At 56.2% G+C, this 57671-nt stretch carries 52 protein-coding genes, 1 tRNA gene and 2 pseudogenes (2 of these 55 running past the window's edge); 24 read left to right on the top strand and 31 right to left on the bottom strand.

The genetic code is table 11. The features are described 5' to 3' along the window. Both LA304_RS17735 and LA304_RS17730 read right to left on the bottom strand, forming a co-directional pair. Positions 1 to 1363, bottom strand: the beginning of a protein-coding gene (locus tag LA304_RS17735; protein ID WP_224504527.1) for a RecQ family ATP-dependent DNA helicase. Its footprint begins 3662 nt before the window's first position; 1363 of the gene's 5025 nt are visible here — the first part of the coding sequence; its start codon is at positions 1361 to 1363; the stop codon falls past the left edge of the window. A 432-nt stretch (positions 1364 to 1795) separates the two neighbouring features. Beyond that, a pseudogene (locus LA304_RS17730) lies at positions 1796 to 2916 on the bottom strand (IS3 family transposase). Between the two features lie 29 nt (positions 2917 to 2945). On the opposite strand from LA304_RS17730, the pseudogene LA304_RS17725 reads away from it, so the two are divergent. Continuing rightward, positions 2946 to 3253 (top strand): annotated as a pseudogene (locus tag LA304_RS17725) (transposase); the annotation flags it as partial. Between the two features lie 64 nt (positions 3254 to 3317). On the opposite strand, the gene LA304_RS17720 reads toward LA304_RS17725, so the two are convergent. The 9 genes from LA304_RS17720 to LA304_RS17680 all read right to left on the bottom strand — a co-directional run bounded on the left by LA304_RS17720 (position 3318) and on the right by LA304_RS17680 (position 17843). Beyond that, positions 3318 to 4151: a hypothetical protein gene (locus LA304_RS17720; RefSeq protein WP_224504515.1), complete on the bottom strand. Its 834-nt coding sequence runs from the start codon at positions 4149 to 4151 to the stop codon at positions 3318 to 3320. Between the two features lie 71 nt (positions 4152 to 4222). Continuing rightward, complete coding sequence (locus LA304_RS17715) at positions 4223 to 5509, bottom strand: peptidoglycan-binding domain-containing protein (RefSeq protein WP_224504514.1); 1287 nt, start codon at positions 5507 to 5509, stop codon at positions 4223 to 4225. 21 nt (positions 5510 to 5530) lie between these two features. Beyond that, positions 5531 to 6661 carry a hypothetical protein gene (locus LA304_RS17710; RefSeq protein WP_224504513.1) on the bottom strand — a complete coding sequence of 377 codons (1131 nt, stop codon included), beginning with the start codon at positions 6659 to 6661 and terminating at the stop codon, positions 5531 to 5533. 449 nt (positions 6662 to 7110) lie between these two features. Beyond that, positions 7111 to 8796, bottom strand: coding sequence for a M23 family metallopeptidase (locus LA304_RS17705; protein ID WP_224504512.1), 1686 nt, complete (start codon positions 8794 to 8796; stop codon positions 7111 to 7113). 27 nt (positions 8797 to 8823) lie between these two features. After that, a complete protein-coding gene (locus tag LA304_RS17700) occupies positions 8824 to 10047 on the bottom strand; it encodes a hypothetical protein (RefSeq protein WP_224504511.1) in 1224 nt (407 codons plus the stop codon). 511 nt (positions 10048 to 10558) lie between these two features. Continuing rightward, on the bottom strand, positions 10559 to 11752 hold the full coding sequence (locus tag LA304_RS17695; RefSeq protein ID WP_224504510.1) for a GIY-YIG nuclease family protein: 1194 nt from the start codon (positions 11750 to 11752) through the stop codon (positions 10559 to 10561). Further along, complete coding sequence (locus LA304_RS17690; RefSeq protein WP_224504509.1) at positions 11745 to 13721, bottom strand: DEAD/DEAH box helicase; 1977 nt, start codon at positions 13719 to 13721, stop codon at positions 11745 to 11747. Before LA304_RS17690 ends, LA304_RS17695 begins: the two co-directional genes overlap by 8 nt. A 73-nt stretch (positions 13722 to 13794) precedes the next feature. After that, complete coding sequence (locus tag LA304_RS17685; protein ID WP_224504508.1) at positions 13795 to 15108, bottom strand: PDDEXK-like family protein; 1314 nt, start codon at positions 15106 to 15108, stop codon at positions 13795 to 13797. Beyond that, positions 15105 to 17843 (bottom strand): class I SAM-dependent DNA methyltransferase, encoded by a 2739-nt coding sequence (locus LA304_RS17680; protein WP_318010702.1) that lies wholly within the window; start codon positions 17841 to 17843, stop codon positions 15105 to 15107. Before LA304_RS17680 ends, LA304_RS17685 begins: the two co-directional genes overlap by 4 nt. 231 nt (positions 17844 to 18074) lie before the next feature. On the opposite strand from LA304_RS17680, the gene LA304_RS17665 reads away from it, so the two are divergent. From LA304_RS17665 to LA304_RS17650, 4 genes are read left to right on the top strand one after another with little or no spacing between them, the layout of a single operon-like run. Beyond that, positions 18075 to 20138 carry a hypothetical protein gene (locus tag LA304_RS17665; RefSeq protein WP_224504504.1) on the top strand — a complete coding sequence of 688 codons (2064 nt, stop codon included), beginning with the start codon at positions 18075 to 18077 and terminating at the stop codon, positions 20136 to 20138. Further along, the gene (locus LA304_RS17660) at positions 20135 to 21082 is read left to right on the top strand and encodes an OmpA family protein (protein WP_224504503.1); all 948 of its coding nucleotides are present in this window, start codon (positions 20135 to 20137) and stop codon (positions 21080 to 21082) included. Before LA304_RS17665 ends, LA304_RS17660 begins: the two co-directional genes overlap by 4 nt. Then, positions 21079 to 22416: an EH signature domain-containing protein gene (locus LA304_RS17655; protein WP_224504502.1), complete on the top strand. Its 1338-nt coding sequence runs from the start codon at positions 21079 to 21081 to the stop codon at positions 22414 to 22416. The genes LA304_RS17660 and LA304_RS17655 overlap by 4 nt, the downstream gene beginning before the upstream one ends. Next, entirely contained in the window at positions 22409 to 25525 is a 3117-nt protein-coding gene (locus LA304_RS17650; RefSeq protein ID WP_224504501.1) for a DEAD/DEAH box helicase, read from the top strand. The genes LA304_RS17655 and LA304_RS17650 overlap by 8 nt, the downstream gene beginning before the upstream one ends. A 164-nt stretch (positions 25526 to 25689) precedes the next feature. On the opposite strand, the gene LA304_RS17645 is transcribed toward LA304_RS17650, so the two are convergent. From LA304_RS17645 to LA304_RS17635, 3 genes are all read right to left on the bottom strand, one after another. After that, positions 25690 to 26562: a hypothetical protein gene (locus LA304_RS17645; RefSeq protein ID WP_224504500.1), complete on the bottom strand. Its 873-nt coding sequence runs from the start codon at positions 26560 to 26562 to the stop codon at positions 25690 to 25692. A 275-nt stretch (positions 26563 to 26837) separates the two neighbouring features. Further along, a tRNA-Thr gene (locus tag LA304_RS17640) sits at positions 26838 to 26913 on the bottom strand. A gap of 47 nt (positions 26914 to 26960) precedes the next feature. Then, a complete protein-coding gene (locus LA304_RS17635; protein ID WP_224504499.1) occupies positions 26961 to 28655 on the bottom strand; it encodes an ABC transporter permease in 1695 nt (564 codons plus the stop codon). A gap of 313 nt (positions 28656 to 28968) precedes the next feature. Between LA304_RS17635 and LA304_RS17630 the strand changes: the two genes are divergently transcribed. Then, positions 28969 to 29703, top strand: coding sequence for a hypothetical protein (locus LA304_RS17630; RefSeq protein ID WP_224504498.1), 735 nt, complete (start codon positions 28969 to 28971; stop codon positions 29701 to 29703). A gap of 61 nt (positions 29704 to 29764) precedes the next feature. Here LA304_RS17630 and LA304_RS17625 read toward each other — a convergent pair whose 3' ends face one another. After that, positions 29765 to 30034: a DUF2312 domain-containing protein gene (locus LA304_RS17625; protein ID WP_224504526.1), complete on the bottom strand. Its 270-nt coding sequence runs from the start codon at positions 30032 to 30034 to the stop codon at positions 29765 to 29767. A 233-nt stretch (positions 30035 to 30267) separates the two neighbouring features. On the opposite strand from LA304_RS17625, the gene LA304_RS17620 reads away from it, so the two are divergent. After that, on the top strand, positions 30268 to 30483 hold the full coding sequence (locus LA304_RS17620; RefSeq protein ID WP_224504497.1) for a hypothetical protein: 216 nt from the start codon (positions 30268 to 30270) through the stop codon (positions 30481 to 30483). Positions 30484 to 30498: 15 nt separating this feature from the next. Here the strand turns inward: LA304_RS17620 and ureG are convergent, their stop codons facing one another. Genes ureG through LA304_RS17605 form a run of 3 tightly spaced genes read right to left on the bottom strand, consistent with a single transcriptional unit; the run spans position 30499 to position 32314 of the window. After that, positions 30499 to 31113 (bottom strand): urease accessory protein UreG, encoded by a 615-nt coding sequence (gene ureG / locus LA304_RS17615; protein WP_224504496.1) that lies wholly within the window; start codon positions 31111 to 31113, stop codon positions 30499 to 30501. 9 nt (positions 31114 to 31122) lie between these two features. After that, positions 31123 to 31758 (bottom strand): urease accessory protein UreF, encoded by a 636-nt coding sequence (locus LA304_RS17610; RefSeq protein WP_224504525.1) that lies wholly within the window; start codon positions 31756 to 31758, stop codon positions 31123 to 31125. After that, the gene (locus tag LA304_RS17605; RefSeq protein WP_224504495.1) at positions 31751 to 32314 is read right to left on the bottom strand and encodes an urease accessory protein UreE; all 564 of its coding nucleotides are present in this window, start codon (positions 32312 to 32314) and stop codon (positions 31751 to 31753) included. The genes LA304_RS17610 and LA304_RS17605 overlap by 8 nt, the downstream gene beginning before the upstream one ends. A gap of 73 nt (positions 32315 to 32387) precedes the next feature. Between LA304_RS17605 and LA304_RS17600 the strand changes: the two genes are divergently transcribed. Continuing rightward, positions 32388 to 32936 (top strand): hypothetical protein, encoded by a 549-nt coding sequence (locus tag LA304_RS17600; protein WP_224504494.1) that lies wholly within the window; start codon positions 32388 to 32390, stop codon positions 32934 to 32936. 4 nt (positions 32937 to 32940) lie between these two features. On the opposite strand, the gene LA304_RS17595 is transcribed toward LA304_RS17600, so the two are convergent. The 6 genes from LA304_RS17595 to LA304_RS17570 all read right to left on the bottom strand — a co-directional run bounded on the left by LA304_RS17595 (position 32941) and on the right by LA304_RS17570 (position 36889). Continuing rightward, positions 32941 to 33177 (bottom strand): DUF1127 domain-containing protein, encoded by a 237-nt coding sequence (locus tag LA304_RS17595; RefSeq protein WP_224504493.1) that lies wholly within the window; start codon positions 33175 to 33177, stop codon positions 32941 to 32943. Between the two features lie 157 nt (positions 33178 to 33334). Continuing rightward, positions 33335 to 35047: an urease subunit alpha gene (gene ureC, locus LA304_RS17590; RefSeq protein ID WP_224504492.1), complete on the bottom strand. Its 1713-nt coding sequence runs from the start codon at positions 35045 to 35047 to the stop codon at positions 33335 to 33337. Between the two features lie 11 nt (positions 35048 to 35058). After that, on the bottom strand, positions 35059 to 35433 hold the full coding sequence (locus LA304_RS17585) for a lysozyme inhibitor LprI family protein (protein ID WP_224504491.1): 375 nt from the start codon (positions 35431 to 35433) through the stop codon (positions 35059 to 35061). Next, positions 35430 to 35735, bottom strand: a complete 306-nt coding sequence (locus LA304_RS17580; protein WP_224504490.1) for an urease subunit beta — start codon at positions 35733 to 35735, stop codon at positions 35430 to 35432. Before LA304_RS17580 ends, LA304_RS17585 begins: the two co-directional genes overlap by 4 nt. 11 nt (positions 35736 to 35746) lie before the next feature. Beyond that, complete coding sequence (locus LA304_RS17575; protein WP_224504489.1) at positions 35747 to 36049, bottom strand: urease subunit gamma; 303 nt, start codon at positions 36047 to 36049, stop codon at positions 35747 to 35749. A 15-nt stretch (positions 36050 to 36064) separates the two neighbouring features. Continuing rightward, positions 36065 to 36889 (bottom strand): urease accessory protein UreD, encoded by an 825-nt coding sequence (locus LA304_RS17570; protein WP_224504488.1) that lies wholly within the window; start codon positions 36887 to 36889, stop codon positions 36065 to 36067. A 184-nt stretch (positions 36890 to 37073) separates the two neighbouring features. Between LA304_RS17570 and pyrC the strand changes: the two genes are divergently transcribed. The 12 genes from pyrC (at position 37074) to LA304_RS17510 (ending at position 48716) form a co-directional block, all read left to right on the top strand. Then, positions 37074 to 38114 carry a dihydroorotase gene (pyrC, locus tag LA304_RS17565; RefSeq protein ID WP_224504487.1) on the top strand — a complete coding sequence of 347 codons (1041 nt, stop codon included), beginning with the start codon at positions 37074 to 37076 and terminating at the stop codon, positions 38112 to 38114. A gap of 16 nt (positions 38115 to 38130) precedes the next feature. Next, a complete protein-coding gene (locus tag LA304_RS17560) occupies positions 38131 to 38811 on the top strand; it encodes an orotate phosphoribosyltransferase (RefSeq protein ID WP_224504486.1) in 681 nt (226 codons plus the stop codon). Between the two features lie 230 nt (positions 38812 to 39041). Further along, positions 39042 to 40580, top strand: coding sequence for a replicative DNA helicase (locus LA304_RS17555; RefSeq protein ID WP_224504485.1), 1539 nt, complete (start codon positions 39042 to 39044; stop codon positions 40578 to 40580). Positions 40581 to 40659: 79 nt separating this feature from the next. Then, on the top strand, positions 40660 to 41700 hold the full coding sequence (gene alr, locus LA304_RS17550) for an alanine racemase (protein WP_224504484.1): 1041 nt from the start codon (positions 40660 to 40662) through the stop codon (positions 41698 to 41700). Continuing rightward, positions 41700 to 42482 carry an MlaE family ABC transporter permease gene (locus LA304_RS17545; protein WP_224504483.1) on the top strand — a complete coding sequence of 261 codons (783 nt, stop codon included), beginning with the start codon at positions 41700 to 41702 and terminating at the stop codon, positions 42480 to 42482. The genes alr and LA304_RS17545 overlap by 1 nt, the downstream gene beginning before the upstream one ends. Then, on the top strand, positions 42479 to 43228 hold the full coding sequence (locus LA304_RS17540; protein WP_224504482.1) for an ABC transporter ATP-binding protein: 750 nt from the start codon (positions 42479 to 42481) through the stop codon (positions 43226 to 43228). The genes LA304_RS17545 and LA304_RS17540 overlap by 4 nt, the downstream gene beginning before the upstream one ends. Positions 43229 to 43255: 27 nt before the next feature. Next, positions 43256 to 43690 (top strand): paraquat-inducible protein A, encoded by a 435-nt coding sequence (locus LA304_RS17535; protein WP_224504481.1) that lies wholly within the window; start codon positions 43256 to 43258, stop codon positions 43688 to 43690. Positions 43691 to 43750: 60 nt separating this feature from the next. Next, the gene (gene radA, locus LA304_RS17530; protein ID WP_224504480.1) at positions 43751 to 45121 is read left to right on the top strand and encodes a DNA repair protein RadA; all 1371 of its coding nucleotides are present in this window, start codon (positions 43751 to 43753) and stop codon (positions 45119 to 45121) included. Positions 45122 to 45144: 23 nt separating this feature from the next. After that, the gene (locus LA304_RS17525) at positions 45145 to 45699 is read left to right on the top strand and encodes a CvpA family protein (RefSeq protein WP_224504479.1); all 555 of its coding nucleotides are present in this window, start codon (positions 45145 to 45147) and stop codon (positions 45697 to 45699) included. 174 nt (positions 45700 to 45873) lie between these two features. After that, complete coding sequence (purF, locus tag LA304_RS17520) at positions 45874 to 47346, top strand: amidophosphoribosyltransferase (RefSeq protein WP_224504478.1); 1473 nt, start codon at positions 45874 to 45876, stop codon at positions 47344 to 47346. A gap of 151 nt (positions 47347 to 47497) precedes the next feature. Continuing rightward, positions 47498 to 48016: a DUF2199 domain-containing protein gene (locus tag LA304_RS17515; RefSeq protein WP_224504477.1), complete on the top strand. Its 519-nt coding sequence runs from the start codon at positions 47498 to 47500 to the stop codon at positions 48014 to 48016. Between the two features lie 31 nt (positions 48017 to 48047). Continuing rightward, positions 48048 to 48716: an SDR family NAD(P)-dependent oxidoreductase gene (locus LA304_RS17510; RefSeq protein ID WP_224504476.1), complete on the top strand. Its 669-nt coding sequence runs from the start codon at positions 48048 to 48050 to the stop codon at positions 48714 to 48716. Positions 48717 to 48722: 6 nt separating this feature from the next. Here the strand turns inward: LA304_RS17510 and LA304_RS17505 are convergent, their stop codons facing one another. Next, positions 48723 to 49118 carry a VOC family protein gene (locus tag LA304_RS17505; RefSeq protein WP_224504475.1) on the bottom strand — a complete coding sequence of 132 codons (396 nt, stop codon included), beginning with the start codon at positions 49116 to 49118 and terminating at the stop codon, positions 48723 to 48725. Positions 49119 to 49217: 99 nt separating this feature from the next. On the opposite strand from LA304_RS17505, the gene surE reads away from it, so the two are divergent. The 3 genes from surE to LA304_RS17490 all read left to right on the top strand — a co-directional run bounded on the left by surE (position 49218) and on the right by LA304_RS17490 (position 51887). Next, the gene (gene surE, locus LA304_RS17500) at positions 49218 to 50000 is read left to right on the top strand and encodes a 5'/3'-nucleotidase SurE (RefSeq protein ID WP_224504474.1); all 783 of its coding nucleotides are present in this window, start codon (positions 49218 to 49220) and stop codon (positions 49998 to 50000) included. Beyond that, positions 50000 to 50641, top strand: coding sequence for a protein-L-isoaspartate(D-aspartate) O-methyltransferase (locus LA304_RS17495; protein ID WP_224504473.1), 642 nt, complete (start codon positions 50000 to 50002; stop codon positions 50639 to 50641). Before surE ends, LA304_RS17495 begins: the two co-directional genes overlap by 1 nt. 64 nt (positions 50642 to 50705) lie before the next feature. Then, positions 50706 to 51887, top strand: a complete 1182-nt coding sequence (locus tag LA304_RS17490) for a LysM peptidoglycan-binding domain-containing protein (RefSeq protein WP_224504472.1) — start codon at positions 50706 to 50708, stop codon at positions 51885 to 51887. A 263-nt stretch (positions 51888 to 52150) separates the two neighbouring features. Here LA304_RS17490 and LA304_RS17485 read toward each other — a convergent pair whose 3' ends face one another. The 4 genes from LA304_RS17485 to LA304_RS17470 all read right to left on the bottom strand — a co-directional run bounded on the left by LA304_RS17485 (position 52151) and on the right by LA304_RS17470 (position 54637). Continuing rightward, entirely contained in the window at positions 52151 to 52978 is an 828-nt protein-coding gene (locus LA304_RS17485) for an ATP-binding protein (protein ID WP_396022208.1), read from the bottom strand. Positions 52979 to 52982: 4 nt separating this feature from the next. After that, positions 52983 to 53876 carry a twin-arginine translocase subunit TatC gene (gene tatC, locus LA304_RS17480; RefSeq protein ID WP_224504470.1) on the bottom strand — a complete coding sequence of 298 codons (894 nt, stop codon included), beginning with the start codon at positions 53874 to 53876 and terminating at the stop codon, positions 52983 to 52985. Beyond that, the gene (tatB, locus tag LA304_RS17475; RefSeq protein WP_224504469.1) at positions 53873 to 54331 is read right to left on the bottom strand and encodes a Sec-independent protein translocase protein TatB; all 459 of its coding nucleotides are present in this window, start codon (positions 54329 to 54331) and stop codon (positions 53873 to 53875) included. The genes tatC and tatB overlap by 4 nt, the downstream gene beginning before the upstream one ends. A gap of 90 nt (positions 54332 to 54421) precedes the next feature. Beyond that, a complete protein-coding gene (locus LA304_RS17470) occupies positions 54422 to 54637 on the bottom strand; it encodes a twin-arginine translocase TatA/TatE family subunit (RefSeq protein ID WP_224504468.1) in 216 nt (71 codons plus the stop codon). 291 nt (positions 54638 to 54928) lie between these two features. On the opposite strand from LA304_RS17470, the gene LA304_RS17465 reads away from it, so the two are divergent. Next, positions 54929 to 55642 carry a helix-turn-helix transcriptional regulator gene (locus tag LA304_RS17465; protein WP_224504467.1) on the top strand — a complete coding sequence of 238 codons (714 nt, stop codon included), beginning with the start codon at positions 54929 to 54931 and terminating at the stop codon, positions 55640 to 55642. Here the strand turns inward: LA304_RS17465 and LA304_RS17460 are convergent. Next, entirely contained in the window at positions 55631 to 56719 is a 1089-nt protein-coding gene (locus tag LA304_RS17460) for an ABC transporter ATP-binding protein (protein ID WP_224504466.1), read from the bottom strand. The genes LA304_RS17465 and LA304_RS17460 overlap by 12 nt on opposite strands. Before the next feature lie 55 nt (positions 56720 to 56774). Beyond that, positions 56775 to 57671, bottom strand: the 3' portion of a protein-coding gene (locus tag LA304_RS17455) for a methyltransferase domain-containing protein (RefSeq protein WP_224504465.1). 159 nt of this gene lie beyond the right edge of the window; the window shows 897 of its 1056 coding nt (coding positions 160-1056); its start codon lies off the right edge, out of view — the gene reads right to left on this strand; the stop codon is at positions 56775 to 56777.

Genomic DNA, 57671 nt, shown 5'->3' with positions numbered 1-57671 from the left:
TCCCGAGGCGATCGCGGAAATGCTCTGTGATGTCTGCTACAACTTCAGGCTTTGCCGTTGCCGTGAGGCACATCACGGGAGCCGGTGCCAGATCGCCCGAAAACTCCCGAATGAACCGGCCAATATATCGGTAATCCGGCCGGAAATCGTGCCCCCATTTCGAGACACAATGCGCTTCGTCCAACACCCAAAGCCCCACTTCGCGCTGGGCGAGGACTGACCGAATGGAAACACTCCGCAGTTGTTCCGGCGAGATCAGCAGAATTGCAGCCTGCCCTAGTCGCACACGATCCAGCGCTTCTTGCCGCTCCGGCATAGAGAGCATCCCGTTGATGGTCACAGCAGAGGCAATCCCCGCGCGCTCCATGCCCTGCACCTGGTCAGCCATCAGCGCGACCAGAGGTGAAATCACTACTGTCAGCGCCCCGGTCTTGTCATAGAGGCTCAGCGCGGGGACCTGATAGCAGACCGACTTGCCCGTGCCGGTCGGTAGAATGCCAAGCACGTTGGCATGTCCCATCGCCTCAGACACGATGACCTCTTGCAAGGGATTACCGTCGCTATCCACGGGCTGTGGTCGGTAGCCTTCAAACCCGAACCATTTCTTGAGTGCCCCGACCGGGTTATTCATCTCGGCGCACCACTCACAGGTGCTATCGCCGCAGTTGGTATCGCGAAGCTCCCGCACAATCAGGGCTGCTTCAGGAAAGGATTTCCGGACCCATGGCGGCATAACAGACTCTCCGCCAGACACCGATATCCAGGCAAGCGCATATGCCAATGGCCAAGCCATCCGTGGATCTTTCAACTGATCCAGAACGGGGGCCACCTGCGCGCCACATGCTTGACCTTTGAGAAGGGACCTGATTGCGGCCAATGCGTCGGACCGATCTGGCGCGGGGGCTTTGCGGATGTCCTCGAAAACTGCATCGAAACCGTCCGAGCGATCCAGTCGTGTCGCCAAATAGTGATACGCGAGTGTTGTCTCGGGCGACTGTGAACCAAGTTCGGTGAGCGCCTTGATCTGGTTTTCTAACACCTCGAAGACCAGTCGTGCATCCAGCTCCGGATCATTCACATGCCCTGCTTGCAAGCGACCATCGTGGTAGTGCTTGACGAGGTGATGGTATGGATTGCGAGGGAACGCCAGCGGGTTGAGCCAAAGGGTATCAATCGGCGCAGCCATTTTCGCAGCGAGCCTTGGGCGTGCTGCCAAGAGTTGTTCGATATCGTGGCGAAGAACATTGTGCCCGATAACATACGGAGTTTTCACAAGCGCCTTCTCAAGTTTGTCCAGAGATTGAGAAAGCTTGCCTTTCGGCGCAACGATTGCCTTCTCATCCTTGAGAAGCACTGCCGCCATATCAAATATCTCGGCCATCTTAGGATTTACCTCAAGATCGACAGAGAGACACAGATCCAAAAGAGGCTTCTTTTCTTCGCCCTTTGGTCTCTTGAAGTTGAAAAAAGCCATAAAATCTGGGCATTCGTTTAGGATGAAACAAGCTTAGTGCCACCTCAACGACACCGCAAGAGAACAGGCTTTGCGGCGCCTATGGAATGTGCAGGTTGAATTGAGAGAGATTGAGGGACCCATTCATCGAAACTTCAATTTGGGATTACGGTTCCAGAGCCTCTAACTGAAGTGATCCCAGGAAACTGGACGGTCAGCTAAGGTGTATCCCAAACCTTTGAAGGGATACGAGAATGGCGAAGCGCCGGAATTTTACAGATCAGTTTAAAGCCAAGGTGGAGTGGTAATCCCCCCATTTTTAGAGGGGCGTATCAGTAGAATCTAAGCTGCTTTCAGTTTCTGCATCGGGGTCATGCCGCCGATGCCCATGTTTGGTCTTTCATTGTTGTAAGTCCAGAGCCATTTCGTTGCGTGATCCTGCACGTCTTCAATGCTTTCGAAGTGGTATCGCCCGAGCCATTCGGTGCGAACTGTCCGATTGTAGCGTTCGATATAGGCGTTCTGCTGGGGCTTACCCGGCTGGATGTAAAGCAGCCCGATCCCCGCCTTCTCGGCCCACGTTTGTAGCCTGCCACTGACATATTCCGGGCCGTTATCTACGCGAATGGCCAGAGGTTTGCCTCGCCAGGCGATGATCTGGTCGAGCGCCCGAACCACACGCTCGGCGGGCAGTGAGAAGTCCACTTCGATGGCCAGCCCTTCGCGATTGAAGTCATCAAGCACGTTCAATGTCCGGAACGATCTGCCATCGGCGAGTTGATCCGCCATGAAGTCCATCGACCACACCTCATTCGGGGCCTCAGGCACAACCAGCGGCTCCGGCCTCTCGCGCTGCAGCCGCTTCCGCGGCTTAATCCGCATGTTCAGCTCCAACTCGCGGTAGATGCGGTGCACGCGTTTGTGGTTCCAGCCAAAGCCTTTGACGTTCCGAAGATGCAGAAAGCACAGGCCAAAGCCCCAACTTTTCTTGGCCGTTGTCAGCACGACAAGCCAATCGGCGATCAGTTCGTTTTCATCACTGAGCGTCGGCTGATACCGATAGCAAGTCTCACTGATGCTGAATGCCCGGCAGGCCAAAGCAATACTGGCGGACCTGTGCCGAACCGCCCACTCGGCCATCTCTTTGCGCTGAGACGGCCTTACCACGTTCGATCATTCTCTCGAACCAGTGGCGTTCATGATCTCACTCCCAAAGCTTCCTTCAACAGGTCGTTTTGCATGCTCTTCTCGGCATACATGCGCTTGAGCCGCTTGTTTTCCTCGTCGAGTTCTTTCATCCGCGCCATCAGGCTGGCATCCATGCCGCCATACTTGGAACGCCGTTTGTAAAAGCTCGACGAACTCATCCCATGCTCCCGGCGCAGATCAGCAACCGGCACACCGCCTTCGGCTTGCTTCAGAATGCTCATGATCTGAGCGTCGCTGTATTTCGATTTCTTCATCAGAATCTCCTCTGTCATCTTTCGAGAAAATTCTACTTTCAAATACCCCCAATTTTCGGGGGGATTACCAGATCATCGGCATCCTGGCCGAGCACGATGCAGGCGCGAAATGCGCGGACCTGTGTCGCAAGCACGGCATGTCGGAAGGTTCCTTTTACAACTGGAAGGCCAAGTTTGGCGGCGTGACGGAGTCGGAGCTCAAACGGCCGAAGGCGCTGGAGGATGAGAACGCGAATCTGAACAAGTTGCTTGCCGAGCAGATGCTGGATCTGGCGACGATGAAAGAACTGGTTTCAAAAAAGTGGTGACGCCTGCCGCGAAGCGCGAGCAGGCCGCGGACTAGAGTGTCCGTCGACAGTTAATTTGGGGCAGTTAGTCGCTGGAACTAGGAGAAGGTCCGGCTACTCGATTTCTTCAATCAATCCGCTGTCATCATAACGAAACGTATACCAACCATCTTCGGAGACGATTGCACCGCGGCTATCATAGATTTCTGAACGCATTCGGAACCCTTTTTGAGTATCGCGTGTCAGCGCCAGAACAGGGACATCAATGTCTAGAGACACGTGATTATCGCCGATCGTTCCGTGTCCAGAAAAAACCTCAACGGTCAAATCGCACTCACGGTCGAGCTCAAGTTCGTACACTGAAAAACAGATGCCGCCAATTCCGTCCAAGAAAATCAGCATGTCGGAGCCTTCTTTCCATGTTCCATCAAGATCGCGATCAAAATACCAAACGACCTCATGCTCTCGAGGATAAGAAGCCGTCAACCAGACGACAGGGGAGGTATCTGATGGCCAGTGTAAGTCGAGGGTGTTCCCGTAACTATCGTCACAGATCGAGCATGTTCGAAACTGATTTGCCTTTCGTCCTTCGAGCGGCACCATAAAACGATACGGATAGACCCAGTCGTCCTCGCGTGCGGATACTGCGAATAGTTTTCCATCAGGAGAACGAATGATTTCGATCTCGACGAATCCATCCCCCTTGGCAAAGGGTAAACGTGCAACTGCGCGATCGGGTCCATACCGTGTTACATCGACCCTTTCGAGCTCTGCTCTTGGGAAGATGTCCGCGGCCATATTACGCGCCATCGAAAAAATGTCTTCGGATGCGGCCGGACCGGACAGCAATATGGCAAACGCTCCAAGAACTGCATTGCACACCCGTATCAAAATCTCAATTACGTGGGCTGCCGACCTATTCTCCATTTTCGCGATAAAGACCCTCATTAGTTAATTCCACTTATGAGTTTACTCGAAACTGTTTAGACGAACCGAAGCATTCCCAACTCTCGATAGCGTCAATAGTCTCGAGGGCGACTTGTCTGGCACCAAGTGCCAATTATCGTTTTGCGACAATACCGTCTTTGACTGTCTCGATACCATCCATTGCGAGATTTCTGGACCACAGTTTTCGGCCGAGCTGCTCGATCGAGAACCGATTGGTTGCCCTCTTCTGCAAGCCAGACTTCGAATTTACTTTGAGAATCTGCGGTCAGCCGGTCTAACTGCCTTTGATCCAGATAGCCGGTAGATGGAATATAATTGGCGCCCTGCCATTCGGTCACCGCTGCACGTGAACCCTTGCCGTAAACACCGTCGATACCATTTGGATCATAACCCATGAGTTGAAGGCGAGCTTGGATTTCAGCGATTGATCGGCGATCTAATTTCAGTGCCGTAAAACTGCTATTGTCAGCAGCCAACCAAGGCGCTTCTGGTACCGTCAAAAGCTTGAGGTCAATCAAATTTCTATCTGTGAACGTTGCGAGAAATTCGTTGCCGCTAAACTCTGGTGGGTACGGGGCGCAACCATCCAGCGCGATAAGCACGTTCATAAATATCAATCGTGTTTTCTCATCTGCAGTGTCCGGATTTGCGAGCGACGGTATTCCGACGAGCCCACCATCTTGACCTAAGGAAAAACCTACCTCCGCCGAACCCAAACCTTGAGTGGAGATCGACGGCCGGTAACAGATATCTAAGGCCCTAGCGAGTTCCCGAAGATCTTCGGGAAACTTTTGAAGAATTGCGGTGGAACTGGACTCAGATTGCTTTTCAGTCTCTGATGAAGTTTCTATTGCAACGTCTCGCAACACCTCAGCTCCCGCGGGCTCAGAAGCGTCCGACACAGCTGTGTTGACGTCCGCTTGCAAGTTTTCTGTATCAGTCGAAAACTTGTCCTCAGACTCTGACATTGAGCGATCTATGAGGCCTTCCTCAGCATCTTTATCGGCAATGGATTTCGAGGCCGTTTGTAACTGGGTGTCTATCGATAAAGAATTCTTTGAAATCAAGGCGTCAAGCTGAGCGACGTCGATACCCGATACTTCCTCCTGAAAGAGAATTTTGATTGCAAAGTCACTTGCTGGAAACTCGTCGACCACCTGGTCCAAAATCCTGCGAATATCACGCAGCACGTCGATCTCTGCAGTTCCGATAGTTTCGTCCCTCAATAATTGTGACGCATATTCTATCGCTTGCTCTGCATTTTCAAACTCTTCTGCTTGCGCAGAAGGCACCACACAAAGTAGCGCAAGAGAGAGAAAAATTGCTCTTATCGGAAATGTTAAGCGGTGAAAGTTCATATTTACTTTTTCCCTCATTGCCTACGGAGCTTTGCACTCAAGAACCAGTTGATCTGAATTGTAGCTAATCATACGCGCTTCAATCGTCACCCAAGGGTCGATAGGCAAATTACGAGCTTCCGATGCTGAGATATTGCAAGTGATCTTGAGACGGGTTTTAGAAAAGTCCTGTTCGACGTGATTTAAAACGTCGATCCAGCCTTGTTCACTGTGACTTCTAAAGAAGGCTTCGATGGGGTCCTTTGACAAAGAATTCCAGGTCAACTGGAACTGCCCCCCATTGAAAGATGGCTCAGAGGATGTCCATGGCATCCTGGTACTTATGCCTTGAGTTAACTGAACGAGGGTTAAAACTGAATTAATCCGAAATCCGTCAGACAGGTTTCTTAGCATGGACTTGGGTTCAAGGTCTTGTAAAATCTCTGCTACGTGGTCGCGCACTAAAAGGTCAGGCACACGACGGCCAAACATTTTAAGAGCGGTCGCGCGAACATCCTCAACATCGGCTGCTATTCGGTCAAATGCCTCAAACTCTGAGCTGAGATGCTTGAGCTGCCTATTACCCCTGGTAAGCCTTAAACGGATATCGCCCTCTGCATCAAAAAAGGAGTAGTTCGTAAAATCGGGGATCGGTTCTGTTTTACAAATTTGGCGAACAAGGTCATTCCCTTTTTCAACCAATTTTTTATACACAATCTCGTATCCCAAATTAATTTGGTTTCGCACTTTGATATCAACTTTGATCCAGTCTACCTCTTCAGCAGAACTGGGAATCACAGTATCATCTGACGTGCCGCAAGTGATCGCATATTCGACAGGTGCATCTGAAAAGCTCCAATGGAGCACACCTCTTTCAGTTCGGACGCCACGTCCGGGCCCAGTTACAAAAACTCCAATTTCGCCTTCTTGTGTGAGGTAAACGACGTTGGCTTTGCCCGTTGCGTACCCGTCGGATGAACAGTTTTTCTGACTAACAAAATACACAAAACTGTTGTCAAGCGGAGCAAACCCACTACCGACACGGCAAGCTCCTTCCTTCTCCATTGTCAGATCGCGGGAAGCAGAGGTGCCACGCGTCGTAATCTGAGTTTCGTCGAAAACAATATTCGCGGTGCCACCTGCAAAATCAACCCAGTCAAAATCAGTTGGCAAATTGGTTTTTGGATCTGGCGGATTTATCCTGGCGAAAGGCGCGTTAGCCTCATCTAGTAGAACGTACGCAGCCTCCTCCGAGTTGCACTGAAGTGGAACTCCGCAAACTTTCTCGCCTTCGGACGTCTCTAAGCAAAGTTGTCGTTCTGTCAGCTCAACGAAGTGAGCTGACTTCGTACCATCGGTAGCATGCCTTACACTCCGTCCGCGATCACTCCCGAGAGCCCCGATTAAGTCAGAGTACTCGTAGCTAACGTATTGGATTGTATGATGGGAAAGTTGTCGAAGTTCATCCGAGTTGACCGGCCTACCGATGGATGAACACAGACCAGCTAACGGGTCTTCAGTCTGTGCTTGTGCTGAGGCGGTACTAAGAGCCAAGAATAGACTAATGGCAAAGAGTGTAGATCTTTGAAAGGTTCTAATGACCTTAATCCCCAGAATATGCATCACTTTTCGTCCCTTCCCAGCACTAGTTTGAAGGTTGGCCAGCTTGAGTTAACTTTGTTATCAATCCACTTAATGTTAGTGTCCGCACATTCGGAAAGCGCCAAATTCATAGCTTGGTTCAGCAAACCAAACCGCAGTGGACTTATTTCTACCACGCCCACCCCATCTTTTCGTTGGAGTAGAATCGTCCCGCCGGGGCTAAGTGCCCCTGGGTAGGAAATCGAAACTCCGTCTTTTTCTGACCAGTCGACGCATTCACTGGTCTCCTGCACCAATTGTTCAATGGCCTGTAGTACGACGGGGTCATCGAAAGCACTTATTTTTAGATCTTCTAACAACAGCGTATGAGTCGAGAGAACATCTTTCGTAACTGTCGCGACCAATTCGAGCTTTAGTTCATCCGCAAAATGAAGGTACTCGTGCGGAATTTCGATCTCAATTTCTCCATTCCGGTCCTCAAAAGCGGAGAGCGATACTGACTGTGTAAACAGCGCAAATTCGGGGTCACTCTCAACATAAGCTGCAGTGCGAATTGAGAACTCTTTATACTCTGCTGACGGCGCCGCGGCATCCTGCTCCTCACTATCAGCCAATCGTTTGATCACTGAAATGGTTAGGCTTTCTTGCGATTGGGAAATGTCTACCTGAATCTCAACATTTTGCTCATTGTCCAATTCGAGGAGCATCAAGATTGGTTCTTTTGTTTCAAAAGTAGTTTCATGCTTGTCGAGATATACTGAAACCCAGTCCTCGCGACGCAGCAGAATAGTATCTCCTGGTACCATACCTTCTGGTAATGAAGCACGATATGCCCAAGTTACGGGATCATGCCAGTTGTCGAGAAAAAACTCATCTCGACTCCAATCGCCAACCGGAAGAATATCGTGCCACAAAGGATCTACAAAATTCCACGGATCTCTAGCTGATCGCACTTCAATATGAACGCCGCAACTGTCGGCTCCATGAATCCGACCCGCAGTACCGATTACATCTCCTGCAGAAAGTTGATCATCGACGCGCGTGCTATGGTTTTGAAGGCCGAAGAAAAAAACATGAATAACATCCTCGCCTTTCTCGTATTGAACCAAAGTTGCGTTGCCTGTTTGGAAATATGCTGTGTCTCCCGCCTTCACTTGAGCAATAACAGCGCCATCAATTGGGGTCGTAACGTCGACACCACAAGCGCTCACAATGTCTATTCCAGTGTGCGTGCGCTGGCCAGAAAAGGGATATTCACCAAACCGATAACCGCTATCCGGAACACCCGTTGGTATAATTCGTTTGTACCACGGGAAAAGGTCGAAACCTTCACTCACTTTAAGCCCATTTGTTTCATCGGCGGAAGCGTTCGCTCCGGCCTCGATATTGTCCGACGCTGCTTGATCACCGTATATCTGTTCTGTTTGGCGATGAAGCGCGTCTATATCAATGGGGCCTACTTGCCCCCCCTCTTGGATGCGTTTCCCTGGCGTAGAATCTGGAAAGGACTCTACAATCATATCTAGTAGACTTAGTATCTCTCGGGCCGTTTCGCGCTGCTCTACCGGATCCAAAGTGGAACTTAACTGATACAGGTCGACCGCACGAGCAAAGGCGATGTTCGCAGCGGGCGACTCATTTTGCGCGAATGCACATGAGGGCGCCAAGGTTGCAAAAAAGCAAAAAATTACGAGCAGTCGTGTCATGTTGTACCCCTTAAATTAGCTTGTCGGTTAGCCAGACATTCTGAACTCACATGTCCATTCGCTGGTCGTTCCGTTCCAATTCACTGGCAAGTTTGCAGCGCCAACCAATCGCCCATCGCTTTGCAATTTCAGTTGAAAACCTTCCGGTACAACCGCACCATTGTACCCGTTTATTTTGTCCACTGCGAAATCCATGGTCAGTGGGAAATCTATAATTTCATTTCTGATTGCAATCTCACCCAGCTTCGGCCCGTGCCAAACGTCTCTTGAGTTGTCGATGTAAAACGTCGCAGCAAATCCAGATGAATATGTCTCATCGATGTCAAATTCGATCGCTGACATTTTCCGATTGTCCGGATTGGAATTATCCTTGCAGTCAACGACACCTGCAAAAGTACTGGGCAGTGCCTGCAGAAATTTAATCCTATGTTGCCTCATCTGTTCAAAGGTCGAGATCGCGGCAGCATCTTGCTGCGCAATTTTCTCTATCGCTCCATCTAACTCACTCCTCATCAGAATGAGGTCTTGTGCTGTTGCCAATTGCCGCTCAACACTTTGACGTTCGGTCGCCAATCCAGTTTGCAGTTCAGAAATCTGTTGCCTTTGTTCGGCAATGATTTTGCCACGATGCTCTGCATGTTCAGATTTTAGATTAAGGAGTGCCTCTGCCCAACGAGTGCGTTCATCTCTTAGTCTGGCCTCTCCCGCCGCCCGTTCCTCTTCAAGCTGTTTTGCGATCTCTTCATTCATTTCAGCTATTGCTCGAGCAGTCGCTTCATCGCGATACTGAGATATCCGTAGTTCGGTTTCTTCTTCGCCAGCAATAAGTGCAATGCGCCCGAAATCATTGAGAGGGCGTCCTATTATACTAAAATCCTGACTAAAGTTGACGCCAGCTTCGCTACTATCTTGCCCAATGAGAATGTCCAAAATTCCAGATATATTTAGGTCATCGCTCGGACTTAAGGTTTGGACGACAATTGCGAATGGCCCTTCTTCCCGAACCAATCCGTAAATACTCATACGTGGAATGACACTCAGATCGAAGTCGTAGATGTAACGCTTTTTGTTGCCAATCGTAGATATTGAGGGAACGGAAAGGTGTAGTTCGACTGGCTCTAAATAGCGAGGCAAGTTTTCGAAAATATAGGTCGAAATTTCAGCGTCAGCATCTCGCCCTTCAGCCGAGACACTCCCGACGATATCGATCGCGAACAAAGCTATAATCACCAAGAAAACATGCTTAATCACAGTCGAACCCTAACGAAATTACCTATACGTCAACCTTATGCGGAAATCACTGGGAGTCAAAGTATTCATTTTTTTAAATATGAATGCCCATTGCCTATCTAGGAGCCTCGATGTGAGGCATCTAGGCAGTTACCTTGTTCTCCACCAAGATAGATGCGGTCGGCAACTTCGTGATCAGATTACATCACTCACAGATTGATATTTACGAGAGCTTTTTCGAAGCGTCGCTCGATCAAGGATTGCGCGTCGACAAACTCCCCGCACTGAAACTCGTTGAGCCTGACTTTCAGTGCGTCGCAGTCGCGGATAGGCACGGCAAAAGCAGAAAAGTACGTTAGGTGGATATCAGGGCGGATTAATAAACGAAAATGCATTTCATACACATGAAATTAAATCATTTATATGGTTAATTTGGTGCCCTATATGGGAACTGAACCAGGCGGCACGATGGCCGATGAGAAAGAAAACGAAGAGCTCCACAAATACCCTCAACACGTATTTTTGGCAAAAATTAGTTAGCTGAGACCTTGATTAGGGACGCCTCTTTGGGATCGTAGACGTAACCGGAAATCGTGCCGTCTTTAATGCGCTGAACTGCCTCCTCAATCGCGTAAAATGGAACGAGAAACCATTCTTGTGGTTTTGTCAGACGCCCGAAACGATCCGGGATTTCGATATCCAGTTGTGCGGGCGCAAATACGCGATGAAGTAGGTTCTCAAGTTTGCTTCGGTTGATATTGTAGAGATCGTATGTTGCCACGACTTCAACTTGAGCCATTAGAAACGTCGGCTGCAACTGCGCACCTGCGATGCGCTTTTCAACACTATTGCTCGTCACACCAATCTTGTGCACCAAGGCTCGGCTTTGCTTGACAACTGGGTGATCAGATTGGCTTCGGAGAACATATATGGTTCCACTTGCCTCGTCGCCATCCGCAGTCTGATCAGAAAACAACGGCCCAGCATTTGGCTCGGTAATACGGCGGCCTGCGTCCCCATCAGCATTCAAAGCTCGCTGCAAAGATCGCATGAGCATGTTGCTTTCAGTTCCATTATCGAAAATGACCCGTAGGCGGGCATCCGTTCGCCCCTGATCGGTGATCGTTGTCTCTCCCTTGTCGGCTACATAAGCCTTTTGCCCACCGACAATAAAGAAACGCCCGGGCTCGATCTCGGCCTTCAACTCAAACTTGCGCGTCTCTCGCAGGCCCGAGTTCAGTTCACCTTGCACTCGCTCAAAGAGAGGTTTGAATTTTTCGAAGTCCTTACATTTCTCGCGCCCAGCAACTTCTTCGGCTGCTTTCTTTTCAGCGCTGGAACGCACGTGCTTCAACTCTGTTATTCCGCCGATCTCAACGCCCAGTTCTGCAAGTAGCGCATCATCGTCCAATTGGTCCCCTTGAGCTTCGGCACGTTCATGCTGAGACTCCCAAAGCCCCTTCTCATCGATCGAAGACAAAAGCTCACGACATTCGTCTAGTTCTCTCAATCGGTCCAGCCGAACTGCGTATAGACGCTCAAAGATATCCCGCTCGTCACCATGCTGGGGCACGCGGCCATTCTCCTCCACGAACCTTTGGATCTCCTCGAAACCGGCAATAATGCGCTCCTCTCGCGGAGTGCGCGATACAACCTTCTTCGCCTCGACTTCGATACCAAGTTCGGCAAGAAGCGCATCATCTTCGTCTGTGAATTTGTTAGCCATTCGCAGCCTCTTGTTTCATGCGCGCGAGAAAGGCGATTCCCTCGGCCATCTTTTTTTCCCAAGCATCCGGGGACGTAATCGACGGAAGGCGACCGCGCTCTTTCTTAAACCGCAGAGCCCGGTGCGCAAGCTCCCTCGCCTCTTCCGGCGTCAGTCTAACCTTCTTCGCAGAGATAACCGCCGCAACCTGTTTGAGACTGTCTTCATTCATCGACTCTGCCAAGATCGCGTAGGCTTCTCCAAAGGGGTTGATCCGATCAATAAGGTCGATGTCGAGTTCTCGCACGTCCATCGCATATTTCCTTACGCCGTCGATTAGCGCGGTATTTGCGCTGGTCTTTTCGTCAGCATCAAAGCCCGCCAACGCCACCTGCTTGGCCTTCTGCGTTAGGTTCAACGCGGCAATTGCGTGTTGTCGAACTGCCTCTTGATCTTCGGCATCAAGCTCGGGAAACTTTCGACCAACAATCTTTCCCATCCGAACCTGCGTCAATTCCTCGGGCACAAGTTCCTCGTCAAACAATCCACGTTCAATCGTCTGCTTATCCTGAACAAACGCTGTTATGACCTCGTTTAGATCTTCGCTACAAATCCGTTTAGCCTGATCGCTTTTAGGAACCGTAAGTCCCTTGATCTCCATCTGGATCTGACCCGTTTCAGCATCGAAACCAACGTTTTCCTTGTCAGGATTATAACCGTCAGGCCCATAGTCAAATCCCTCAACAGGGCCGCTCGCTTTCGTTTTTGGTGTGAAGTTGAAACGTGGCGCGAGCACTTGTTCCATGAGCAAACTTGCCGCGATCGCCTTGAGCGTGTCGTTTATGGCTTCGGTGACAGCTTCTTCGCTGGCGTCCGGCTCTGCTATCAGATTGGTAAACCTCGCCTTCGCTTTGCCCTTCGCATCGCGGGTCGCGCGACCGATAATTTGCACAATTTCCGTCAAACTGGCCCGATAACCCACAGTCAAGGCATGTTCGCACCAAATCCAGTCGAACCCCTCTTTCGCCATGCCAAGCGCAATTATGATATCAACGTGATCGCGATTGTTCTTCTGGGCGGGATCTTTGAGCGCCGCCGAGACGCGATCGCGCTTTGACGGCTCATCATCCACAAGGTCCGCGATCCGCAAAACCCGACCAGACGGAGCTTTTACCAGCTGGAATCCTGTCACAGGATCAGTACCTTGCCAATCGCCCAGCGCGTCGATGATGTGCTCGACCTCGCGGTGTTTGTCCTTGGTGCTCTCACGCGAATTCACGTTCGGGATATGCACGATCGTTTTCTCACTCGGATCAAGCACACTCAGAATTTCGTCCGCATAGGACCCAGTGTAGAAATAATAACCGATGTCGAGCGTTTTGAGGTATTCATAGCCGTTGAGCTGTTCGTAATAGGTGTAGGTCACCGTCTCGAACTTGCTCTCGTCCTCGGGTGACAGAACCGCCTCTGCATCGCCCCTGAAATACGATCCCGTCATCGCCACGACATGCACCTTATCCCGGGCAATCAGCGCGCCGAGATGTGCGCCCAGCTTATTGTCTGGATTGGCCGAAACGTGGTGGAATTCGTCAATCGCAATCAGCCGATCGTCGAACACCTCGATCCCGAACTTGTCCACGGTGAACCGAAAGGTCGCATGTGTGCAGACAAGCACCTGATCGCTGCTTTCCAGAAAACGCCCGACCGCGCCCACCTTGCCGTCATCACCGCCCGGCGCATTACAAAGGTTCCAGCGCGGCTCCACGTGCCAATCTGCCCAGAACCCGAACTTGCTCAGCGGCTCATCGTTAAAGCTCGACCCGATGGACTTTTCCGGCACCACGACGATCGCCTGCTTCAAGCCCTGATTTTCGAGCTTATCCAAAGCAATGAACATCAACGCCCGCGACTTTCCCGAGGCGGGCGGCGATTTAATCAGCAAATACTGCTCGCCCCGCATCTCATAGGCACGCTCTTGCATCTGGCGCATGCCGAGTTCGTTGGATCTTGTTGAGGCCCCAGTTTGGGCGATGCTCACTGAAACTGAGGGGACGTTGCGTTTATCAGTCATCATCAGCCGCCACGTATTCAGCAAATTCGATCAATACGGGTTCAACAGCTTTGAATACAGCGCCGAAATCCTGCAAGAGTTTGCGAATGCCTGCTTCAATCGCTTCCGCGTCGCCAACATCAGCGATTGAAGTGCTGTTGCCATCTAAGAATCTTGAAAACTTAGCTTCTGATTTGGTGGCATTAGCTCCGAATTTGATTTGTTTTTCCTGCTTTCCCTTTGCGCATTGCCGAATGCTTTCGATGAGGTGCCTCCGATCGGCAGGATCTTCAATGGGACCAACTTCTGCGTAGAGGAACAAAGCCCCTTTGACCCCATCTTCTTTCGTATTGAGTTGGAACCAGCAGATTATTGGAAACCCTGCCCACCAGTTCTCGCAACCGGTCCAAGGCTTGCTCTCCTCTCCCCCTAGCGCATCAACCCAAGCTGTCGGGACAAAGCTAAATTTACTCTGGTTGCTCCAGTGATACATGACTTGGATACCCTCGGCTTTCGCCTTGTCGCCATAATCGAGGCCCTCTCCAAACACTTGATCTACGGCAAAGGTGAACTCAGTAGACACCCCGTGCTCCATGATGAAATCAATCGCTTTCTTGTGTGATCGATAGAGCTGGCGAGCCAAGGTTTCCATGTCTGTTTGTTCATCATTCATATCTGTCGCATCTCGAATAACTTCTAGGTAATGATTTAAGAATTGTTGGACCTCAGAGCCCATGCGCGTCTGATTTGCGGCCATCAACGCCCCCAAGATCTTACACACATCGGCGTATCGCAGTGTCACATATTTCTCGGCAACATCAGCACTGGGCGCCTCTTCGTTCAATGTGAGAAAAATACCCTGATGCTTAAACGGCAGCTTTGCGTCTTTCGCATCCTCTTCGGCGCGCTCAAGGTATTTCGCCAGTTGCCCATTGCTTTGCTTGCTGTGGAACTTATTTTCGATGATGAACGCCCATCCGTTGGACGGCGATGAAACAAACAAATCAATATTTCGCTTTTCGCGCTGTATCTCCGCGTCCCTAAGGTCGGCCTGAGACACATCTAGGGCGGTCAACACGGCGTTTTCCGCCCCGCGAAGGGCTTGGGCTAGGAACGCCCGCAGGAATGCGTCTCCGAACCCGTGGTTTTCGATTGGATCCAGCAGCCAAGCCAAGATTGCGGAGTGGCGGATTTCCATGCCCTCCATCCTCATCACACGGATTGGATTGAAGCGGTTGAGATACGCCGTGATCTGATCGAGCTCAGCGTTGTTGACAAACAACGCCTCTAGCTCTTCCTGTGAAGGATGGTGCGCTGCCTGCTTCATACTGCCCCTCCGACCTTCGTCGTCATTTTCGTATACATCTCAAAGAGCTTTTCGAGCCGTTCTGTGTCGTTTCTGAAGCGTCGGCCTATGTAGATGCGTTCTAGCACTTCGTCGTTGCGGTCGTGGGCGGCGCGGAGGTTTTCGGGCATGGCGTCGGGTTTGTAGAGATCGGCGATGGTGGCGGGGAAATGTGCCTCGCGGGCCAAGAGGATGTCCTCGGCGCAGCGGGTGAGGTCCTCTTTGTTTTTCTCGGTCAGTTTGGGGACGGGAAATGCATTATAGGTTATTTCCGACGAATATCTAACTCCGGAACCAAGGCCACCGGAAATCGCCTCCGCCCAAACAGTATGTACTCGACTGGAAAGGAGGCTTAGCAGCCAAACCTCATTCGTGTATGAGACGAACGCGAGGTCGGTTGTAATCGTACGAGACGACACAAAATCCGGCGTGATATAGGGCAGTCCTTCTACGGTGTTCTTTGGCAACACCAGTGAGGAGCGATCCTGATGGCATCGCTGAGCAAACCTATGAGAAACAGCAGCATATCCCTGAGTGGTTTTAGCGGAAGAAGAAAGTCGAAACGACTTTACTTTCTCAATCCTATGCCGAATTTCGGGTATTTTTTCGGCCTCTTCAATATCATCATCATTAATCCAAATTGCCCACCTACGCGTCCCGTTCTTGATTTCCGTAGTCCCTATAAGCTCGCGCAGAAATTCCTTCACCTCAGGTCGTTTCGCGACCAATGTCTCTTTTTCGCTATCCGACAGAATCAAGTTGCCCCCATCACGCGCCATGTTGCCTGACACCAATTTGGGCAAATCCAAAGCGAGTGGCTTTTTAAATTTAGAAACAAACCCCTCTGCGCCAGCGATCAAATAAGGAGAAATTTTCTCTGCCTCTTGCATCACTGCATCGGCAAAGATTCTCCGTGTCCCGTTGAAATTTGGTGAACACCCCACGATAACACACCAAACCCCCGCGTTGTCTGACGCATTATTTCTCCACTGAAACTGTTGATAAGCGAAACTAATAGACATTCCACTTTGATAAAGTCGTGACCAGAGGTGTTGAACTTGATCACCGCGAGATATCGAATTCGTAGAAACAAACGCGAATTCAGAATTAGCGCACTTTGAATATTCCGCCGCTTTAACGAACCAGCCGCACACATAGTCACAATCTTTGTAGTCATTTCCTCCGACAAAAACGCTTTTTAGATCTTCTTTCTGTTGCTTGCTCTGTTTTCGTGCACCTTTGAACGGCGGATTGCCGCATATATAGGTCTCTCCGCCCTCGTTCTTGAAATCGATCTGGGCCTTTTCCAGCGGGGACATGAACAGGTCTTCGCCGCGCATATCGACTTTTTGGCTCGTCGGCGGGCAGACGGTCAGCCAATCGATACGCAGGGCGTTGCCTTGGGTGATCCAGTTCTTCGAATCCAAGGGTAGGAAAGCGGCCAGCGCGTCCTTTTGCCCGCGATAGGTCACATCGCATTGGTATTCCGCGATGATCAGCGCAAGGCGGGCGATCTCGGCAGGGAAATCGCGCAGCTCGATCCCGCGAAAATTCTCAATGTTGATCTCAGAGCGCCGATCGGGTTCGCCGCAGTAGGCGTTGATCTTCGCCTCGATCGCGCGCATCTCCTTATAGGCGATGACAAGGAAGTTGCCCGACCCGCAGGCCGGATCAAAGACGCGGATTTTCGAGAGGCGTTTGCGCAGATTGTCGAGCTTGCGCTTGTTGTCCCCTGCCGCGTCGAGCTGGGCGTTCAGATCATCGAGAAAGAGCGGATTGAGCACTTTGAGGATGTTCGGCACGGAGGTGTAATGCATCCCCAAAGCGCCGCGTTCCTCGTCATCGGCCACGGCTTGGATCATCGAGCCGAAGATATCGGGGTTGATCTTGGTCCAGTCGAGCGAGCCGATGTGCAGGAGGTAAGAGCGGGCGATCTTGGAGAAGCGTGGCACATCCGTGCTCCCCGAAAACAGCCCGCCGTTCACATAGGGGAACACATCGGCCCAACGGGGAAGCTTGGCCTCCGCCCGCTTGTCGATCGGCGTGTTCATGGCGCGGAACAGCTCAGACATCACCTCATGGGTGTTGGAGCTGTCCTTGTCCGACATTTGTGTGACGGTGGCGGTGAAGAGATCGTCGCCGTTGAGGATCGAGGTGTCCTCGGCAAAGAACAGAAAGATGAGGCGCGCCATGAAGTGGTTCATGTCATGGCGGCGCGCGGCGGTGCCCCACTCGGGGTTGTCCTTGAGAAGCTGGACGTAGAGGCGGTTGAGGCGGCCGGTGGCCTTGATATCAAACGCGCTCTCGCGGATTTGCGTGACGGTGGAGATGCCCGCAAGGGGCAGGAAGAAGCCGAAGTGATCGGGGAAGTCGGGATAGTCGCAGGCGATGGTATCACCTGAGGTCAGATCTTCGGCTTCAAGGGTTTTCCCGTCGGTCGCAAGGACGAATTTCGCCTTGGCCTTGGAGGTGGCGGCACTCTCGCGAAGCGCACGGAGTGTGGCCGAGACCTCCCCCGACGCGCAGGTTTTGATATGGATATTGTTGGTTTGGAGGACGCCGCCGAGATCGGATTTGTTAGACGCACCCGATCTCAGGCGCTTGAGCGTGGTTTCCTTATTCCCGAAGGCGAGAAGGAAGTCATAGGGAAACTCATCCGCATCGAAGGGTTGCTCTGCAAGGGCGGAAATTGCCTCTTCGATTTCAACAGCGTTCATGCGCGCCTCAAATTGCTTTTCAGTTTTCAGAGTTATGGCACGAGTGCGCGATCGAAAGAAAGGGGCGCGAAGTCACCCCCAACACAAAAGCCGCGCTCGCCCGATCCAATTTTGTCTTCGGAAAAACCGGATCTTCGTGGCCGAAATGTATTTCGTTTTATTCTTGTCGCAGGCGGTGCCGAAACATAGAGTTTTAAGCATTTAAGAGACTCGCAAGACTTTGAGGTACCTGTGCTTAATGAAATTGGCTATGCGGTTGGTGTGGAAATCAAGAATGGCATTATTGCCATTGCGGAACTACTGACGAAATCTGACAGCAGCCCCGGGTTAATCGCACTCGTACTCGCGATCGCTACGATCATTCTCGCTATTTGGTACATTTTCAGAACACATCGACAGATGCGTGCGATAAAGGAACTCGACCAACGGATCCGCGCCTTTGAAACCATCGAGGCATTCGCGGAGGGGTATGACGAATTTAAACATGGATTGACGGAAGACTACCGCAAACCTGGGCCCCGCGAGACAATCTGGGAAGCCTGGGACGAATTCAATGAAACAGTCGTGCCTGATGACATTGACGGCCCGCTCAGAATGCGAAACTCGATCCGTCCTGCATCATTTCTAAATATTGAAGATCTTGGGTTCGGTCCCGCGATTTTTCGTATTGTGCCCAATACGCTTGTTTCGACGGGCTTGTTTTTGACGTTTCTCGGGCTCGTGGCCGCACTGCATCAATTTTCAGAGTCGATGAACAATAGTGCCAATGGCGGTATGGACAGCGCTATGCAGAATTTCATGCAAATTGCTTCCGCAAAATTCATCATGTCTTTGGTCGGCCTTTTTTGTTCAATCATCTTTACGTATCTCTTGCGGTCTCGTCAGAACAAACTGGATCATTGCCTGCATCGACTTTGCACCGGGATTGAGCGACGCCTCGTGTTTGTAAGCCTAGAGGACATTGGGTTTCGCCAGTTGAGAGCTGCAGAGGAGCAGAAGGCACACTTACAAGCAATCGGCACCGGAATGATCGATCGACTTATAGAGCCGCTCGACGCCCTGCCTGAAGCGATTACGACCGCCATTTCGTCCAAAATGGACCCGATCTTCGAACGGGTATCGTCAATGGGGACGAGTAGTATGGAAGGCCTCGTCGGAGATCTTTCACAGCAGTTGTCGCACTCTGTCGGCAACGCGCTGACGCGAGCAAGCGAGTCTTTGGGGGAAGCAACAGACCGGATCGGTGTGATGGTAGATCGCATGAGTGCAACCAACAATCAGGCCGGAGACGGCCTGCGGGAAGCGCTCGATCAAATGGCTCGCGCAATATCAGAGATGCGTTCTGAAGTCGCGGCGAGCGGGAGCACCGCGACCGCAACGATAAACGAGGGAGCAGATCGACTGCTCTCGGTTATGAACGAAACACTCTCGGGCATTCGCGACAATACAGGGCAAGGCGCGGAAGCAATGCGAAAAGCTGCCGAAGAAATGCGTGGAGCCGCCGAAGGCTTTCGAGAGTCGTTGGAAGCTGCCAGCCAAGAAAGCGCGGAAGCGGCGAAGCAACGTATGGCGTCCAGCTCTGAAGAAGCTGGCGAAGCCATTACCGGAGCTGGCAAAGCTCTGCTGGAAAGCTTTTCCCAAACCAGCGCCGACATAGCCCGCCTCGGAGCGGACATGGGAGGAGTAATCGGCGAAGAACTGCTTTCAAGGCTTGAAGAAGTAAGCGCGCGTCTCGCTGAAATGGCTGCCTCAGTACAACGCGGTGCGTCCGAAGCCCAAAGTGCGGCCCAAGGCATGAATGCAGGGGCCGATGCAATTCACGGGGCATCAGAAGGCTTCCGATCGGCGAGCCAAACACTAACTTCAGCGGCTGAGCCTATCCGCTCCTCGCACGAGCGGATAGAAACCACTCTGCGTCGCGTTAGTGAGCTCGTGGAGTCCGTATCTGACACTCTCATGCGGAATTCCGCTTCCGTTTCCGAGCGGGCCACCGAAGTATTGGAGACTGCGCAGGCAGCGCTCGGAACTGAGCGCGAGGGAATACGACGTAATCTCGAAGCAACACGCGCAGCTATTTCCCAACTTTCAACCGAGGCTGACAAGCTCGACCAAATCGATGAAATGCTGGGCAAAGCTCTCAAAGAATACAACGCCCAGCTGGAGGCTGCACTGGGAACGGCACAAGATCATGTAGGTGAGATGCGTGATGCATTGGCGCCCGGTCTCGACACGCTCAAGAGCGTCGTTGAGCAAGCAGAAGCCTTTCTGCCAAGCCAGCCTAGGGGACGTGCATGAGGGCGCAAGCAAAGCAGATCCGGCATGAGGAGGAAGAGGAAAGCGCCTTCGTATCTATGACGGACATGACCGTCGGGTTCTTGTTCATCATGATGATCCTCCTTGCATTTTTCGCGAGTCAGATGCGCGATCCAGACGCCGTGTCGAAGCGAGAATATGACACAGTGGTGGCGCAACGCGACGCGTTCGAATTGGAGCGCGACGAATGGCAAGAACTAGCTGAAATCCGTGCTGAACGGATTGAAGACCTTTTGAAGGAACTCAGTGATCGAGATGCCCGCATCAAGGAACTCGAGAAAAAAATTGAAGAGTTGCAGAAGGTGGACCCACTCGAAGCCTATCTCGCGCAAGTCGCCCAAGTCCGCAGACAGGTCCTGGTCAGACTTCGTGACGCAATCCGTGCCGACTTTCCCGATCTTCAGGTCGAACTCAGTGAGGAGAGCGATGCTCTTCGGTTCCAAGGCGAGGGTCTTTTCGCCTCGGGTCGTTCATCCCTCAGATATGACAAGGCAGAGATCGTCTCCCGCTTGGCTCAACGGCTCGATGAAGTTCTACCCTGCTACACTCTCGGCGATGCATCTAGCTTCAATGAGAGCTGCAACCCTGGCTTCGTAATGATCGAGGCAGTTCAAATCGAGGGGCACACCGACAATGTCGGCACCGATCAAGTAAACCGAAATCTCTCGGCGGCTCGGGCGAACAACACGTTCTTTGCCATGACGAACGCCGCAGACGGCGTCATGCAACATCGCAATTTGAAACAGCAGCCCGTTCTTTCTGTAGCTGCCTACGGCCCTGACCGCCCTGTGGCGTCAAATGACACTCCTGAGGGACGTGCTACGAACCGTCGCATCGATCTGCGGTTTATTATGGTTACCCCACAGGACACGAACGGGATCGAAGTCATACGTGAAGCGCTTGAGGGAATTGGGGCCCAAGAATGAACGAAGCGCGCGAAAATTCAGTCGCAGCCAGCGCCTATATGCAGCGACTATTACCGCTTCGAACTCGGGCATTGCCACCGCTCGACCGAATTCGCCGCTCGGTTGAGGGCATACTCTCCCGCTGGCCTGATGCAGCGCCTAAACCTGAAGAGCGAGATCGAGAAAAGCTTGCGCTAGAAATGCTTTCGCGGGTCGAAGGGTGGCGATGGGACGATATTTCAACCCAACGTGTTATCTCCGCAGCCGTCGCCGTTTTCGACGAACACAGAAGACAGCGAGCAGATCTTGAGCCTGTTCATAGTTTTTATCTTTCTGAAATAGCTACGCGTGAGCCGGGGGCTTTCCTCGATGGGATGGTGGGCGTCTATATGGATAGTTTCGCGCCTGGGTCACTCCACACGCGGCTACTTGCCAGAGCCCTGTCTGAGCGGATTGAAGATATTGGCGGGCGTTTCCGCAAGCTATTAGCGGCATTACCTAGCCTCTTTCGTCCGGATACGGCCGTTCTCGAACTCGGAAAGCTCATGCTTGATGCTGACAGCGCCTACGAGCTGCTCAAGAGTCTGGGGCTAAGTAGGCCGCATACGTCTGGCCTGGCGAAGGCGGCACAAGAGGTCTTTTTCCAACGCGTTTCTCCAGATCTCGCAGAGGAAAGCGCGCGGGAAAAACTCTTCAATTGGCTTACGCCTGAAAAGGGGCCCGTTCTGCAGGCAGGTGCGGGACCTGCTGTTGAAGCACTTCTCTCTGTTTGGCGACAAAAGACACCATCAGATGCGCTTCGGAATGAACTATCCGAGCGGATCATTTCAGCATGGAATGACCCGCGTCTGCACTCGGGCGGCATCTGGTCCGGTTTTGACACTGAGCTTCGTGCGGTCCTTCTGCGATGGCTAACGCATCAGGATATGAAGTTCTTCTGCGACATGGTGACGGCTACACAGGACAGTCACATGTGGCCTCCCCGTAGGGATTTTTGGTTGCAGCTTTATGAAGATAAAATGATCGATGAAGCATGGGTTGCTTTCGGAGCAGAGGCCCGTCGCTTTGCACAACAAAACCTAGTCCGTAGCGGTGGGACAGACATGAATAGGCGTTTCGGTCGTCAACTCGATCGAGGTGGAAGCACATCAATTCTAATTATGAGGATGGGAAATAAGATCGTCGTCGATGGCTGCCACAGCTACAAGACACATATCTTCCGCGTGGATGATAAACGAGCCCCGAAGCTCTACGAACGATCCTATTACTGTGATGACATCATGAGGGTCTCCACCAACTCTAAATCGCACACTTCCATTCCGAGTTGGTCACAGTGGGTACTACAAAATGTCTGATTATTCGCTACAGAGTGAGATTAATGAAGCTGCCATTAAGATCAGTTTCCCACAGGCGAAACATGGGCTTTTGTCCCGTATCACATCAAAGTCTACCAAGCGGAGCTTTACAGACCTAGCTCCTGAAGATCGGGATCTACTATTCGCCATCGGCGATCTGCGCGCTTGGGGTGATACACACCCTGAGGAGGTGACAATTGCGTCTGACCACATTCTAATTTCGCATGATGCCGCAGCGAGCCTCTCAGCGATTAGCGCTGAGGCTTTAGGCCTTCCGCGAACAGTCGATTTGATGCTCAAGACAGATGTGACAGGTGTTTTGGGGCGCCCAGATTTTAATCTACACTACGAGTGGTCGCGACAAGGTCGACGCGAAGCTCCTAAACGCACGGGGTCAATCTTAAAAACTTCAATGGGCCCCCGACGCATCCCGTTATGGATGAAACGAGCACTGGATCTTGCTGACAGGTTCGACGCGAACCGCCCAATAGAAGACCATTGGCGAGCACTCAGCGAGTTTCGTCGGGCGATAGAACCAGACTCAGAGATCGATTCAGAAATGCCTGCAAATCAAGAGATGGCGGGGCTTTCGATGACTGCCTTCTTGAGAGGGCTTGAAGTGCGAATAGCTGATCGGTTCTCGATTTCGCCTGACGCTTCTCTCGGACAGTTTGAAGTTGTTCCCTATTCGGCTGAGCGTCTCGAAAGTGCTGGTATCACCGACGACATTTCGGAAGCGAATGCTGAACTTCGCGGAGAGGCGCTAGCCGTTTTTCAATATCGTCTCCATCAATTTGGTGCACGGCCTGCATATCAGCTTGGCAACAACGCGTACTTGGTTATCGACAAAGGTGCCGCCCCCGTTCTGGAAGCAATGACCCGCGTTCAGAAAAGTCCGCGTGAGGAACGCCGAGCCTTCATAGAAAATCCGCGCGCGTTAATAACAGAAGCTGTCAACAAGCATCTATCAGAGACTGGTCAATTCGACGGGCTTGATGACGCACAACAGGCCGAAATGGTTGAATCCATTGCCGGTCCCGCTCTTATTGAGAGCCGTGAATACTCTGAGCGCGTGACAGGCGTGATTGTCTACAAAAGAAGTTCGGAAATGGGTGATCCCAGTGGGACAACGTGGTTACCCGAAGCATTCGCCCAACATATCGCAGAAGCAATACAATCTCTCTCCGAACCGGAATTGCGCGCCTTACGCGATCACATGGCGTCTACCCTTGAAACGGGGGCAGACAGCAAGGCTGAGATTGCAGGTGAACAGGTAGAGGTCACGCCAGCTCGTCTCGCGGCGGTCGAGGGCGAAATTCTACGGAGAGAAGGGCTCGAAAGTTTGGCTTCCGATAACGACGAGCCACTTCCTGAACGAGACGGGCCCATTATCCTCGACGCTAAAGGAAACTACGAGGAACTGACTTGGGAAGCCAAACTATCGAGGCGTATGGCCACTATCCCGGTTACACTCCCAGAGACCATTCGCACTCCCCTGCGAGACCATCAGAAAGTGAGTTTCAATTGGGCGATGGAGGCTTGGCAGGCCGGACTGCCGGGTATTTTGAACGCTGATGAGCAAGGGCTCGGCAAGACACTGCAAACAATCTCCTTCCTTGCTTGGCTCAAAGACCACATGAAGCAAAGTGCTGCTTCACACCGCGGTCCGATCCTCGTCGTGGCCCCCACCTCACTTCTCAAAAACTGGGAGCAAGAGGTCGAAACACACGTGCAAGGGCGTGGTTTCGGTACTCTAATTCGACTCTACGGCTCCTCGCTCGGCTCGCAGAAGCGGTATGATGCGCGCGGTGTCGAGACCCAATCTGGATTACCCCAATTGGATTTGGAGTGGCTAGACGAGGCGTTTGAAGATGGGCGGGCCCATAGATATTGGCTCTTAACCACCTACACGACGCTTGCGAACTACCAGCATTCGCTCGGGAAAATTCCTTTCTCGGCTATGGTGATGGATGAGATCCAGAATATTAAGAACCGGTCCACTCTAGCTTCTAAGGCGGTCGAGGCGATGAACGCGGACTTCCGAATTGGTCTCACTGGCACTCCAATCGAGAACGCGGCCATCGATCTCTGGACGATAATGGATCGCATAGCGCCTGGATGTCTCGGGGCGGGATCAGAATTCAAGGCGAAGTACGCGACGCCCGACACAGGGAATATGACCGAACTCCACGCGTGTGTTTTTAAGCCGCGTGGTAGTCTTCCGCCGCTGGGTCTGCGGCGATTGAAGGATGAGGTAGCAAAGGATTTGCCGAAGAAACGTCGTTATCTACATCCTCGGCTTATGCCCAAGGTCCAGGCAGAGGCTTATGATCTCGCGCAACTGAAGCTCGCTAACGGTGGCCCCGGTGCCGCACTAAAGATGCTGCATCACATTCGCTCTGTTTCTGTCCATCCTGGTGCTACAAAGGTAACGTCACCTGACGAATTTGTCGCACAGAGTGCGCGATTGGAGGCCGTGGTCGACATCCTGCAGCGCATTCACGATGCAGGTGAGCGTGTACTAGTCTTCATCGAGCACCGAGAAATGCAGTTTCGGTTCGCCGAAATCGTGCGACACTTGTTCGGCTTAGAGAAAATTGATGTGATAAACGGTGACACTCCGATCCCGCGACGGCAGGAAATTGTTAACCGCTTCCAGCGGCACCTCACCAAGGACGGTGGCTTTGATATGCTGATCTTGGGGCCAAAGGCAGCAGGCACGGGCTTAACGCTCACCGCCGCGACACATGTGATCCATTTGTCTCGCTGGTGGAACCCTGCCGTCGAAGAACAATGCAACGACCGCGTTCATCGAATTGGGCAAGAGCGGCCTGTATCTGTTCACATTCCCTTAGCACTACACCCTGAACTTGGCGCGCAGAGCTTTGACAGTCTGTTGCAGAGCCTGATGCAGCGGAAGCGAAAACTGGCGGAGCAGGCACTCTGGCCGATGGGAGACAACTCAGCAGACGTCTCAGGGCTAGCGAAGGCACTGGCTACTTCGAGCCGAAGCCCAGCCATCATAGCCGAGAGTATGGCGGAGCAGTTCAGGAGAGACGGCATGTTGCCTTCGACACCAGACGCTTACGGAGCTTGGGAACTGATCTAAGCCGCATTTGAAAGTAAGGCATGCTAAATAGATGGCATCAACTCTGTGAAGTTCTCGAGCGGGAAAGCCGAAGGCTACTCAGTCGAGTTTCACAGGAGGTCCAATGAGGATACTAAGTATCAGCCTGAGAAGGGAAACCACGCAGTTAGTTGACCTTCATCATATTAGGAGTCGTCCAATCTTAGTGCATTCGACACCTGCGCCTTCAAATTAAACGTGCGCGTCGCAGCATCGAAATCCGCAAGCAGCCCAATGTAAAACTTTGCAGGGCTCCCATCGGCGTTTTTGCGTGTTTTGACTTTGGGCGCAGGGCCCAGAGCATGCTCAAGGCGTCGACAGAATGAGCCGAACACCAAATGCCAGGCGCTTTTGCCTTCCCATCCCATATGTTTGGTCAATTCTTCCGAGGTTGACCCAGGGTGGTTGAGAAGCACCATGAGTGCCTTCCATTCCGTTTCTGACGGATCCGCCTCCTGAATGATTTGCAAAATCTTAGGTTTCGGCACGGATTTTTTGCGTGGCTGATAGTCTCGAATGTCCTTTTCGCCCCAGACCCTTTTCACGACATCATGAGGACCGTCGGTATTTGCTCGCAGCCATCCCGCGAAATCATATTCTTCGAGCGGAAGGGTGCGATAGTCCTCTATCCAGGGGCTCTCTGAATGTCGATCCAGCAAAGCCTGCCAATTTTCTGGGGATTTGAAACGTCGGTGCAGTGCCATGTGGCAGGGAAAACAAAGGACCGCATATGAGAATGGGTCGAAATAGTCTTCTCCGTGAAATCCGATCCGGTTCGTGACGCCACAGATGTCGCACCGTTCGGGCTGATCAATGAACCCCCTGCGCCGCAGGACCTGAAGCACCTGATCGCCCTTGCGGCGCTCGGCTCCTGTAAATCCGTTATATGTATTGTCACCATCGTAGCTCGGCCGGGGGAGACGTTTGATCTCTACATCGACAGGCCAGATGTTTGGTCGATGGCGCGCAGACCATTTTTGGCAAACATCGTAAAGTTTCTGAAGTTCTAAATCGGACATAAAAAAATCTCTCTCAATGGACGTTCTAAACGTCCCAAGATGAACCAAAGCAATTTCGCAAATTTATGGCGTTTCCAAACTTTCCTGAGAATCTACCAAGGCTAGGTCGGCAAACTGGAGGCATGCCAAGAAATCTGATCAGCCAAATTTATCGAGGCTTAACTATAGTGAAAAAACGGCGAAAGCAGCAAAATCCGAAAGGTGGATATTGGGGTGTATTGAAAATCTTCAATATAGATTAACCATATGAATTTAAAAGGTTTTTAGGATTGAAATGGTGCCCCCACACGGACTCGAACCGCGGACCTACTGATTACAAATCAGTTGCTCTACCAGCTGAGCTATAGGGGCACTCGGGCGTCATTTAAGCGCTGTGTTCGGGGCGTGCAAGCAGTTTTTCAACTCAAGTCGGCCGCGTTTTCGGAGCGTGCGAGCAGGAGGACGGCGATGAGGCCGACGCCGATGACAAGGAGGGCTGCGGGGGAGGCTTGTTCGAGTTGTTCGAGCGAGGCCTTGTCGTAAACGCGGGTTGCGAGGGTGTTGTAGTTGAACGGCCTGAGCAGGAGCGTTGCGGGGAGTTCCTTGGTGCAATCCACGAAGACGAGCAAGAGTGCTGTGCCGACAGAGCCGCGAATGAGGGGCACGTAGACGCGGCGCAGGGTGCCTCCGAGGCTCTGCCCGAGGGATCGCGCGGCCATCGGTAAGGAGGGCGCCACGCGACCCAGGGCTGCGTCTGTGGCGCCTTGGGCGATGGCGAAAAAGCGCACCACGTAGGCGAGGACGATTGCGAAGGCGGTGCCGGTCAGGAGAAGCCCCGGATCATAGCCGGTAATCGCGAGAACCGTGTCCGCGAGGACGTGATCGAACCCGGCCAGCGGAAACAGAATGCCGATCCCGAGCACAGCGCCGGGTGCTGCGTACCCGAGGGTGGTAAACGGCAGGATCAGACGCGGGAGTTTGCGGCCTGTCAGGCGCACGCCATAGACCATGAAGAGCGCCGCAATCACCGTGAGGAAGGCTGCGGAACCCGCAACCGTGAGCGTGTTCCAGAACGCGGAGATAAGACCGGGGCGTGCCCATTGTTCCGGCTCACCGATGGCATGGTGAGTGATGACAGAGACGGGTAGGACAAAACCGATCAGGAACGGCACAGCACAGAGCGCTGTGGCGAGCCACCCTTGGATGCCGTTCAGGGGAATCGGGGTCACGGGGCGGGCCTGACGGGCGTTTTGGTGAAAGCGTGCGCGGCCGCGCGAGCTCTTCTCCAACGCCACGAGCAGGAACACGACGAGCAGGACGACGGACGCGATTTGAGATGCGCCGCCTGCATTGCCGCCTTCGAGCCATGTCGTGAAAATACCAGTCGTCAGTGTTTGAACTGCGAAATAGGAGACTGTTCCGTAATCAGAGACGGTTTCCATCATGACGACCGCTGTGCCTGCAGCGATGGCAGGACGCGCGAGAGGGAGGCCGACACGCCAAAAGCGCTCAAACGGCCCTGCCCCGAGCGCCCGCGCGGTTTCATAGACGGAGCCGGATTGTTCGCGAAAGGCTGCGCGCGTCATCAAGAAGACATAGGGAGTGAGCGCTGCCGCGAGCACGACAATGGCAGAGCCGAGAGAGCGAATTTCGGGGAACCAATAGTCGCGCGCGCTTTGCCAACCGAACACGCTCCGCATGAGGCCCTGAACAGGCCCTGCATATTCGAGAAAATCCACGAGCGCATAGGCCCCGACATAGGCCGGGATCGCAAGAGGCAGCAACATCAGCCACTCAAGCGTCTTGGAGAATGGGAAGCGATACATTGAGACGAGCCACGCCGCGCCTGTGCCAACACAGGCCGCGAGCCCCGCCACACCAAAGGCGAGTATCGCCGTGGTGCGCATGTAGCGTGGCAGCGTTGTCTCCATCAAATGCGGCCAGATATTATCGCTCGGGTGGAAAGCAATCCAAACGACGGCGATGAGCGGCATGAGCACAATGAGCGCAATCACGGCCGCACCGACGGACCAGCCCGAGAACTTGGAAACGCGCTTTAGCCCATGATGCTGTCGGGCATCCGGTCGGGCATCGCGGGCTGATGGCTGAGTCATTTGGTCGGTCATTCACACCGGATAGGCGAATTCGGTTTCCCTGTCCAGAAAAGCCCTTATATTACCGCTCCGAGACAGCCAAAATTTCCGATCTATTCATATCTTTGTCCTTAGACAGAGAGACGGTCGGCACTCCAATCTGACGCGAAAGCAGGAAAGCAGTCGGGCGATGATCATCTCCATGCACATTGGGACCCATTGCACATTCGGGAGTTATCTCGTGCAGCGCCTGTCAAAGAACAAAGCTGTGCTCGCAAAACATGGGATCGCTGTCCCCGCACAAACGCACTATCGTAGCGTCCTGCCCACACTCATGAAAAAAGTGAACAGGCACCCTGCCCCGCCGGAGGTGCAGGACATGCTTCTCGACGAACTTGTTTCGTTTGATGACTGCAATCGAATGGTGCTTTCTTTCGATGAAGTCATCTGTGTGCCATCGAAGATTTTCGAGAACGGGCGGCTCTATGCGAAAGCGGATTTCAAATTGCCGTGGCTCAGAAATGTTTTCGCGGATTGCCCGATGGAATTCTTCGTCGGCCTTCGAAATCCGGCGACCTTTGTGCCTGCAGCGATCAAAGCCTGCGGATCGACGCCAACCTACGAGGAGTTTCTGAACGGCTACGATATCGGAAGACTTCGCTGGTCGCGTTTTGTTGAGCGCATCCGGCGGTCCTGTCCGGATGTCAAACTCACCTGCTTCGCGTTTGAGGACACCCCCATCACGTGGGGCAAAATTCTGCGGGAAATGACGGGAGCCGATGCGTCGGTGCGGCTCACCGGAGAGCTTGAAATTCTCAATACGGTGATGACACGCGACGGGCTGCGGGCGCTCCGCACACGCCTCCATGAGAACCCGCCCGAAACAGAGGGCGACAAATACCGCCTATTCGAGGAGTTCCTCCTCGAACACCACGATGAAGATGCCAATGAGGAAGAAATCGTCTTGCCCGGTTGGAATGCGGCACTCGTGGAGCGTTTGACCGACGCCTATGAAGACGATCTCGAACGGATCCAGCAGATGGACGGGGTCGAGTTTATTCTCCCCTGACATGAAAAAAGGCTCGGGAACCCCGAGCCTTTTCCAAATTCATCAAAGCACCAACTGCGCCTTAGCGCATGCCGAGCGCTTCTTTGTACATATCGAGAATGGCCTCTTCTTCGGCAATCTCGTCAGCAGACTTCTTGCGAAGCGCGATCAGTTTGCGCATGGCTTTGGTGTCGTAGCCACGACCTTTTGCCTCCGCCATCACTTCTTTCTGCTGATCGGCGATGTCTTTTTTCTCAAGTTCGAGACGCTCGAAACGCTCTACGAACTGACGCAATTCATCTGCCGTCACACGGTAAGACGCGCTTGGACCCGATGCGTTGTCCTCATCCATCATCTTTGAACCTTCCTCACGAATTCTTATGCAATTTTCAGGCCTGATCCCTACCCGCTGCCCCACGCTATGGCAAGGCTGGGGAGGCCCCCATTTCGCGCTCATCATCTCGATGCGCAATTGTGTGCCACCTGCCACGTTTGGGGCAGATCCTGTGTCGCAAATGCTTGCCTGATGCGCTCGGAGCCGTTAGGCGGTCCCCTGACGTATTCGACTTGGTCCGGGAGGCAACTATGGACGCATTGATCTGGGGTGGCGTGGTTCTGACACTCGCTGGGGTGGCATTGCTGATCTACTGCGTGATGGCCGCGCTCAAAGCCAAGAAACTCGGCGGCACTGACGAGGAAATCCGCGCCCGCCTGCAAAAGGTCGTGAGCCTGAACCTCATCGCCTTGCTTGTGTCTGCTATGGGCCTCGGCGCCGTGACGATCGGCATCATCCTCGGCTAATGGGTGTGGATGGGCTCAACCGAGCCCACCCTCATCCTCGATAAAGCGCACGATGTCCTCGACGCCCTTGCCCTGCCGCAGGGACGCCATGACATAGGCCCCCGAGGGACGCGCGCGTTTCGTGTCTTCTTCGAGCAGCACAGGATCGACGCCCACATAAGGGGCGAGATCAATTTTGTTCACCACCAACAGATCAGAGCGCGTGACACCGGGCCCACGTTTGCGCGGAATGTCCTGCCCTGCCGCCGTGTCGATCACATAGATCGTCAGGTCCGCCAACTCCGGCGAGAACGTCGCGGCGAGGTTATCCCCCCCGCTCTCGATCAGGATCACATCGAGGTCGGGGATTTTGTCCGTCAGATCGGCCACAGCGGCGAGGTTGATCGACGCATCTTCGCGAATGGCCGTGTGCGGGCACCCGCCCGTTTCCACGCCACGAATACGCTCCATCGGCAAAATCTGCTGCCGCATCAGCGCCTCGGCATCCTCGCGCGTGTAAATGTCATTGGTGATGACGGCGACCGAGTGGGTCTCAGACAGCGCTTTCGCGAGCGCTCCGGTCAATGTTGTTTTTCCGGCGCCCACGGGGCCACCGATCCCGACCCGCAGGGGTCCGTTAGGGGATGCCATGCTGTCTCCTTACGTCTTGAAAATCCGAACGTCCATGTCTTCGTGCAGCGCAGAACCGACATCGGCTGCGAACGCGCCTGTCGTGAGGCTCTCGATGGTGGCCTCGCTCGCACGGTCCGCGACTGTTTCGATCACGTCGTGTAGCGCTGCCAAAACGCGCTGCCCCGCCGCCTGCCCGAGCGGCACAAACCGCACGCCTGCAGACACGAGATTGGATGTAAAACTATGTAGATAGAGGGCGATCACGGTCCGCGGGTCCAACCCGAGACCTAGCGCCGCCTCACCGACTGCGACGGGGAGCGCCCGCGCCGGACGCGCCGGACCTCCCATTTGCGCGACCGTGTTGACGAACGCCGCGCCCTGCTCGGACGTCTCGAGCCAGCGTTCCTTTGTGCCCGCAAGCGCCTCTGCCATCGCGCCCGTGTCCTCGGGGTCGTCGCCTTTCAGGACGCGCGAGAGCAACACCGCATCGACCCAGCCGCCGCCGCGCGTGAGGATCATCTCGAGCCACGTTTGCAGGTCCTCAGCCGTGCGTACCTGTCCCTCCGAGATGGCCCACTCTAGCCCATGCGAATAGGCGAAAGAGCCGAGCGGAAAGGACGGTGACAGCCACTGCGTGAGCGTGAGAAGTCCGCGATCAGTCATGGGAATGGTTGTGCCCTGCGTGGTCGTGGTGGTGATGATCGTGGCTGTGACCGTGCTCATGGGAATGCCCGTGATCGTGGTGGTGATCATGCGCGTGATCGTGGGAGTGGCCATGATCATGCCCCATTGTCCGGCCATGCCCGTAGGCCCCGCCATCGGGGCTAAAGGGCGCAATGATCTCCGTGACGGTCGCGCCGAGTTGTTCGACCATGGCTTTCAGAACCGGATCACGCTGGATCACCAGTCGATCCGGCGCAATCTCGCACGGCGTATGGCGGTTCCCGATGTGCCACGCGTAGCGCGTCACGGTATCGCCGGTGATTTCGAACAGCTCCTCGGCGGCGGCCTTCACGCCGATCACCGTCCCGTCCTCACAGACGAACGCATCGCCTTCGGCCACGGAAACGGTCTGCGGCAGATCGACGAAAATCGCGTCGCCACCTTCTGTCGTGAGTTTTTTGCGTCTCAGCAACCGTTGATCATAGGTCAGGGTCAAATGATCTTTCGCCTCAGCGCCGGCTCCGTGCCGAACCTCGTAGGCTTTCGTCGCACTCATCTTCTTCTCCTGGTCGGCCTTGGGGAATTCTTAACCGACTCGCCTTCAAATGTCGGGCAAGGAGACCCTGCCCATGACCATCAATCCGCACACAATTTCCGCGTCCCAGACGCCGCAACTCAGGATGATCGCGACTGTAGACGCGCTCGCCGAGGTCCGGTCCGAACTGGCGAAATTGCGGCAGCGTGAGGCCGAACTTTGCGATGAAATTCGAGGCTACGCCACCGAAAAACACAGTGATCGGGTGGCTGGGACACAGTGTGATGTCGTCATTGAGACGCGATGCCCAAAAAGGCTGCGTCCGGAGGTGCTTCCGCAAGAAATTCTGAATGATCCGCGTTATTTTTCCGAAGCTGCGGAACAGGTCGTGCTGCTTGCTCCGCGCCGACAGAGGACTCCTAAAACTGCGCCTCAGATCTACGAGGAAAAGCCGACACCCAAAGACCTGCGCCCGACCGAACATGTCTCCCTCAGCCCGCTCGCTCATCTTGCTGAAGAAGGCTCCGCGCACATCGAACCTGCGACACTAGAGGACGCCGTCACAGAGGCCGAAGCGCTCGAGGCCTATGCAGACCGGATCGCGGCGGACAACCACGTCACGGATCAGACCCGCAGCGCGTGACCCGTCAGACGCAGAACATGTCCTGAAACACGTAATGCGGGATACGGTCGCGCGTCACACCCAAATCCGCGAGCGCCTCATCCGACATGGAGTCGAGCCGCGCAAGCTCCGACAGGCGTTTGCGCCGGACTGCGTAGGCGTTGGGGCCAACACCCAAATTGGTGAAGAAGAGATCAAGCCGCGCGTTCAGCGCGGGAGAGATACGAAAGAAATTCGCGGGCATCATGGCCGTGTGCGTCATGTTTGGAACCTCTGTTTTGGTTCACTCCCTGACTTTGACAATAGCGCGATGCTGCGCTGCGGCAAATTTTTGAGACATTCGGCGCTAACAAAACAAACAGCGCCCCAAAGGGACGCTGTAAATTCTCTCAATCGGGCGCAAATTGCCCGAGTTTCGATCAGAACATGAAGTAGCGCTGCGCCATCGGCAGCTCTTTCGCGGGCTCACAGGTGAGCAATTCACCGTTCGCGCGCACTTCATAGGTTTCCGGGTTCACTTCGATTTCCGGCGTCGCGCTGTTCATCACCATGTGCGACTTGCCGATGTCGCGGGTGTTTTCCACGGCAACAGTTTGCTTCGCGAGGCCTAGCGCCTTCCCAACACCGTTCGCCTGCGCCGCTTGCGACACAAAGAGCACGGCGGAGTTTTCGACCGCACGGCCCATCGCGCCGAACATCGGGCGGGTGTAGACCGGCTGCGGTGTCGGGATTGAGGCGTTCGGATCGCCCATCTGAGCCACGGCGATAGAACCACCGAGCAGCACCATTTCCGGCTTCACACCGAAGAAGGCAGGCGACCACACCACGAGGTCAGCACGCTTGCCGACCTGAATGGAGCCGATCTCCGTCGACATGCCATGCGCAATCGCCGGGTTGATGGTGTATTTCGCGATGTAGCGTTTGACACGGAAGTTGTCGTTGTCACCAGTTTCCTCGGCGAGACGGCCGCGCTGTTTCTTCATCTTGTCGGCGGTCTGCCACGTGCGGATCAGCACTTCGCCGACGCGGCCCATGGCCTGACTGTCGGACGCGATGATGGAGAAGGCGCCCATGTCGTGCAGGATGTCTTCGGCGGCGATGGTTTCCTTACGGATACGGCTCTCGGCGAAGGCCACGTCCTCGGGGATGGATTTGTCGAGGTGGTGACACACCATGAGCATATCGAGGTGCTCTTCGAGTGTGTTCACCGTGTAGGGGCGCGTCGGGTTCGTGGAGGACGGGAGAACGTGCTCTTCCCCGACGACCTTGATGATGTCCGGCGCGTGTCCGCCACCTGCGCCCTCGGTGTGGAAGGCGTGGATCGTGCGGCCTTTCATGGCCTTCACGGTGTTTTCCACAAAGCCGGACTCGTTGAGCGTATCCGTGTGGATCATGACCTGCACGTCCATCGCATCCGCCACAGCGAGACAGCAATCAATCGCGCCCGGTGTCGTGCCCCAGTCTTCGTGCAGCTTCATCGCCGCCGCACCGGCGTTGATCATCTCTACGAGGGCCTGCGGCTGGGATGCGTTGCCCTTGCCCGCGAGCGCGATGTTCATCGGAACACCGTCAAGCGCCTGAAGCATCCGGCCAATGTGCCACGGACCAGGGGTGCAGGTCGTCGCGAGCGTGCCGTGCGCCGGACCGGTGCCGCCGCCGAGCATGGTGGTCAGGCCGGAGTGCAGCGCGTCTTCGATCTGCTGCGGGCAGATAAAGTGGATGTGGCTGTCGAACCCGCCTGCGGTGATGATGCGTCCTTCGCCTGCAATGGCTTCGGTGCCCGGACCAACGATGATATCGACGTTCGGCTGCGTGTCGGGGTTGCCCGCTTTACCGATACCCGCAATGCGCCCGTCGCGCAGACCGATGTCGGCTTTGTAAATGCCGGTCACGTCGACAATGAGCGCATTGGTGATGACGGTGTCGACGGCACCCTCGGCACGCGATTTCTGTGACTGGCCCATACCATCACGGATCACTTTACCGCCGCCGAATTTAACCTCTTCGCCATATGGACCGGTGAGGTCTTTCTCGACTTCGATAATCAGGTCTGTGTCGGCCAAGCGGAGCTTGTCGCCGGTGGTCGGGCCGAACATGTCGGCGTAAGTCGCGCGGGAAATCTTTGCAGGCATTTTAGTCACTCTCAATTCATCTCATAGACGGCGCGCATCTCTTCGGTGCGCTGGCGCGTCAGGTATTCTTTGCAGGTGTTGACGATGAGCGGCTCCATGGAGCCCCCTTCGAACAGGTATCCTTCGGCCGCACAGGCGGCGTCGCGGTAGGGGATCCAGGCCCGTTGCGCGGCACGCAGCGCGTCTGCCGCCCCTTCGCTCCAGCCGGAGGCCACCTCCATCGCCCAACGGTAGGTGTCGTTCAGGTCCTCATCCGCAGCGACCCAGGCGTCATACGAACAGGCGTTCATCTCGCTCTGGGTCATCGCATCCTCGCACGTAATCTCATCGGCCATCACGAGGGACGGCGCGAGCATCGCAGAGGATATGAGGACGGTGCGGATCACAGTTTGCCCATCACCTTCTGATTAAACCCGTAAACCTCACGCGCGCCGGACAGCCGCACGAGAGACACTTCGCGTGTCTGGCCTGGCTCAAACCGCACGGCGGTGCCGGCGGCGATATCGAGGCGCAGGCCACGGGTCGCTTCGCGGTCGAATTCAAGCGCGGAGTTGGTTTCGTAGAAGTGGTAGTGCGAGCCAACCTGCACCGGACGGTCACCCGTATTCGACACGGTCACAACGGTCACCTCGGCACCCGCGTTCAGCTCGATCTCGCCCTCGGCGATAAAGTATTCCCCTGGGATCATAGGCCTGCTCCTTAGCGAATGGGATGGTGGACGGTGACGAGTTTCGTGCCGTCGGGGAACGTCGCCTCGACCTGCACTTCGTGGATCATCTCGGGGATGCCTTCCATGCACATGTCGCGTGTGATGACGTGTGCTGCGGATTGCATCAATTCGGACACAGCTTTTCCGTCGCGCGCGCCCTCAACCACGAAATCCGTGATCAGTGCGATGGCTTCCGGATGGTTGAGTTTCACGCCACGCTCCAATCGTCCACGCGCCACCATTGCGGCGAGCGAGATCAAAAGCTTGTCCTTTTCCCTCGGGGTCAGTTGCATGTTGTCCCTCTATTCTTAGATTTGCCAAACGCGCGGTAGGGCCGTGCGTCGAAGTGTATTCAAAACCTGCGCCACATAGCGACGCAGGGGATATCCGTCCGCAGCATGAGCGCGGATCACGAGCTTGCCGTTCCAGCCGGAGACACCGGCGACAACGCCGTCTTGCGAGAGGCGCTTGATCTGCTCGGCGACATCTTCTGCACCACGGGTAAAGAAACCGACCGTCGCAATGGCGCGCGCACCAGCGAGCGTTGCGCCGTTTTCGCGTGCCGCCAGAAGTCCGGCGTCGATTTCGAGCGGCTCCATAAATTCGACTCGTCCCGCCCGAATAATTTCACGGCGGTCGCTCAGGTGCAATGTGTCGATCATCTCGCCCATCGCAGTGCGGCCAAGCACGATCATTTCGGAAAACAGGAACTCTGCATCCCCCGCAATCTCGGCGCGCGTGTGACGTTTGAGACGGGATGTCTCAAAAAGGATTGTCTCTTGCGGCAGCCAGTGGAGCGTCGCCCCCTCTCCCGCTCTCAAAGCAACGGAGACACTTGCAGCCTCACCCTCGACCCGCGACGCATAGGCCCGCTCGGCGGTCTGCGTGGTGCCGACGAGCGATCCACCGTCTTCAATTTCGAGCCGGTAATCGAGCTGGTCGCCCGCGGTCAATCCGCCGGATGTGTTGAGAAAAACAACCTCGGGCACTTTACTGTGCACCTTCGGCAGCATCGCTTTCGCGGAGCCGGATTGGTGTAGGTCTTTGAGGCCGGACACGCCCATAAGCACATGCCCACGGCCGCGCACACGCTGCAGGGTCACATCAGGTGTCTTAACTGCGCTATCGAGCATTCAGTCCTCCAAGTCGCGTTGACCCTAGCCGCGCGGGCTCGGGAGCTTCAATCCTGCACGGTAACGCCTTCGGATGCCACGATTAAAATTCTGACCGATCGCTTAAAAAATATGCAGCATCGTTGCACTGGAATGTCTTTCCCGAAAGGGGTAAGGGGAGTGCGACGCAAGAACGGAGGACGCCTTGACCGACACGCTTACCATCCGCCGCCCTGACGATTGGCACTTGCACCTCAGAGACGGCAACATGCTCAAAGCTGTTCTGCCTGAGACCGCCCGTCACTTCGCGCGCGCGATTATTATGCCGAACCTCGTCCCACCCGTTGTCACGATGGATGACGCTGCAGCCTACCGCGAACGCATTCTCGCCGCCAATTCCGAGCGCGGCACATTCGAGCCGTTGATGACGCTCTACCTCACCGAACAAACCGATCCCGAGGACGTCGCACTCGCCCATGCGTCCGGCCTCGTGAAAGCGGTGAAACTCTATCCTGCAGGTGCAACCACGAACTCCGCCTCCGGTGTGCGCGACTTTGATAAGGTCAAGCCAGTGTTGGAAAAAATGGCCGAGATCGGCCTGCCGCTCTGTGTGCATGGCGAAGTCGTGCACGGCGATGTGGACATCTTTGACCGCGAAGCCGTGTTCATTGACGAAGTGCTCGACCCGATCCGTCGCGGCACACCCGAGTTGAAAGTCGTCATGGAGCACATCACGACCAAAAACGGCGCGGATTACGCCCGGTCCGGTGGTGACAATCTCGGTGCGACGATCACGACGCACCACCTCGTGATCAACCGTAACCACATCCTCGTGGGTGGCATCAAACCACATTACTACTGCCTGCCGGTGGCGAAACGTGAAACGCATCGCCTTGCCCTCGTAGAGGCCGCAACCTCTGGTGACGCGACCTTCTTCCTCGGCACCGATTCCGCGCCGCACCTCGATGGCGCGAAGGAAACGGCCTGCGGCTGTGCAGGATGCTTCACCGCGCCGAACACGATGTCGATCCTCGCCGAAGTGTTCGAAGCCGAAGGCAAGCTCGACAATCTCGAAAAATTCACCTCGATCAACGGGCCGACCTTCTATGGTCTCCCGCTCAACGAGATGAAACTCACGCTCAAAAAAGGCGCGCCGGTCAACTATCCGGCAAAGATTGACACACCCGAGGGCCCTGTCACCGTCTTTGACCCGCAAATGCCGCTCCACTGGTCCGTGGAAGCCTGAACAAAGAGACCTTGAAATGATCCCGACTTCCTTCCCAGACGAGACCGAAATTGCCCGCCTGACCGCGCGGATGCTGCTTGAAATCGGCGCTGTGAACTTCCGCCCGGAAGATCCGTTCATCCTCGCGTCCGGCCTTCCGTCGCCGACTTACATCGACTGCCGCAAGCTGATCTCCTACCCGCGCATCCGCTCGACGCTCATGGATTTTCTGGCGGTTCAGATCATGCGCGAAGCCGGTTTCGAGGCCTTCGACAACATCGCCGGTGGCGAAACGGCTGGTATCCCGTTCTCCGCGCTCGTGGCGGAACGTCTCGGCCTGCCGATGACCTATGTGCGCAAAAAGCCGAAAGGCTACGGCCGCAACGCCCGCATCGAAGGTGAAATGACCGAAGGCCAGCGTGTTCTATTGGTCGAAGACCTGACCACCGATGGCGGCTCCAAACTCTCCTTCGTCGATGCGATCCGCGAAACTGGCGCGACCTGCGGCTGGACGGCTGTGATTTTCTACTATGGCATCTTCCCGGAAACGGAAAAGACGCTCGGCGATCACGGCGTGAAACTCATCAGCCTCTGCACATGGTGGGACGTTCTGGCCGAGGCGAAAAAGCAGAAGGTTTTCGACGAAAGCACCCTCGCAGAAGTCGAGAACTTCCTCAGCGCGCCGCGTGCGTGGCAGGAGAAGCACAAGAAAGCCTAAGAGGCTGCGCGCGAAAGCGCCCAAAAGATCAGCGCCGCCCGCGAAATATTTATTCGGGGCGGCGTTTTTCATGCATACCAGCCCTTTAGCGAGGAATGCTGCAGAGCAGCGGAGTTTTCCACAGGTTATACATTTTGAAAGCCTGGTCAGAGAGCGCTAAAGATCATGAACCCGGCGCAATAAGACGCGACTCACGGGGCAATCAGAGCAGAGCCAGAGGACCGTATTGGATGAGTGACATCGCCAATCTTCAGGATATTCGTACAGACAAAGCCTCAGATCAGACCTCGGACACCCCGAAGGCGGCCCTCATTACACCCTATGAGGGCGCCGTGCCGCACAACATCGAGGCGGAACAACAGCTCCTCGGTGCGCTGCTGACGAACAACGACTCCTTTGACAAAATCGCGTCGATCATTTCGCCGAACCACTTTTTCGATCCGGTCCACAAGGACATCTACGAGAAAGCCGCGGAGCGCATCTCCAAGAACATGCTCGCATCGCCGGTGACGTTGAAGGCCTATATGGAGGACCATGACGGCCTGAAGGAACTCGGCGGTCCGGCATATCTCGCGAAACTCGCGGCATCGGCCATCTCGACCTACGCTGTGCGCGACTATGCGCAGCTCATCTATGATCTGTTCCTGCGCCGCCAGTTGATCGAACTCGGCAATGAGATCGCAGGTTCCGCGTCCTCCGGTCAGGATTCGCGTGATCCGGCCGAACAAATCGTCGCCGCCGAACAACGCCTCTACACCTTGGCCGAACAAGGCAAGGGAGAGAGCGGGTTCACCTCCTTCCTGTCCGCAGTGACACAGGCCGTTCTGAACGCGAACGCCGCTTACGAGCGCGGCGGCGGCATGGCCGGCGTTGCAACCGACCTGATCGACCTCGACCGCAAGATGGGGGGCCTGCACCCCTCCGACTTGATCATCCTCGCAGGTCGTCCGTCGATGGGGAAAACCTCGCTCGCGACGAACATCGCGTTCAACATCGCGAAGGCCTATAAGAAAGGCACCCTGCCCGACGGACGTCAGGGCGCGGTCAAAGGCGGCGTTGTCGGGTTCTACTCTCTCGAGATGAGTTCAGAGCAGCTCGCCGCTCGTATCCTCGCCGAGGCCTCCGAAATTTCATCGCACAAAATCCGCCAAGGTGACATGACGGAGGACGAATTCCGCCGCTTTGTTGAAGCTGCGAAAACGCTAGAGTCCTGCCCTCTCTACATCGACGACACGCCGTCGATCCCGATTTCCCAACTCGCCGCCCGCGCGCGTCGTCTGCAGCGGACGCATGGTCTCGATCTCCTGATCGTCGACTATCTCCAACTCGTGCGCGGCACGTCGCGGACCGAAGGCAACCGTGTGCAGGAAATCGGCGAAATTTCGATGGGTCTCAAAGCCATCGCGAAAGAACTCAACATCCCCGTGATCGCCCTGTCCCAGCTGTCGCGGACGGTGGAAAGCCGTGACGACAAACGTCCGCAGCTCTCCGACCTTCGTGAATCCGGCTCCATCGAGCAGGACGCCGACGTGGTGATGTTCGTTTACCGCGGAGAGTATTACAAAGAGCGTGAAAAGCCCGATGACGACAACCTCGAGGCAATGGAAAAGTGGATGCAGGACATGGAGCGTCTGCATGGCAAAGCCGAGGTGATCCTCGGCAAACAGCGTCACGGTCCCATCGGCACGGTCGAACTCTCATTCGAGGCCGAATTCACACGGTTCGGGAACCTCGCCCGCGAGAACCAAGGTTATAACAACGACTACTAACAGGCTGCACACCGCCTGCGCAGGGCCTTAAGCGCGAATAGCGCTTGCGACTCTGTGCTCGGGCGGCCAAAAAACCATTATGGGCACATCACTTCTTCATATCGACCTCACCGCGATCGCCGACAACTGGCGCGCATTGGATGCACTTTCCGCCGATACCGTGGAAACCGCCGCCGTGATCAAGGCAGACGCCTACGGCCTCGGCGTAGGCAAGGTTGGCCGCGCGTTGGTCAAGGCAGGCGTAAACCGGTTCTTCGTCGCCGCAGCGGAAGAAGGCGTGCAACTGCGCGAAGCTGTCGGCCCGTCCCCGTGGATCGGCGTCTTTGGCGGCCATATGTCGGGTGACACCGATATGATTGCGGACATGAGCCTTGTGCCGATGCTCAATTCGCTCGACCAGATCACTCGCCACTTCGAGGCGCTTCCGAACGCACCGTTCGGCATCCAGCTCGACACAGGAATGAACCGTCTGGGCCTCGAAGCGCCCGAGTGGGAGACGGTGAAAGAGTTGGTTATGAAGGCCGGCCCGGACCTCATCATGAGCCACCTCGCCTGTGCGGATGAGCCTGAGCATGAGATGAACGCCCTTCAGCTCAAGAATTTCCGCGAAATGACCGATGGTCTGGATGTGAAGCGCGCCCTGTCTGCGACAGGCGGCATCCTCCTCGGGCCGGAGTATCATTTCGACATCACGCGTCCGGGCATCGGCCTGTACGGTGGCTTACCATACGAGGACGCGAAACCCGTCGTGCGCCTTGAGTGCCCGATCATTCAGGTCCGCGATGTCCAGACTGGCGAGACTGTCGGCTATTCGAACACATGGACCGCAGAAGAGCCGTCCCGCATCGCGACGGTCGCCGCAGGCTATGCCGACGGGATCACACGTCACATCTCTGGCAAGGCCGTCTTGTTTGACAATGACACCCCCTGCCCGATCGTTGGGCGCGTGTCTATGGACCTGATCACGGTCGACATCACGCATCTGGATCAGGTGCCGCGCTCTCTCGATCTGCTCGGCCCGCTGCAGACCGTGGACGATCTCGCGACTGTTGGCGGGACAATCGGCTATGAAATTCTGACTTCTCTGGGCGCACGTTATCGCCGCCGGTATATCGGATGATGGTGCTCACCCGCCCTCTCGCCGCGCTTGGCGCGGTCGTGCTGTCGGCGCTTGCGACGATTGGTCATGTCACTCTGTTTGCATTGGCCACGTTCCGCCATATCGTGACGCCGCCCTACTACGTGCGGGAATACCTGCATGCGCTCGTGCACGTTGGGTATCTTTCGCTCCCCGTCGTGGGCCTCACTGCCGTGTTCACGGGCGGTGCGCTTGCCCTCCAGATTTTCGCAGGTGGCTCCCGCTACGGCGCCGAAGAAGTCGTGCCACAAATCGTTGCACTCGGCGTGGTGCGCGAGCTTGGCCCTGTGATGGTCGGCCTGATGATGGCCGCACGGGTCACATCGTCCATCGCGGCAGAGATTGCGACCATGAAGGTCACTGAGCAAATCGACGCCCTCGTGACGCTTTCCACAGACCCGATGAAATACCTCACCGCCCCGCGCGTGTTTGCAGGTCTCGTCACCGTGCCGCTTCTCGTTGCCGTTGGGGACACCCTCGGCATTTTCGGGGGCTGGTTCGTGTCCATGAACACCCTCGACTTCAACCCGTCGACTTATCTCAAGAACACCGTAGATTTTCTGGAGACGCCCGACATTGTATCTTCGCTCGTGAAAGGCGCAGCCTTTGGGGGGATCGCCACACTCATGGGCTGTTATTTCGGCATGAACTCCGGCCGCGGCGCACAGGGCGTCGGGCGCGCGACGAAAACCTCGGTTGTGGCCGCCGCCGTTCTGATCCTCGCGGCCAACTTTCTCCTCACACAGGCATTTTTCGCGACATGATTTCTCTCGACGGTGTGCATAAGGCCTTTGGTTCCAAAGAGATTTTGCGCGGGGTGGACCTGAATGTCGCGCGGGGCGAAAGCTGTGTTATTATCGGCGGCTCCGGCACCGGAAAATCCGTCACTCTGAAATGCGTGCTCGGCCTCATCACCCCCGACAGCGGCACCATCAAGGTCGATGGTGAGGACATCACCGCCACCGGCGACCGCGATGCGTTTCTGGCGCGGTTCGGGATGCTGTTTCAGGGCGCGGCCCTGTTCGACAGCCTGCCGGTCTGGCAAAACGTCGCCTTTCGCCTCCTGCGCGGATCGCTTAAACGTCCGAAGGCAGAAGCCAAAGAAATTGCTATTGAAAAGCTCCGCCGCGTGGGCATGGGGCCGGATGTGGCCGACCTGTTTCCGGCGGAACTCTCCGGCGGGATGCAGAAACGTGTAGGCCTCGCCCGCGCCATTGCTGCCGATCCGGAGATCATCTTTTTCGACGAACCTACGACGGGACTCGACCCGATTATGGCGGGCGTCATCAACGAATTGATCCGCGAGATCGTGACGGAAATGGGCGCCACCGCCCTCACCATCACGCACGATATGACCTCTGTGCGCGCAATTGCTGACAAAGTCGCAATGCTCCATCGCGGCAAAATCCGCTGGCATGGCCCTGTGTCCGAGATGGACACCGCGGAAGATCCCTACCTGCACCAGTTTATCACCGGATCTTCGGAAGGTCCGATCGAGACGCTCCGCTGATCAGGACGGAAGGTGCAGGTTCACTCCATGTCCCCTCTTCGCCTCGCCAATCTGTCACTCTTGATCCTGTTTCCCATTGCGTGGGTCGCGCCGCTGATGCGGGCGGGGTTGTTACCACTGTTCGGGTTATCCGAGATTTCCGTGCTGTCGGGGATTGCGAGCCTTTGGGAGAAGGATGTGGTCCTCGCGGTGATAGTGGTGGTTTTTGCCATCATCGCGCCGCTCGCGAAAATTGTTGCTCTGGAGGGGATGCTCTCCGGCCGGATGTCAGATCGGTTCAAACCCTGGCTTTTTCATCTCGGGCGTTTGGCGATGGCGGATGTGTTTCTGATCGCGATCTATATCACCTTGGCGAAGGGCATTGGTGTCGGACGGATTGAGGTGGGCTGGGGGCTATACCTGTTTACGGCGTGCATTCTGGCGAGCCTCGGATTGAGTATTTTTATCACGAAAAAGACCTGACCCCTTGCGGATGCGCCGCGCGGCAGATTAGAACGAAGCAAGAACAATCGGGAGTTTTCCATGGCCAAGGCGCAAAAGAATTTTGTCTGCTCGAATTGCGGCGCGGTGACGACGAAGTGGTCGGGGCGCTGTGATGGCTGTGGAGAGTGGAACACGATTGCGGAGGAGAAGCCGCTGTCACAGGCGGGGCCGGCGTCGAAGACGTTAGGTGGTTTGCGCGGCAAGGAAATTCCTCTTTCGACGCTATCGACACAAGAGGCCCCGCCCCCGCGCACGGCGTCTGGTCTCGGGGAGTTTGACCGTGTGTTGGGCGGCGGGCTGGTCGAAGCCTCTGCCATTTTGGTCGGCGGTGATCCGGGGATCGGAAAGTCCACCTTGCTGTTGCAGGCGGCGGCGCGGTTTGCAGATAGCGGCTTGAAGGTCGTCTATATCTCCGGCGAGGAAGCGCCTGCTCAGGTGCGGATGCGGGCGCGGCGGCTTGGGTTATCAGAGGCGTCGGTTAAATTGGGTGCGGAGACCAATCTGCGCGATATCCTCACGACCTTGGAGAAAGAAGAGCCCGATCTTGTCATCATCGACTCGATTCAGACGATGTGGGCCGACAATGTCGAGAGTGCGCCCGGCTCTGTGTCTCAGGTGCGTGCCGCCGCGCATGAATTGACGACCTTTGCGAAGACGCGGGGCGTATCTGTTATTCTCGTAGGCCACGTGACCAAGGAAGGACAACTCGCCGGTCCGCGTGTCGTCGAGCACATGGTCGACACCGTGCTCTATTTCGAAGGCGAGCGCGGCCATCAGTTCCGGTTGCTGCGCGCTGTGAAGAACCGCTTTGGTCCCGCGCATGAGATCGGAGTTTTCGAAATGACGGGCGACGGTCTGTCGGAGGTGACGAACCCCTCTGCGCTCTTTTTGTCCGAACGGGACGAACCGGCGCCCGGGTCGGTTGTCTTTGCCGGTATTGAAGGCACGCGGCCTGTGTTGGTGGAGTTTCAGGCCCTCGTCGCCCCCTCCCCGCATTCGCAGGCGCGCCGCACTGTTGTCGGGTGGGACGGATCGCGTCTCGCCATGATCCTTGCGGTTTTGGAAAGCCGCTGCGGCATTCCGTTCGCGGGTCTGGATGTCTATCTCAATGTCGCTGGCGGCATGAAAGTGTCGGAGCCCGCCGCCGATCTCGCGGTCGCCGCCGCGCTTCTTTCGGCGCGCGAAGATGCCGCACTGCCTAAAGACTGTGTTGTTTTCGGGGAACTTTCTCTGTCTGGGGCGCTTAGACCAGTGGGTCAGGCGGAAAACAGGTTGAAAGAAGCGCGAAAACTTGGTTTTTCCTCTGCCATAGCCCCCGCCCAAACAAAGGCGGGACTGGCCAGCGGGATGGAGCTCCGTCAAATGCGGGATCTTGTTGGCTTTGTGGGAGATATCTTCGGCGCGGGTTAGCGTCGGCAAACATGTGAGGCGCCATGGAAGGCTTTACACTCATCGACGGCATCGTGGCGCTGGTCATCGTCGTTTCGGCCATTCTCGCCTATTCGCGCGGTTTCGTGCGTGAGGGCATGGCAATCGCCGGATGGATCGTTGCAGCCATTCTCGGCTACATGTTCGCACCGAAGGCCGTGCCGCTGGTGCGCGAAGTGCCCTACCTCGGTGAATACATCGGCACATCTTGCGAATTGTCTGTCATCACGGGCTTTTTCGCGGTGTTCGCGGCGGCGCTCATTGTGGTGTCTATTTTCACGCCTCTGTTCTCCTCCGCGGTTCAACGGTCTGCGCTTGGCGGGATTGATCAGGGGCTCGGGTTCCTCTTTGGCGTGTTGCGCGGCATCTTGCTCGTGGCGATTGCGCTTGTGATTGTGGACCGCGTGTCGACGGGCGATCCGATCGAAGTGCTTGAAAACTCGCGCACAGCAAAGGTCTTTGCCCGCTCGCAAGACAAGATTGACGAAAGCCTGCCGCAGGATGCGCCGGATTGGATTACCGCGCGTTACGAGACGCTCGTGTCCACCTGCACCCAGTAAGGACAAGCCCGATCAGAAAAAAGGTGGCCAACTGGCCGCCTTTCTCTTTTTTCGCCTCTCGCAAGCGATCATCTCCAAAGATGTGATCAATTGGTTTATGATCCTTTCGTGACACTTTGATCGAGACCCCTTAAAGGAGGGGCGATTACATCCGGTAAAGGATTCGGAGCTTTGATGAGCACCCTGCCCCCATCCCATCCGTTCGATGACGACAAACTCAAAGAAGAGTGCGGTGTCTTCGGCGCTATCGGCGTAACTGACGCTGCCTCTTTCATTGCGCTTGGTCTTCATGCCCTGCAACACCGCGGTCAGGAAGCTGGCGGCATTGTCACACATGACACGGAAGCGGGGTTCCAGTCCGCACGCCGTTTCGGCTATGTGCGCGATAACTTCACCTCGCAAAAGGTGATGGAGACCCTGCCAGGGTCCATCGGCATTGGCCACGTCCGCTATTCCACAGCGGGCAACAAAGGCAACACGGCGATCCGTGACGTTCAGCCCTTCTTCGGCGAATTCGCCATGGGCGGCGCGGCGATTGCGCATAACGGCAACATCACCAATGCCGATGCGCTGCGTCGCGAGTTGATCGAACGTGGGTCGATTTTCCAATCCAGCTCGGATTCGGAATGCATCATTCACCTGATGGCCCGCTCCCTGCAGCGCAACATCCCTGAACGCATGAAAGACGCGCTTCGTCGTGTCGAAGGCGCGTTCTCTGTTGTCGCCATGACCCGCACCAAACTCATCGGTGTGCGTGATCCGCGTGGCGTGCGCCCGCTGGTCCTCGGGAAAGTTGGCGACAAAGGCTATGTGCTGGCGTCCGAAACCTGTGCGCTCGACATCATCGGGGCAGAGTTCGTGCGCGAGATCGAACCCGGCGAGATGGTCGTCATCTCCAACGACGGCAAGCTCACGAGTTCCAAACCGTTCGAGCAAAAGCCATCCCGCTTCTGCATCTTTGAGCACGTCTATTTCTCGCGTCCCGACAGCATCCTTGAAGGTCGCTCGGTCTATGAGACCCGCCGCCAGATCGGTGTCGAGCTCGCGAAAGAAGCGCCTGTTGAGGCCGATCTCGTTTGCCCCGTGCCGGACAGCGGCACACCGGCGGCGATCGGCTACGCGTTCGAGAGCGGCATTCCCTACGGCATGGGGATCATCCGGAACCAGTATATGGGCCGGACCTTCATCGAGCCGTCCGAACAAATCCGTAACATGGGCGTGCGTCTCAAACTCAACGTCAACCGAGCGCTCATTCGCGACAAGCGGATTATCCTCGTCGATGACTCTGTTGTGCGCGGTACCACGACCCGCAAGATCAAGGATATGCTCCTCGATGCTGGCGCGGCAGAAGTGCACTTCCGCATCGCGTCGCCGCCGACTATGTGGCCGTGTTTCTACGGAGTGGATACGCCGGATCGTGACAAGCTGCTCGCGGCACAAATGTCCGTCGAAGAAATGCGCGAGCACCTCGGCGTTGACAGTCTTGAGTTTATCTCGCTTGACGGTCTCTACCGTGCGGCAGGCGCAGCGAACGGTCGCAACTCTGACAACCCGCAGTATTGCGACGCATGTTTCTCGGGCGAATATCCTGTGACCCCGACCGACATGATCGCCAAAGGGTTCGAGCTTAAGACGGCTGCGGAGTAAGGTCTCCGACATTCAGATTTGAGAACCGCCCTCCCTCGCATGGGACGGGCGGTTTTTTATGAGAAACTTCGCGATCCGGACAAGCGCCCACTCCCTAATGGATTTCTGAGTTCGGCGCCGTTAGACAGATCGAAACAGGATAGGAGCCAACATGCCTTCCCTTCTCGACCTTGATCCGCGCTGGCGGGCACTGACGGACCCGGACGGGCCGTATGGCGGTGTGATCGACATCGGGTTTGATCATCCGTCTGATTGGCCACACGGCGAACGCGGCGATCAGCCGTTTGTGAAAGCGGGCGATGATCAGCTTGCCTCTGAGCTTTGCCGTCTGGACGACGCCCGCTATCTGCGCGCCATGCTCACGCTCCCGATCCGTGGCTCTGAGGAGGCGGTGATGGTCGCGCTTTGGGTCGAGGTGCCGCATCCGGTGTTTTACGCCTATCTCGACTTGCTCGACGGCGCGCCTGTGCCGGAACCAACGCTCGCGACCTTGGCCAACGCGTTGATGCCCGTGGCGGAACAAGACACAGCCGTAACGCTCGACTTTGGCGACGGGTCGGAACGCCCCACCGCAGCACTCGACGGAATTGCCGAGATTTCCCTCGATCAGCTCCTGGATCTCTATGAAGCCAGCGGGACAGTTTCGCGCAGCGATCTCAAACCCTCTTGACCCGGAAACGGCGACAGGCCAAACCACGCGCATGACAGAGAACACCAAAATCGCCCTCATCACCGGCGCGTCGCGCGGCCTCGGCTTTTTCCTCGCAGAGGCATTGGCCCCGACCTATCACATCGTCGCCGTGGCCAAGACCACAGGCGCGCTCGAAGAGTTGGATGACCGGATCAAGGCAAAGGGTGGCCAAGCCACACTCGCGCCGATGGACATCACCAATCCGGATGCGATGGCGCACCTGTGCCGCGGGATTTACGACCGTTGGGGGCATCTTGATCTTTGGGCCCATACGGCGGTTTATGCGCAGCTTCTGTCACCTGCGGACCACATGGACCCGAAAGATTTCGACCGCACGATGAACACCAACGTCATCGCGACGGGCAAGCTCATCCCGATGGTCTCTCCGCTCCTGAACATGGCCCCTACCCCTGCCGACGCGCTGTTCTTTGACGATCCGCATGCGGGAGAGAAGTTCTTTGGCGCCTATGGCGCATCCAAGGCCGCACAGATCGCGATGGCGCAAAGCTGGAAAGCGGAAACCGATACGGTTGCCTCCGCCCCAAACATCCACATCCTGCGCCCGAACGCGATGCCGACCGCCACACGCGCACGGTTTTTCCCGGGTCAGGACACGGAGGCCCTAAGCCACCCGTCTGTCGAGGCGCCTCGCCTGCTGAAAGAGGCAGGCATCCTCTAAGTCACTTCAAAGCGGAGCAAACAGGTCCACGCGATACCCGTCCGGATCAGCGACGGTTGCATAGCGCTGGCCCCAGAACGCATCCCAAGGTGCCGTGACAACGGTTCCGCCTGCCTCTACCAGGAGTGCAGTATAGCGGTCTACTTCCGCAGGGCTGTCACACAGCATCGCAAATACCGAGTGATTGGGCCCACGCGGCGCTTCACCTGTCAGGCGCTCCATCAGATCGGCACCGTCGATCATGAGGCGCGGCTCTCCTGCTCTGCGCACGGGTTCCACATGGCCGTCCATTCTGACCGCGCCTTCGCCCTCAAAGTCGAACCCGAGGGCCGCATAAAAGGCGATGCTCCGGTCAACATTGGTTGACGAGATAGCAATCGCATCAAGTCTCGGGTGCGGCATCTCTTTTTCCTTCCGATTGGCGGCGCTTGGCTTGCCGCGATTCCGAGGCTGCTTTAAGGAGGTATGCAAGACAAGGGAATTCGAGCAAGAGGGGTCCCAATGCGCATCCTGATCACCAATGACGACGGCATCAACGCTCCGGGCCTGAAGACGCTCGAAGACATCGCGCATCAGATCGCGGGATCTGACGGAGAGGTCTGGATTGTCGCCCCCGCGTTCGAGCAATCCGGCGTTGCACACTGCATTTCCTACACCCACCCGACGATGATCACCGAAGTCGGCCCGCGTCGCTGGGCGGCAGAAGGTTCTCCGGCGGACTGTGTGCTCGCAGGCATGTACGACATCTTGCCGGATCGTCCCGACCTCGTGCTCTCGGGCGTCAACCGCGGCAACAACGCGGGCGAAAACGCGATGTATTCCGGCACGATTGGCGGGGCGATGGAAGCGGCGCTTCAGGGCGTCAATGCAATCGCGCTCTCCCAGTTCTACGGCCGTGAAAACGCAGAACTTGATGATCAGTTCGAAGCCGCCGCCCGCCATGGCGTGGACGTCGTCCAGCGCCTTCTCGACCATGGGGCTTGGGGCGACGGCGATGATTACAAACTGTTCTACAACGTAAACTTTCCGCCCATTCCCGCCTCCGAGGTCAAAGGTGTTCAAGTGGTCCGCCAGGGCCGCCGCAAGACGGCTGGCTTTGGCATGCAGGGGCAGGTTTCCCCAACCGGACGGCGCTTTCTTTGGGTGCGCGGATCGGAACAGGCCGTGGACACCGGACCGGACACCGATGTGACCTCGAACCTATCCGGCTACATCTCCGTGACCCCGATGCGCGCCGATCTCACAGCGCATGATGAACTGTCTGCACTGGAGAGCGCCTTCTGATGGCCATGGACGCCGAAGATCAGATGCAATTTCTCTACACGCTCCGCTCAAAGGGCGTGACGGATGCACGGACGCTTTCGGCCATGGAAAAGGTGGACCGAGGGATGTTTATTCAGGGCCTCTTCGCGGAGCGCGCCTACGAAGACATGCCCCTCCCCATCTCCTGCGGACAAACGATTTCGCAGCCGTCCGTCGTGGGCCTCATGACACAGGCCCTGAACGTCCAGCCACGGGACAAGGTGCTCGAGGTCGGCACAGGCTCCGGCTATCAGGCCGCAGTGCTCAGCTATCTCGCGCGCCGCGTCTATACTGTCGACAGATACGCCCGTCTTGTGCGCGAGGCGCAGGTGCGGTTCAACCAACTCGACCTTGCCAATATCACGGCCATGGCCATCGACGGCTCTTTCGGCCTGCCGGATCAGGCCCCGTTTGATCGCATTCTTTTGACCGCCGCCGCAGAGGACCCACCTGGCCCCCTCTTGGCGCAATTGAAAACTGGCGGTATCATGGTCCTGCCGGTGGGACAGTCAGACACGGTCCAAAGTCTCATCAAAGTGACGAAACTCGAAAGCGGTCTGGAATACGAAGAACTTCGATCCGTCCGCTTCGTGCCATTGGTCGAAGGCATGGGCCAAGAGTAGCCATCAAAGCCTCCATTAAAAGAGAGGCGAACGGGGACCTCCCCGAGGATTGAGGACAAGAGCGATGACGAGTATCCCTATGCATCCCCGCAAGAACGGTGCGCGCGCCATTTTGGCCTCCTGCGCGTTTCTGGCCCTCGCGGCCTGCCAAGAGCCGATGGATTTTGATCTGCGCGGCCTCGCAGACGGGTTTTCCACCGCGCCCGCGGCTCAACAAGCGTCGACCTTTGCAAGACCGGCACCTGATGCGAACGGCGTCATTTCCTACCCGAATTATCAGGTCGCGATTTCCCGCCGCGGGGACACGATCACCGACGTGGCCAATCGCGTTGGTCTCTCGCCATCTGAATTGGCGCGATACAACGGTATTTCCGAAGACGTCATCCTGCGCGACGGCGAAGTGATCGCCCTGCCACGCCGTGTCGACGGCGGGAGCGCCACACGGTCTGGAACCATCGCATCCGGTGAACGGATCGATATTGCGACACTCGCAGACGAAGCCATCACCTCTGCCGAAAGCGGCCAGCCCTCTGGCGCCACCATGACGCAGGCAACCGCCTCTGCGCCCCTCGATGGCGTGGAACCGGTGCGCCACCAAGTCCAACGAGGAGAAACAGCCTACTCCATCGCCCGTATGTACGGGGTCTCCGTCCGCGCGCTCGCGGATTGGAACGGGCTCGGATCGGACCTCTCGGTCGAAGAGGGCCGTTACCTCCTGATCCCCGTCAAAGCCTCCGAGAGCACCCCGCCAGAGGCCGTCGAAACAGACCCGGGCGAAGGCAGCGTTGCCCCTGAGCCGCCTTCCGCTGCGGCACCTCTGCCAGAACCCGAGAGCGCGGCGCCTCCGGCCACCGCCAGCGAACCGGCCGTCAATCTCGGCGCGACCCAGACGTCCTCTTCCGAGATGAGCAAACCCGTCTCTGGTGCGATCATTCGCGACTACAACAAAACCACATCGCAGTTCATCCTTTTCTCCGCTCCCTCAGGAACGCCCGTGAAGGCCGCGAAGGACGGGACGGTCAAGCTCATCTCGACCAACGCGGACGGTGTGAAAATCCTCGTGCTGGATCACGGCGGCGGGCTACAGACCGCCTACAGCTTCATTGATGAGATTTCAGTGAGCAAAGGCGACAGCGTCAAGCGGGACCAGACGATTGCGAAAGTGACAGCGAACGAGTTCAACGCGTTGCAGTTCATGGTCTTCAAAGGCACCCAGACAGTCGACCCCACCCCTTACCTCAACTGAATTTGAGTATTTGGGTCACGAAAATGACCGAGGCCCTAATCAGACTATGGAGATGCGCCCCGACCGCCGGCATGTAGCACTGTGACTACTCCGGAAGGGTTTCGGCCACACGGGCCGGGGCGTCTTTTCCGTGAGCGGTCATCGGCGCTCCCGCCTGTACCGCACGTGAAATGTAGCTCCTGAAAGTTAATGACGCATTTAAACGAAAAACGACGCCGCCCTTCTGAGCCGCGCCGTCTTTTTCGTGATTTAAATACTCAAACTTAGCCGAGGCTCACGCCTTTGCGCCCCGCGAGATTCATGAAGAACTGCCAAGCCACACGACCGGACCGCGAGCCGCGAGTAGCCTGCCATTCGATCGCTTCCGCGCGCAGTGTCTCTGCGTCGACCTCGACACCATACTCCGCGCAGTAGCCGTCGATCATGGCGAGATATTCGTCCTGAGAACAAGGATGGAAACCGAGCCAGAGACCGAAACGGTCGGACAGGGACACCTTTTCCTCGGTCGCCTCAGAGGGATTGATCGCAGAGCTGCGCTCGTTTTCGATCATGTCTCGTGGCATGAGGTGGCGGCGATTGGAGGTCGCGTAGAACAAGACGTTCTCGGGGCGCCCCTCGATCCCGCCGTCGAGCACCGCTTTCAGCGACTTGTAATGCTGGTCATCGTGGCTGAACGACAGGTCATCGCAGAAGAGCAGGAACCGATGCTCAGACGTGCGCAACAGGTTCAGAAGGCGTGCCACCGTGGGCAGGTCTTCGCGCTGCATTTCGACGATCTTGAGCGGCGTGCCCTCGGCAACAACAGCCGCGTGAGCAGCTTTGACCAAAGAGCTTTTCCCCATCCCGCGCGCGCCCCAAAGTAGCGCGTTGTTTGCGGCAAAGCCCTTTGCAAACTGGCGCGTGTTTTCCAGAAGTGTGTCACGGGAGCGATTGATGCCAACGAGGAGCGATATATCGACCCTCGCAACCTTTTTCACCGGCACAAGCGCGTCAGGTTCGGTCTGCCAGACATAGGCATCTGCGACGTTGAAATCGGGGGCTTCGAGAGGCGCGGGAGCCATACGCTCCAGCGCCTCTGCAATTCTGATCATCGGATCACTTGTCATCGTCTTCGTCGAACTCTGAATAGAGGTCTTCGTCCTCATCGAGGATGCCAGCGGCCCGCAGCTCTGCGGTGCGCTTCTTCTCGACGCGGGCGACGAGGAAGATGGAGACCTCATAGAGACCGTAAACAACGATAAAGAGGATGAGCTGCGTCGTGACATCCGGCGGGGTCACGAGGGCCGCGACCGTCAGGATGCCGACGACGGCGTATTTGCGCGTCTGGCGCAAACCGGCGGCTGTCGCGAGGCCCGCCTTACCCATCAGGGTCAGCAGCACAGGCAGCTGGAAACAGAGGCCAAACGCTACGATCATTTTGAGCGTGATGTCGAGGCTCTCGTTCACCTTGCCGTTAAAGACGATGTCGATCCCGGTGTCTTCGGTCGCCGTCGCCACATCGCCGCCCGTCGCGACAAGCGCGGAGACGAAGGAAGGCAGATCCGCAAACCCGAGGAAGAAGGTCATCGCAAGCGGCACAACCACGTATTGCGCGAAGGCTGCACCTGCGATGAAGAGCAGCGGAGAGGCAATGAGGAACGGCAGGAACGCGTCTTTTTCATTGCGATAGAGGCCCGGCGCCACAAAGCGCCAGAGCTGCGTTGCGATCACGGGGAAGGCGAGCGCCAATCCACCCACCATGGAGATGCGGATGAGTGTGAAGAAGTATTCCTGCGGCGCGGTGTATTGCATCACAGGGTTCGGGTTGCCCAGGGACCGCATCGTTTTCTCGATCGGCACCAAAAGGAAATCGAGAATCTGCCCCCCGAAGGTAAAGCAGATCACCATGCCGATGATGAATGCGATTGCGGACCGGATGATCCGAGTGCGCAATTCCGCAAGGTGTTCGATCAGAGGCGCTGCGCTGTCGTCGATATCATCCGCGCTCATGCGTCGCCTTCCTTCTTCTCTGTCTCTGCTGTGGCCTTGGCTTCTGCTTCCAGACGCTCGGTGGCCTTCTTCGCTGCAGAGTCCGAAATCTTTTGGGCCATCTCAGCGCGCTCGGGGCTCAATTCGTCCTTCTGGGCCTCGGTCGTCTTCGGCGCGGCTTTGCCGTCCGGCGCCTTCATCGGATCCCATTTCTCGAATTTGTCCGCGGCTTCATTGAGCTTGTCGAGACCGAATTTCTTCGGGTTCGCAGCCCCTTTGATCGCATCCGTGGCTTCTTTTACGCCGGCTTCATCCGCCGCCGACTCCATCGCGCGGGAGAACTCCCGCGCCATGCTTTTCGCCCGCGCCGTAAAGCGCCCGAGCGTCCGGAACATACCCGGCAAGTCTTTCGGGCCCACGACGATCAACGCCACGATCCCGATGACCAAAAGTTCTGACATGCCGATGTCAAACATCACGCACCGCCTTGTCTCAAATCACGTCCCTACCTGCACACGGCAGGCGTCGAAAGTCGTGAGGCCGGCGACCGACCTCTCGGACAGGTCTCAGACCTTGTCTTTTTCGTCTTCCGGGGTCACGTCTTTTGCAGCTTCGGCTTTCTCAGATTCAATTTCGGCATTGCCTTCGTTGATGCCCTTTTTGAAGGACGTGATGCCTTTGCCGACTTCGCCCATGAGGCCAGAAATCTTGCCACGGCCGAACAGCACCAGAACCACGACGGCGATGAGCAGAAGGCCCGGAAGGCCGATGTTGTTGAGCATGTCTTTCTCCATGTCTTCGGATTGTCGTCGGAGCCACCTCGGCCCCACAATCATGTCTCGCGGACACTAGGATTAGGCGGGCTGAGCGCCGAGGAAAAGGCCAAAATCGCCCCGAGCGGCCAGTTGCACGGAATTGGGGCGGAGTGAAAAGCTGGAAATTGCCTACCGACAGGTTTATGTCAGTTGAAAGCGCGTTAGCGTCGGTCATCACAGTCGAATCGCGCCGAGGAAGGGAAATCGTATTCATATGATTGCACTTGAAGATATCGGCCGCACCCGGACGCGGCACGCATGAGCAACGCAAAAGCCTCCCGCCCGAAAAAGAGCGAGCGCCTCTACGCGCTGATCCAGATTTTGCGGGATGGGGCGCTGCACACGGCGGGCGCGCTTGCCCAACAGGTTGGCGTGTCAGAGCGCACCATCTGGCGCGACATGGCAGCGCTCAAGGACTCGGGCCTTCCGGTCGAAGGGGAGCGCGGCGTCGGCTACCGGATCACGGCGCCCATCACTTTGCCGCCGATCAATCTAACCCTTCCCGAACTTGAGGCCCTCACACTCGCGGTGGCGATCCTCGGGGAAGCGTCCGATCCGGAACTTGCGGCGAGCGCGCAGAGCCTCGCGGCCAAGATTGACGCGGTTTTGCCAGAGAACACGGAGGCGACGGGGGCCGGTTGGAGCGCGGCGGTTCATCCTTATGCGTTCGCGGATGCCCGATCCGGTTTTCGGCATATGCCCCTGCTCCGCGAGGCGGTCCGTGCGCACAGAGTTCTGCGCATCACATATTCCGACGATACGCTCCGTCAGCGACTGGTTCATCCGCTGCAGCTCGACTTCTGGGGACGCATTTGGACGATGGGCGTGTGGTGCGAAACGACGGGCCACTTCGACGTGTTACGTTTGGACCGGATTGAAGCCGTCATCGACACAGGCGCGATATTTGCGGATGCAGAAGCGCGCCTTGAGGACTTCTTGATCTGGCGACGGGCGCAGGCCTCAGGTGGCTGAGCCTTTTTGCGGGAACACAAAACAGCGGTCGCGGCGGAGCATAAGCCACATCGCACGTCCCGGTTTGGGCAAGAACACAGACGGAACCGTCGCTTTAAGCTTCGACCCGTCATAGTCCATGCGGAATTCCACGAGGCTCTCACGTCCCATGAAGCGGGCGCGCTCCACGATGGCCCGTGCGGGGGTGCCGTCCTGCGGTGTCGGGTTCGGTCCACGGCCGTCGCGATCGAAGTCGATACGCAAATGCTGTGGCCGGATCACGATCTCGACCTCGGTGCCGTCGGGCTGACCGGGGCACAGGAACTTGCCGAATGGGGTTGAGACGGAGAGCGATTGGACCTTGCCACGGATCACATTGATATCGCTGAAGAACGCGGCCGCTTTGCGATCCACAGGCGCGTTGTAGATGTTGTAGGGCGCACCCTGCTGAACGATCTTCCCGTCCCGCATGAGCGCAATCTCATCCGCCATCCGCATGGCTTCGTGCGGCTCGTGGGTGACGAGCAGCACGGCGGTGTTCTCCGCCTTGAGCACATCGAGCGTGCTGTCGCGGATGTCGTCCTTGAGACGCTCGTCGAGGCCGGAGAACGGCTCATCCATCAGCATGATTGACGGGCGCGGTGCGAGGGCGCGGGCGAGTGCGACACGCTGCTGTTCGCCGCCGGACAATTCGTGCGGGAATTTCCCGTAGGCCGACAAGAGCCCGACCTTATCAAGCAGGTCCTCGACGCGGGCCTTTTTATCGGATTTATGCCCTTTCAGGCCGAACCCTACGTTCTCCCCAACCGTCAGGTGTGGAAAGAGCGCGAAGTCCTGAAACATCAGGCCAATGGAACGCTGTTCCGGCGGAACGCGGAAGACTGTGTCGCACACCAACTGACCATCTACGAAAATCTCGCCTTCGTCCTGCATGTCCACGCCCGCGATGATCCGCAGCGTCGTGGATTTGCCGCAGCCCGACGGACCGAGCAGACACGTCACCTGACCCGGCATCACCTTCAGGGAGACATCGGAAACGACGTCGCGGCCCTGAAAACGGCGGCGGATGTTGCGGATTTCCAATCGGGGGTCGGTCACGGGGCGGTCTTTATCTGACGAAAACTCTCAAGCTCCCTATCAGCCCAGTACCGTCTTAGCAACCGCAGGCCGACGCGGACCCGTCACCATCGGACCCGAGGCTGTCGAACGGGCTGTTGCCTCCGCACCCTGCGAAAATGCCATAATGAGTCGAAAAATCGCCAATAAAGTCGAAATGCGGCGCGAACCGCGTGTCTTGCAGCATCTTGAAGGTGTTGCCACAAACTGGGAACACCTTGCCGGTTTCAATCACGTGGCCAGCGTCGAGTTCGAACCGATGCGGCGCGCCCGGAACCGTGCCATTGTAGATCACCGCCTGCCCGTAATCCTCGCACTCGGGTTCGAGGTCGAGTTTGAACAGTCGGTAGGTTGCGGACAGAAACTTGATCGGCGCAACTTTGGCTTCGAGTTCCGGATTTTCCACGGTGAGTTCACGATGCGTCACACGGCGCGGATCCCCGAACCCGGCAGCGCGCGCCATATACTCAAAATCATTCCAATAGAGCGCGCCAGAGAGGCATTCGCCGTAAAGCACCGGATCGGCCCGAAGTGCCTCTGGCACACGGCGGTCGGCGTAGACGTCAGAGAAATACATCTCTCCGCCCGGTTTGAGCAGGCGATAGGCCTCGCGCAGCACGGCGGGTTTGTCCAGCGCGAGGTTCAGCACGCAGTTGGAAACGATCACATCAAAGCTCTCGGGCTCAAGCGGCAGCTCGTCGAGCTTTTCGATATAGCCCTGATGGAAGGCGACATTAGAGGTCGCATAGCCGAACTTCTCGCGGTGCCACTCCTCATGACGCCGCGCGACATCAAGCTGTTCGTCGGTCATATCGACGCCGACGACCTGCCCGTTTTCGCCGACATATTGCGCCAGAGCGTAAACATCGCGACCGGAGCCTGAGCCGAGGTCGAGAATGCGCGCGCCTTCCAGAAGATCAGGGGCAATCAATCC

The sequence above is a fragment of the Celeribacter litoreus genome, from assembly GCF_020165855.1.
Lineage (GTDB): Bacteria > Pseudomonadota > Alphaproteobacteria > Rhodobacterales > Rhodobacteraceae > Celeribacter > Celeribacter litoreus.
Note: the sequence above shows the minus strand (reverse complement) of the source record. Positions and strands in the feature narration are given on the sequence as shown.

Excerpts from the sequence above, each read along its gene's own strand:
- LA304_RS17620 (WP_224504497.1), top strand. The coding sequence starts at position 30,268 with ATGGACGCATTGATCTGGGGTGGCGTGGTTCTGACACTCGCTGGGGTG.
- LA304_RS17645 (WP_224504500.1), bottom strand. The coding sequence starts at position 26,562 with ATGTCCGATTTAGAACTTCAGAAACTTTACGATGTTTGCCAAAAATGG.
- LA304_RS17490 (WP_224504472.1), top strand. The coding sequence starts at position 50,706 with ATGACGAGTATCCCTATGCATCCCCGCAAGAACGGTGCGCGCGCCATT.
- radA (WP_224504480.1), top strand. The coding sequence starts at position 43,751 with ATGGCCAAGGCGCAAAAGAATTTTGTCTGCTCGAATTGCGGCGCGGTG.
- LA304_RS17525 (WP_224504479.1), top strand. The coding sequence starts at position 45,145 with ATGGAAGGCTTTACACTCATCGACGGCATCGTGGCGCTGGTCATCGTC.
- LA304_RS17465 (WP_224504467.1), top strand. The coding sequence starts at position 54,929 with ATGAGCAACGCAAAAGCCTCCCGCCCGAAAAAGAGCGAGCGCCTCTAC.
- ureC (WP_224504492.1), bottom strand. The coding sequence starts at position 35,047 with ATGCCTGCAAAGATTTCCCGCGCGACTTACGCCGACATGTTCGGCCCG.
- LA304_RS17720 (WP_224504515.1), bottom strand. The coding sequence starts at position 4,151 with ATGAGGGTCTTTATCGCGAAAATGGAGAATAGGTCGGCAGCCCACGTA.
- LA304_RS17685 (WP_224504508.1), bottom strand. The coding sequence starts at position 15,108 with ATGAAGCAGGCAGCGCACCATCCTTCACAGGAAGAGCTAGAGGCGTTG.
- LA304_RS17715 (WP_224504514.1), bottom strand. The coding sequence starts at position 5,509 with ATGAACTTTCACCGCTTAACATTTCCGATAAGAGCAATTTTTCTCTCT.
- LA304_RS17540 (WP_224504482.1), top strand. The coding sequence starts at position 42,479 with ATGATTTCTCTCGACGGTGTGCATAAGGCCTTTGGTTCCAAAGAGATT.
- LA304_RS17630 (WP_224504498.1), top strand. The coding sequence starts at position 28,969 with ATGAAAAAAGTGAACAGGCACCCTGCCCCGCCGGAGGTGCAGGACATG.
- LA304_RS17635 (WP_224504499.1), bottom strand. The coding sequence starts at position 28,655 with ATGACTCAGCCATCAGCCCGCGATGCCCGACCGGATGCCCGACAGCAT.
- LA304_RS17690 (WP_224504509.1), bottom strand. The coding sequence starts at position 13,721 with ATGCGCCAGATGCAAGAGCGTGCCTATGAGATGCGGGGCGAGCAGTAT.
- LA304_RS17515 (WP_224504477.1), top strand. The coding sequence starts at position 47,498 with ATGCCTTCCCTTCTCGACCTTGATCCGCGCTGGCGGGCACTGACGGAC.
- LA304_RS17535 (WP_224504481.1), top strand. The coding sequence starts at position 43,256 with ATGTCCCCTCTTCGCCTCGCCAATCTGTCACTCTTGATCCTGTTTCCC.
- LA304_RS17625 (WP_224504526.1), bottom strand. The coding sequence starts at position 30,034 with ATGGATGAGGACAACGCATCGGGTCCAAGCGCGTCTTACCGTGTGACG.
- LA304_RS17545 (WP_224504483.1), top strand. The coding sequence starts at position 41,700 with ATGGTGCTCACCCGCCCTCTCGCCGCGCTTGGCGCGGTCGTGCTGTCG.
- LA304_RS17485 (WP_396022208.1), bottom strand. The coding sequence starts at position 52,978 with ATGATCAGAATTGCAGAGGCGCTGGAGCGTATGGCTCCCGCGCCTCTC.
- LA304_RS17575 (WP_224504489.1), bottom strand. The coding sequence starts at position 36,049 with ATGCAACTGACCCCGAGGGAAAAGGACAAGCTTTTGATCTCGCTCGCC.
- tatC (WP_224504470.1), bottom strand. The coding sequence starts at position 53,876 with ATGAGCGCGGATGATATCGACGACAGCGCAGCGCCTCTGATCGAACAC.
- alr (WP_224504484.1), top strand. The coding sequence starts at position 40,660 with ATGGGCACATCACTTCTTCATATCGACCTCACCGCGATCGCCGACAAC.
- LA304_RS17610 (WP_224504525.1), bottom strand. The coding sequence starts at position 31,758 with ATGACTGATCGCGGACTTCTCACGCTCACGCAGTGGCTGTCACCGTCC.
- LA304_RS17680 (WP_318010702.1), bottom strand. The coding sequence starts at position 17,843 with ATGAACGCTGTTGAAATCGAAGAGGCAATTTCCGCCCTTGCAGAGCAA.
- LA304_RS17650 (WP_224504501.1), top strand. The coding sequence starts at position 22,409 with ATGTCTGATTATTCGCTACAGAGTGAGATTAATGAAGCTGCCATTAAG.
- LA304_RS17470 (WP_224504468.1), bottom strand. The coding sequence starts at position 54,637 with ATGCTCAACAACATCGGCCTTCCGGGCCTTCTGCTCATCGCCGTCGTG.
- LA304_RS17560 (WP_224504486.1), top strand. The coding sequence starts at position 38,131 with ATGATCCCGACTTCCTTCCCAGACGAGACCGAAATTGCCCGCCTGACC.
- LA304_RS17580 (WP_224504490.1), bottom strand. The coding sequence starts at position 35,735 with ATGATCCCAGGGGAATACTTTATCGCCGAGGGCGAGATCGAGCTGAAC.
- LA304_RS17495 (WP_224504473.1), top strand. The coding sequence starts at position 50,000 with ATGGCCATGGACGCCGAAGATCAGATGCAATTTCTCTACACGCTCCGC.
- tatB (WP_224504469.1), bottom strand. The coding sequence starts at position 54,331 with ATGTTTGACATCGGCATGTCAGAACTTTTGGTCATCGGGATCGTGGCG.
- LA304_RS17600 (WP_224504494.1), top strand. The coding sequence starts at position 32,388 with ATGACCATCAATCCGCACACAATTTCCGCGTCCCAGACGCCGCAACTC.
- LA304_RS17605 (WP_224504495.1), bottom strand. The coding sequence starts at position 32,314 with ATGAGTGCGACGAAAGCCTACGAGGTTCGGCACGGAGCCGGCGCTGAG.
- LA304_RS17660 (WP_224504503.1), top strand. The coding sequence starts at position 20,135 with ATGAGGGCGCAAGCAAAGCAGATCCGGCATGAGGAGGAAGAGGAAAGC.
- LA304_RS17595 (WP_224504493.1), bottom strand. The coding sequence starts at position 33,177 with ATGACGCACACGGCCATGATGCCCGCGAATTTCTTTCGTATCTCTCCC.
- LA304_RS17505 (WP_224504475.1), bottom strand. The coding sequence starts at position 49,118 with ATGCCGCACCCGAGACTTGATGCGATTGCTATCTCGTCAACCAATGTT.
- LA304_RS17655 (WP_224504502.1), top strand. The coding sequence starts at position 21,079 with ATGAACGAAGCGCGCGAAAATTCAGTCGCAGCCAGCGCCTATATGCAG.
- LA304_RS17555 (WP_224504485.1), top strand. The coding sequence starts at position 39,042 with ATGAGTGACATCGCCAATCTTCAGGATATTCGTACAGACAAAGCCTCA.
- LA304_RS17570 (WP_224504488.1), bottom strand. The coding sequence starts at position 36,889 with ATGCTCGATAGCGCAGTTAAGACACCTGATGTGACCCTGCAGCGTGTG.
- LA304_RS17695 (WP_224504510.1), bottom strand. The coding sequence starts at position 11,752 with ATGGCTAACAAATTCACAGACGAAGATGATGCGCTTCTTGCCGAACTT.
- purF (WP_224504478.1), top strand. The coding sequence starts at position 45,874 with ATGAGCACCCTGCCCCCATCCCATCCGTTCGATGACGACAAACTCAAA.
- ureG (WP_224504496.1), bottom strand. The coding sequence starts at position 31,113 with ATGGCATCCCCTAACGGACCCCTGCGGGTCGGGATCGGTGGCCCCGTG.
- LA304_RS17705 (WP_224504512.1), bottom strand. The coding sequence starts at position 8,796 with ATGACACGACTGCTCGTAATTTTTTGCTTTTTTGCAACCTTGGCGCCC.
- LA304_RS17510 (WP_224504476.1), top strand. The coding sequence starts at position 48,048 with ATGACAGAGAACACCAAAATCGCCCTCATCACCGGCGCGTCGCGCGGC.
- surE (WP_224504474.1), top strand. The coding sequence starts at position 49,218 with ATGCGCATCCTGATCACCAATGACGACGGCATCAACGCTCCGGGCCTG.